This window comes from Corynebacterium sp. CCUG 69979 (genome assembly GCF_024454095.1).
Taxonomy (GTDB): domain Bacteria; phylum Actinomycetota; class Actinomycetes; order Mycobacteriales; family Mycobacteriaceae; genus Corynebacterium; species Corynebacterium genitalium.
The window spans coordinates 1-55,442 of the sequence record NZ_JAGPZA010000015.1; the positions used below are offsets into that span (position 1 = coordinate 1).

General features: G+C 63.4%; 57 protein-coding genes, 1 tRNA gene and 1 pseudogene. 35 read left to right on the forward strand and 24 right to left on the reverse strand.

Translation table 11 applies throughout. From position 1 onward, the window contains the following. Positions 1-119 precede the first annotated feature (119 nt). Positions 120-350, forward strand: coding sequence for a putative glycolipid-binding domain-containing protein (locus KBX18_RS08860; RefSeq protein ID WP_255995701.1), 231 nt, complete (start codon positions 120-122; stop codon positions 348-350). A gap of 31 nt (positions 351-381) precedes the next feature. After that, on the forward strand, positions 382-825 hold the full coding sequence (gene arfB, locus KBX18_RS08865) for an alternative ribosome rescue aminoacyl-tRNA hydrolase ArfB (protein ID WP_255995702.1): 444 nt from the start codon (positions 382-384) through the stop codon (positions 823-825). Positions 826-879: 54 nt separating this feature from the next. Here the strand turns inward: arfB and KBX18_RS08870 are convergent, their stop codons facing one another. Next, positions 880-1,140, reverse strand: a complete 261-nt coding sequence (locus tag KBX18_RS08870) for a HigA family addiction module antitoxin (RefSeq protein WP_040424570.1) — start codon at positions 1,138-1,140, stop codon at positions 880-882. Between the two features lie 34 nt (positions 1,141-1,174). Continuing rightward, a complete protein-coding gene (locus KBX18_RS08875) occupies positions 1,175-1,456 on the reverse strand; it encodes a type II toxin-antitoxin system RelE/ParE family toxin (RefSeq protein WP_255995703.1) in 282 nt (93 codons plus the stop codon). 121 nt (positions 1,457-1,577) lie between these two features. Here KBX18_RS08875 and KBX18_RS11835 point away from each other — a divergent pair. Next, positions 1,578-1,823 (forward strand): annotated as a pseudogene (locus KBX18_RS11835) (alkane 1-monooxygenase); the annotation flags it as partial. Positions 1,824-1,869: 46 nt separating this feature from the next. Here the strand turns inward: KBX18_RS11835 and KBX18_RS08885 are convergent. Then, the gene (locus tag KBX18_RS08885; RefSeq protein ID WP_005290994.1) at positions 1,870-2,259 is read right to left on the reverse strand and encodes a heavy metal-responsive transcriptional regulator; all 390 of its coding nucleotides are present in this window, start codon (positions 2,257-2,259) and stop codon (positions 1,870-1,872) included. 98 nt (positions 2,260-2,357) lie between these two features. Between KBX18_RS08885 and merA the strand changes: the two genes are divergently transcribed. The 3 genes from merA to KBX18_RS08900 all read left to right on the forward strand — a co-directional run bounded on the left by merA (position 2,358) and on the right by KBX18_RS08900 (position 4,708). Then, positions 2,358-3,779, forward strand: a complete 1,422-nt coding sequence (gene merA / locus KBX18_RS08890; protein ID WP_255995704.1) for a mercury(II) reductase — start codon at positions 2,358-2,360, stop codon at positions 3,777-3,779. Continuing rightward, positions 3,776-4,126: a hypothetical protein gene (locus KBX18_RS08895; RefSeq protein ID WP_005293255.1), complete on the forward strand. Its 351-nt coding sequence runs from the start codon at positions 3,776-3,778 to the stop codon at positions 4,124-4,126. Before merA ends, KBX18_RS08895 begins: the two co-directional genes overlap by 4 nt. Positions 4,127-4,318: 192 nt before the next feature. Beyond that, entirely contained in the window at positions 4,319-4,708 is a 390-nt protein-coding gene (locus KBX18_RS08900; RefSeq protein ID WP_255995705.1) for a peptide chain release factor I, read from the forward strand. Positions 4,709-4,711: 3 nt separating this feature from the next. Here KBX18_RS08900 and ychF read toward each other — a convergent pair whose 3' ends face one another. Together ychF and KBX18_RS08910 are read right to left on the reverse strand one after the other, a co-directional pair. Further along, positions 4,712-5,797: a redox-regulated ATPase YchF gene (gene ychF / locus KBX18_RS08905; RefSeq protein WP_255995706.1), complete on the reverse strand. Its 1,086-nt coding sequence runs from the start codon at positions 5,795-5,797 to the stop codon at positions 4,712-4,714. Between the two features lie 143 nt (positions 5,798-5,940). Then, on the reverse strand, positions 5,941-7,554 hold the full coding sequence (locus KBX18_RS08910) for a metallophosphoesterase family protein (RefSeq protein WP_255995707.1): 1,614 nt from the start codon (positions 7,552-7,554) through the stop codon (positions 5,941-5,943). A 41-nt stretch (positions 7,555-7,595) separates the two neighbouring features. Between KBX18_RS08910 and KBX18_RS08915 the strand changes: the two genes are divergently transcribed. From KBX18_RS08915 to KBX18_RS08925, 3 genes are read left to right on the forward strand one after another with little or no spacing between them, the layout of a single operon-like run. Then, entirely contained in the window at positions 7,596-9,167 is a 1,572-nt protein-coding gene (locus KBX18_RS08915; protein WP_370687240.1) for an AI-2E family transporter, read from the forward strand. 21 nt (positions 9,168-9,188) lie between these two features. Further along, the gene (locus KBX18_RS08920) at positions 9,189-10,280 is read left to right on the forward strand and encodes a DNA recombination protein RmuC (RefSeq protein WP_255995708.1); all 1,092 of its coding nucleotides are present in this window, start codon (positions 9,189-9,191) and stop codon (positions 10,278-10,280) included. Positions 10,281-10,319: 39 nt separating this feature from the next. Next, a complete protein-coding gene (locus KBX18_RS08925; protein ID WP_255995709.1) occupies positions 10,320-11,126 on the forward strand; it encodes a DUF6542 domain-containing protein in 807 nt (268 codons plus the stop codon). A 6-nt stretch (positions 11,127-11,132) separates the two neighbouring features. On the opposite strand, the gene KBX18_RS08930 is transcribed toward KBX18_RS08925, so the two are convergent. Then, positions 11,133-12,092: a 4-hydroxy-3-methylbut-2-enyl diphosphate reductase gene (locus KBX18_RS08930; RefSeq protein WP_255995710.1), complete on the reverse strand. Its 960-nt coding sequence runs from the start codon at positions 12,090-12,092 to the stop codon at positions 11,133-11,135. Between the two features lie 71 nt (positions 12,093-12,163). On the opposite strand from KBX18_RS08930, the gene xseA reads away from it, so the two are divergent. Both xseA and KBX18_RS08940 read left to right on the forward strand, forming a co-directional pair. Beyond that, positions 12,164-13,414, forward strand: coding sequence for an exodeoxyribonuclease VII large subunit (gene xseA / locus KBX18_RS08935; protein WP_370686976.1), 1,251 nt, complete (start codon positions 12,164-12,166; stop codon positions 13,412-13,414). Between the two features lie 27 nt (positions 13,415-13,441). Beyond that, positions 13,442-13,708 carry an exodeoxyribonuclease VII small subunit gene (locus KBX18_RS08940; protein WP_255995712.1) on the forward strand — a complete coding sequence of 89 codons (267 nt, stop codon included), beginning with the start codon at positions 13,442-13,444 and terminating at the stop codon, positions 13,706-13,708. A gap of 318 nt (positions 13,709-14,026) precedes the next feature. Here KBX18_RS08940 and KBX18_RS08945 read toward each other — a convergent pair whose 3' ends face one another. Next, a complete protein-coding gene (locus tag KBX18_RS08945; protein WP_255995714.1) occupies positions 14,027-14,584 on the reverse strand; it encodes a DUF4245 domain-containing protein in 558 nt (185 codons plus the stop codon). A 118-nt stretch (positions 14,585-14,702) separates the two neighbouring features. On the opposite strand from KBX18_RS08945, the gene glpX reads away from it, so the two are divergent. From glpX to KBX18_RS08960, 3 genes are all read left to right on the forward strand, one after another. Next, complete coding sequence (gene glpX / locus KBX18_RS08950; RefSeq protein ID WP_255995715.1) at positions 14,703-15,710, forward strand: class II fructose-bisphosphatase; 1,008 nt, start codon at positions 14,703-14,705, stop codon at positions 15,708-15,710. A 196-nt stretch (positions 15,711-15,906) separates the two neighbouring features. Next, entirely contained in the window at positions 15,907-17,304 is a 1,398-nt protein-coding gene (locus KBX18_RS08955; RefSeq protein WP_255995716.1) for a class II fumarate hydratase, read from the forward strand. A 77-nt stretch (positions 17,305-17,381) separates the two neighbouring features. Then, positions 17,382-18,944, forward strand: a complete 1,563-nt coding sequence (locus KBX18_RS08960; protein ID WP_255995718.1) for an MDR family MFS transporter — start codon at positions 17,382-17,384, stop codon at positions 18,942-18,944. Between the two features lie 10 nt (positions 18,945-18,954). Here KBX18_RS08960 and KBX18_RS08965 read toward each other — a convergent pair whose 3' ends face one another. The 4 genes from KBX18_RS08965 to KBX18_RS08980 form a co-directional block, all read right to left on the reverse strand. Further along, a complete protein-coding gene (locus KBX18_RS08965; RefSeq protein WP_255995752.1) occupies positions 18,955-19,506 on the reverse strand; it encodes a GNAT family N-acetyltransferase in 552 nt (183 codons plus the stop codon). Between the two features lie 78 nt (positions 19,507-19,584). Further along, the gene (locus tag KBX18_RS08970; RefSeq protein WP_005291089.1) at positions 19,585-20,928 is read right to left on the reverse strand and encodes a PhoH family protein; all 1,344 of its coding nucleotides are present in this window, start codon (positions 20,926-20,928) and stop codon (positions 19,585-19,587) included. A 128-nt stretch (positions 20,929-21,056) separates the two neighbouring features. Further along, entirely contained in the window at positions 21,057-21,614 is a 558-nt protein-coding gene (locus tag KBX18_RS08975; RefSeq protein WP_005291091.1) for an LGFP repeat-containing protein, read from the reverse strand. A 60-nt stretch (positions 21,615-21,674) separates the two neighbouring features. Beyond that, a complete protein-coding gene (locus tag KBX18_RS08980; RefSeq protein WP_255995719.1) occupies positions 21,675-22,370 on the reverse strand; it encodes a substrate-binding domain-containing protein in 696 nt (231 codons plus the stop codon). A 23-nt stretch (positions 22,371-22,393) separates the two neighbouring features. Between KBX18_RS08980 and KBX18_RS08985 the strand changes: the two genes are divergently transcribed. After that, a complete protein-coding gene (locus KBX18_RS08985) occupies positions 22,394-22,777 on the forward strand; it encodes a DUF5997 family protein (RefSeq protein WP_255995721.1) in 384 nt (127 codons plus the stop codon). On the opposite strand, the gene glyA is transcribed toward KBX18_RS08985, so the two are convergent. Then, positions 22,774-24,063, reverse strand: a complete 1,290-nt coding sequence (gene glyA, locus KBX18_RS08990; protein ID WP_040423798.1) for a serine hydroxymethyltransferase — start codon at positions 24,061-24,063, stop codon at positions 22,774-22,776. The genes KBX18_RS08985 and glyA overlap by 4 nt on opposite strands. Positions 24,064-24,140: 77 nt before the next feature. Between glyA and coaA the strand changes: the two genes are divergently transcribed. Further along, positions 24,141-25,067 carry a type I pantothenate kinase gene (gene coaA / locus KBX18_RS08995; protein ID WP_040424583.1) on the forward strand — a complete coding sequence of 309 codons (927 nt, stop codon included), beginning with the start codon at positions 24,141-24,143 and terminating at the stop codon, positions 25,065-25,067. On the opposite strand, the gene KBX18_RS09000 is transcribed toward coaA, so the two are convergent. From KBX18_RS09000 to mca, 3 genes are read right to left on the reverse strand one after another with little or no spacing between them, the layout of a single operon-like run. Continuing rightward, positions 25,068-25,838, reverse strand: a complete 771-nt coding sequence (locus tag KBX18_RS09000) for an isoprenyl transferase (protein ID WP_255995722.1) — start codon at positions 25,836-25,838, stop codon at positions 25,068-25,070. It lies immediately after the preceding gene. A gap of 26 nt (positions 25,839-25,864) precedes the next feature. Further along, positions 25,865-26,155, reverse strand: coding sequence for a hypothetical protein (locus tag KBX18_RS09005; RefSeq protein ID WP_005291110.1), 291 nt, complete (start codon positions 26,153-26,155; stop codon positions 25,865-25,867). Further along, the gene (mca, locus tag KBX18_RS09010) at positions 26,155-27,042 is read right to left on the reverse strand and encodes a mycothiol conjugate amidase Mca (protein ID WP_255995723.1); all 888 of its coding nucleotides are present in this window, start codon (positions 27,040-27,042) and stop codon (positions 26,155-26,157) included. Before mca ends, KBX18_RS09005 begins: the two co-directional genes overlap by 1 nt. Before the next feature lie 75 nt (positions 27,043-27,117). Between mca and KBX18_RS09015 the strand changes: the two genes are divergently transcribed. The 3 genes from KBX18_RS09015 (at position 27,118) to KBX18_RS09025 (ending at position 28,804) form a co-directional block, all read left to right on the forward strand. After that, the gene (locus KBX18_RS09015; RefSeq protein WP_255995724.1) at positions 27,118-27,579 is read left to right on the forward strand and encodes a DUF4307 domain-containing protein; all 462 of its coding nucleotides are present in this window, start codon (positions 27,118-27,120) and stop codon (positions 27,577-27,579) included. A 106-nt stretch (positions 27,580-27,685) separates the two neighbouring features. After that, on the forward strand, positions 27,686-28,210 hold the full coding sequence (gene greA / locus KBX18_RS09020; RefSeq protein WP_255995725.1) for a transcription elongation factor GreA: 525 nt from the start codon (positions 27,686-27,688) through the stop codon (positions 28,208-28,210). Between the two features lie 48 nt (positions 28,211-28,258). Beyond that, the gene (locus KBX18_RS09025) at positions 28,259-28,804 is read left to right on the forward strand and encodes a hypothetical protein (protein ID WP_255995726.1); all 546 of its coding nucleotides are present in this window, start codon (positions 28,259-28,261) and stop codon (positions 28,802-28,804) included. Positions 28,805-29,214: 410 nt separating this feature from the next. On the opposite strand, the gene KBX18_RS09030 is transcribed toward KBX18_RS09025, so the two are convergent. Continuing rightward, entirely contained in the window at positions 29,215-30,117 is a 903-nt protein-coding gene (locus KBX18_RS09030; RefSeq protein ID WP_005291123.1) for a Bax inhibitor-1/YccA family protein, read from the reverse strand. Positions 30,118-30,236: 119 nt separating this feature from the next. On the opposite strand from KBX18_RS09030, the gene KBX18_RS09035 reads away from it, so the two are divergent. Next, positions 30,237-31,280, forward strand: a complete 1,044-nt coding sequence (locus tag KBX18_RS09035) for a suppressor of fused domain protein (protein ID WP_255995727.1) — start codon at positions 30,237-30,239, stop codon at positions 31,278-31,280. An 8-nt stretch (positions 31,281-31,288) separates the two neighbouring features. Here the strand turns inward: KBX18_RS09035 and KBX18_RS09040 are convergent. Together KBX18_RS09040 and KBX18_RS09045 are read right to left on the reverse strand one after the other, a co-directional pair. Further along, positions 31,289-31,362 (reverse strand) — tRNA-Leu (locus tag KBX18_RS09040). A gap of 72 nt (positions 31,363-31,434) precedes the next feature. Continuing rightward, entirely contained in the window at positions 31,435-32,769 is a 1,335-nt protein-coding gene (locus KBX18_RS09045; protein WP_255995728.1) for an NAD(P)H-binding protein, read from the reverse strand. Positions 32,770-32,791: 22 nt separating this feature from the next. Here KBX18_RS09045 and KBX18_RS09050 point away from each other — a divergent pair, with 22 nt between their 5' ends. The 7 genes from KBX18_RS09050 to KBX18_RS09080 all read left to right on the forward strand — a co-directional run bounded on the left by KBX18_RS09050 (position 32,792) and on the right by KBX18_RS09080 (position 37,413). After that, complete coding sequence (locus KBX18_RS09050) at positions 32,792-33,412, forward strand: CPBP family intramembrane glutamic endopeptidase (RefSeq protein ID WP_255995729.1); 621 nt, start codon at positions 32,792-32,794, stop codon at positions 33,410-33,412. A gap of 52 nt (positions 33,413-33,464) precedes the next feature. Next, positions 33,465-34,271, forward strand: coding sequence for an ABC transporter ATP-binding protein (locus KBX18_RS09055; protein WP_005291138.1), 807 nt, complete (start codon positions 33,465-33,467; stop codon positions 34,269-34,271). Further along, positions 34,268-34,903, forward strand: a complete 636-nt coding sequence (locus KBX18_RS09060; protein ID WP_370687241.1) for an ABC transporter permease — start codon at positions 34,268-34,270, stop codon at positions 34,901-34,903. Before KBX18_RS09055 ends, KBX18_RS09060 begins: the two co-directional genes overlap by 4 nt. Before the next feature lie 5 nt (positions 34,904-34,908). Then, a complete protein-coding gene (locus KBX18_RS09065; protein WP_255995730.1) occupies positions 34,909-35,595 on the forward strand; it encodes an ABC transporter permease in 687 nt (228 codons plus the stop codon). Beyond that, positions 35,595-36,521: an ABC transporter substrate-binding protein gene (locus KBX18_RS09070; RefSeq protein ID WP_255995732.1), complete on the forward strand. Its 927-nt coding sequence runs from the start codon at positions 35,595-35,597 to the stop codon at positions 36,519-36,521. The genes KBX18_RS09065 and KBX18_RS09070 overlap by 1 nt, the downstream gene beginning before the upstream one ends. A gap of 44 nt (positions 36,522-36,565) precedes the next feature. Next, on the forward strand, positions 36,566-36,766 hold the full coding sequence (locus KBX18_RS09075; RefSeq protein WP_005291148.1) for an antitoxin VbhA family protein: 201 nt from the start codon (positions 36,566-36,568) through the stop codon (positions 36,764-36,766). 74 nt (positions 36,767-36,840) lie between these two features. Beyond that, positions 36,841-37,413, forward strand: coding sequence for a Fic family protein (locus tag KBX18_RS09080; protein WP_255995733.1), 573 nt, complete (start codon positions 36,841-36,843; stop codon positions 37,411-37,413). A gap of 24 nt (positions 37,414-37,437) precedes the next feature. Here the strand turns inward: KBX18_RS09080 and mfd are convergent, their stop codons facing one another. Beyond that, positions 37,438-41,112, reverse strand: coding sequence for a transcription-repair coupling factor (gene mfd / locus KBX18_RS09085; RefSeq protein ID WP_255995734.1), 3,675 nt, complete (start codon positions 41,110-41,112; stop codon positions 37,438-37,440). Positions 41,113-41,546: 434 nt separating this feature from the next. Here mfd and KBX18_RS09090 point away from each other — a divergent pair, with 434 nt between their 5' ends. Then, entirely contained in the window at positions 41,547-42,449 is a 903-nt protein-coding gene (locus KBX18_RS09090) for an Ltp family lipoprotein (RefSeq protein WP_255995735.1), read from the forward strand. Positions 42,450-42,472: 23 nt separating this feature from the next. Here KBX18_RS09090 and KBX18_RS09095 read toward each other — a convergent pair whose 3' ends face one another. Beyond that, positions 42,473-43,987 (reverse strand): multicopper oxidase domain-containing protein, encoded by a 1,515-nt coding sequence (locus tag KBX18_RS09095; protein WP_255995736.1) that lies wholly within the window; start codon positions 43,985-43,987, stop codon positions 42,473-42,475. Positions 43,988-44,096: 109 nt separating this feature from the next. On the opposite strand from KBX18_RS09095, the gene KBX18_RS09100 reads away from it, so the two are divergent. The 4 genes from KBX18_RS09100 to KBX18_RS09115 all read left to right on the forward strand — a co-directional run bounded on the left by KBX18_RS09100 (position 44,097) and on the right by KBX18_RS09115 (position 49,357). Continuing rightward, complete coding sequence (locus KBX18_RS09100) at positions 44,097-45,347, forward strand: MFS transporter (RefSeq protein WP_255995737.1); 1,251 nt, start codon at positions 44,097-44,099, stop codon at positions 45,345-45,347. A gap of 72 nt (positions 45,348-45,419) precedes the next feature. Further along, positions 45,420-46,880 carry a bifunctional UDP-N-acetylglucosamine diphosphorylase/glucosamine-1-phosphate N-acetyltransferase GlmU gene (gene glmU / locus KBX18_RS09105; RefSeq protein WP_370687242.1) on the forward strand — a complete coding sequence of 487 codons (1,461 nt, stop codon included), beginning with the start codon at positions 45,420-45,422 and terminating at the stop codon, positions 46,878-46,880. Between the two features lie 19 nt (positions 46,881-46,899). Next, complete coding sequence (locus KBX18_RS09110) at positions 46,900-47,877, forward strand: ribose-phosphate diphosphokinase (RefSeq protein ID WP_005291171.1); 978 nt, start codon at positions 46,900-46,902, stop codon at positions 47,875-47,877. A gap of 1 nt (position 47,878) precedes the next feature. After that, positions 47,879-49,357, forward strand: coding sequence for an amino acid permease (locus KBX18_RS09115; RefSeq protein ID WP_232210306.1), 1,479 nt, complete (start codon positions 47,879-47,881; stop codon positions 49,355-49,357). On the opposite strand, the gene KBX18_RS09120 is transcribed toward KBX18_RS09115, so the two are convergent. Continuing rightward, complete coding sequence (locus KBX18_RS09120) at positions 49,354-50,835, reverse strand: NAD-dependent succinate-semialdehyde dehydrogenase (protein ID WP_255995739.1); 1,482 nt, start codon at positions 50,833-50,835, stop codon at positions 49,354-49,356. The genes KBX18_RS09115 and KBX18_RS09120 overlap by 4 nt on opposite strands. A 307-nt stretch (positions 50,836-51,142) precedes the next feature. Here KBX18_RS09120 and KBX18_RS09125 point away from each other — a divergent pair, with 307 nt between their 5' ends. From KBX18_RS09125 to KBX18_RS09135, 3 genes are all read left to right on the forward strand, one after another. Then, positions 51,143-51,829, forward strand: a complete 687-nt coding sequence (locus tag KBX18_RS09125; protein ID WP_255995740.1) for a 50S ribosomal protein L25/general stress protein Ctc — start codon at positions 51,143-51,145, stop codon at positions 51,827-51,829. A 141-nt stretch (positions 51,830-51,970) separates the two neighbouring features. Beyond that, positions 51,971-52,537: an aminoacyl-tRNA hydrolase gene (pth, locus tag KBX18_RS09130; RefSeq protein ID WP_255995741.1), complete on the forward strand. Its 567-nt coding sequence runs from the start codon at positions 51,971-51,973 to the stop codon at positions 52,535-52,537. 111 nt (positions 52,538-52,648) lie between these two features. Next, positions 52,649-53,026, forward strand: a complete 378-nt coding sequence (locus KBX18_RS09135) for a hypothetical protein (protein ID WP_255995742.1) — start codon at positions 52,649-52,651, stop codon at positions 53,024-53,026. A gap of 166 nt (positions 53,027-53,192) precedes the next feature. On the opposite strand, the gene KBX18_RS09140 is transcribed toward KBX18_RS09135, so the two are convergent. The 3 genes from KBX18_RS09140 to KBX18_RS09150 all read right to left on the reverse strand — a co-directional run bounded on the left by KBX18_RS09140 (position 53,193) and on the right by KBX18_RS09150 (position 55,271). Then, positions 53,193-54,152, reverse strand: coding sequence for a nitronate monooxygenase (locus KBX18_RS09140; protein WP_255995743.1), 960 nt, complete (start codon positions 54,150-54,152; stop codon positions 53,193-53,195). A gap of 106 nt (positions 54,153-54,258) precedes the next feature. Next, on the reverse strand, positions 54,259-54,765 hold the full coding sequence (locus tag KBX18_RS09145) for a hypothetical protein (protein ID WP_255995744.1): 507 nt from the start codon (positions 54,763-54,765) through the stop codon (positions 54,259-54,261). 8 nt (positions 54,766-54,773) lie between these two features. Continuing rightward, the gene (locus KBX18_RS09150; protein ID WP_255995745.1) at positions 54,774-55,271 is read right to left on the reverse strand and encodes a hypothetical protein; all 498 of its coding nucleotides are present in this window, start codon (positions 55,269-55,271) and stop codon (positions 54,774-54,776) included. Positions 55,272-55,442: the final 171 nt, after the last annotated feature.

Genomic DNA, 55,442 nt, shown 5'->3' on the forward strand with positions numbered 1-55,442 from the left:
ACCTTATTCAAGCCCGATTTACACAGCCTGATCAGCAGATACACTGAAAATCAGACACACATTCTGCTACTTAACCCGCACTCGATCGCGATCTCGGTCTGTGCCCTCTCACCAACACAATGCCTATTCGTCGCTTGACGCTGCTTGAGACTCAGGTTCCGAAAACGCAGCTGATCATGGCTTGGATTGATATACCGTCCCTCCAGGTGATCGCATCAGACCAGTACTACCGCTCCGTCGATGCTGAAACTGTCCGATACAAAAGCAGAACACGGGGAGTCGACGTCGAGTTGGAGGTCGACGGTGACGGAGTGGTCGTACACTACCCTGATCTCGCACGGCGGGTCTGATCCGGAAACAACTCTAACTAAGCTGGGCGGTATGAACGACCTGACCATCGCACCCGGCCCGGGCATCCCCGGCGGCCTCGTCATCGCCGCCGCGGATCTGACGGAGCGGTTCGCGAAGGCGTCGGGCCCGGGCGGCCAGGGCGTCAACACGACGGACAGCAAAGTGCAGCTCTCCATCGATATCGCGGAATGCGCATCGCTTTCCGACGCCCAACGCCGCCGCGCCCTGCGCAACCTAGAACACCGCCTGGACGGCACGGTGCTCACCGTGAGCGCGTCGACGCAGCGGTCTCAGGTCCGCAACCGTGCTGAGGCGCGCGAGCGCATGGCCACCCTATTGCGGGAGGCGCTCGCCCCGCCGCCTCCCCCGCGGCGGAAGACGAAGCCGACGCGCGGCTCGGTGCGACGCCGTCTCGAAGCGAAAAAGCGGCGCTCGGAACTCAAGTCCACGCGACGGCGGCCCCAAATTCCCTAGTTCGAATCATCCGCGTGCATATCCTCACGCTGACGGACCTGGTTCGGGTAACCGCTACGCCGAGACAGCGTGAACCGGCTGAATTCGCTCGATCTCGGCGAGGATTTTGTCTTCTGCCACATCCAGGTCGTACTGGGTCTGCAACCCGAGCCAGAACTGGGGGCTCATCTCGAAAAACTTCGCTAGACGAAGAGCAGTGTCCGCGGTTACAGCGCGCTTACCGTGAACAATTTCGTTGATCCGGCGGGGCGGAACGCCGATGGAGACGGCGAGCTTGTGCTGGGTGATCCCCATTTCCTTGAGAAAGTCCTCCATGAGGATCTCACCGGGGTGAACCGGAGGGAGCTTGTCAGTGGTAGTCAACGATCTCAACCTCCTCTGGCCCCGCGGCGGACCACCGAAAACAGATCCGCCACTGGTCGTTGATTCGTATGCTGAACTGACCCCGCCGATCACCTTTTAACGCCTCGAGCCGGTTTCCCGGGGGAATCCGTAACTCATCAAGAGTCTGCGCGTACCCAAGCTGGCGAAGCTTGCGCAGCGCTACTGAGTGAATGCGGGAATCGATCGAGCGAACCCGCTCTCGATCCCACAGACGCTCAGTGTCCTTGTCAGCGAACGACTGGATCATGCTTCACCCTATCCCCCATAACGCGAAGCGTCAATAACGCTACACGTTAAATTTGAACTCCACGGTATGTCGTTGCAAAGTTACTCCCTCTCGTTAACACCATCAAAAGGAGTGTTATCCAATGAAAGCGTTCGGCTTCTTAAGCTTCGGGCATTACGCCTTCGGCAGCTAGTGCGGGCCATCTGCGGAAAAGATCGCCAAGACTCGTCTGGAGATCACCCAGGCTGCGGACGAAATCGGCGTGAACAACGCGTCCTTCCGAGTCCACCACTTCGCGCTGCAGGCCTCCGCCCCGATGCCGCTGCTGTGTGCTATCGCGGCCACCACCAAAATCATCGAGGTGGGCACCGGCGGCATCGACATGCGCTAGCGCATATCGGGGTTGTAGCGTTTGAGTCATTGACTCCCGCCGTCTACAAGTACCTACACACTTGATCGGTGCTGCACGTTTCAGGATCCGGGTGCGCGGCGTCCTGGCTAAGGTCCGCGATAGTGTCGCGCAGCACGGAGAGCTGCGCGATCTGCTGCTCGATCTCAGCGAGGCGCACGTCAAGCAGGTCGCGCACGTGCTCGCAGGGCGCATGGCCGCCGTCGCGGATGTCGAGGATCTGGCGGATCTGGGCGAGGGTGAGGCCCGCGGCCTGGCCGCGGTGGATGAAGTCGATCCGAGCGACCGTCTCGGGCGCGTAGTCGCGGTATCCGGACGGCGTGCGCTCGGTCGGGGGCAGAAGGCCCTGTTCCTCGTAGAAGCGAAGGGTCTTCGCGGTAGTGCCCGCCCTCTCGGCGAGTTCTCCGATCCACATTGCTGTCTCCCTCCGTGGCCGCGCTTGACCTTCCCCTGCACTGGAAGGTCCAGTATGGTTGAGACAGAGCAGAAAGCCAAGAGTTGACAGGAGCAGCGATGCCTACGAAGTACGATCTCGCCATCATCGGATCGGGAGGCGGCGCGTTCGCCGCTGCGATCCGCGCCAGCACGCTCGGGAAGTCGGTGGTGATGATCGAGCGCGGGACGCTCGGCGGCACCTGCGTGAACACGGGCTGCGTCCCGTCGAAGGCGCTCATTGCCGCGGCCGGCGCGCGGCACGTCGCGGTCGACGCCGCAACCCGGTTCCCCGGGATCGCGACGACGGCGGATCCCGTCGACATGCCCGCGCTGATCGCTGGGAAGCAAGCGTTGGTGGAGTCGCTGCGCGGCGAGAAGTACGCCGACGTCGCCGACTCCTACGGCTGGCAGGTCCTCCGCGGCGACGCCTCGTTCGTGGGCACCCCTGATGCGCCGGTTCTCGATGTTGCCGGATCCGACGGAAGCGTCGAGACCATCGAGGCCCACCACTACCTGGTCGCGACTGGTTCTCGCCCGTGGGCACCGCCGATCGACGGCCTGGAGGAGACCGGATACCTGACCTCGACCACGGCGATGGAGCTGACGGAGGTCCCCGAGTCGCTGCTGGTGCTCGGCGGCGGCTACGTCGCCCTGGAGCAGGCGCAGCTGTTCGCCCGCCTCGGCTCGCAGGTCACGCTGCTCGTGCGGTCCCGGCTCGCCTCGAAGGAGGAGCCGGAGGTGTCGAAGGCGCTCCAGGAGGTGTTCGCCGACGAGGGCATCCGCGTCGTCAGCCGCGCAGTGCCCACCCGGGTCTCCCGCGCCACGGGAGGCGAGGCCGTCGTGACCGCCGCCTTGTCCGGCGGCTCGCAGGAGTTCCGCGCCGACCAGGTCCTGGTCGCCCTCGGACGCCGTCCCGTCACCGATGGCCTGAACCTCGATGCGGTCGGGGTGAATACCGGAGACTCCGGCGAGGTGGTCGTCTCCGACCGGCTGCAGTCCTCGAACCCGCGGGTCTGGGCCGCGGGCGACGTGACCGGGCACCCCGAGTTCGTCTACGTCGCCGCCCACCACGGCACCCTCGTCGCCGAGAACGCGTTCGCCGACGCCGACCGGTCCGTCGACTACGCCCGCCTGCCGCGGGTGACGTTCACCGGGCCCGCGATCGGCGCGGTCGGGATGACCGAGAAGGACGTCCTCGCCGCGGGGATCCGCTGCGACTGCCGCGTCCTGCCCCTGCACCACGTGCCCCGCGCCTTGGTGAACCGCGACACCCGCGGGTTCATCAAGATCGTCGTGAACGCCGAGACGAACGAGATCCTCGGCCTGACCGCCGTCGCCAAGGACGCCGGGGAGCTCGCCGCCGCAGGCGTCCACGTGCTCGGCAGGACCGTCGCCGAGGTCGCCAACGCCTGGGCCCCCTACCTGACCATGGCCGAGGGCATCCGGATCGCCGCGAAGGCCTTCACCACCGACCCGTCGCTGCTGTCGTGCTGCGCATGAACGGCAACGCAGGCAATCGGGGAGATCTCATCCTGAAGCAGACGATGAGCGCCGATCAGGACCGCGACGAATGGCGCGCCGGTCCCGTCGTCGCTGCAGTGACCGGGCTGCTCTTGCTGGCATGCTGCGCGCTTCCGTCGCTGCTCTGCTGCGGCCTGCCGTTCATCGCGGCGGGCGGAGCACTCGCAGGCGTCGGTGGGCTCCTCGGTAATCCCTGGATCATCGGTGCCGGGACCGCCGTCGTGATGGCCGTCATGGCGGGGATGCTCGTCAGGCTACGGCGGCGGCACCGGCGCCGCAGGTCCGGCTGCTGCGAAAATCCTTCGACCGCTGATCGGAACCGGTAGTTCGAGCGGATCCAGCGATCACTGCCACCTGCGGAGGCCGCTGAAATCGAAGCCCGACGGGAGAAGGAGGAGCAAAAAGCGTTCGAATCAACCGGTGACGAGGATAATACTGAGGCTGGATCCCGGCCGTCGCGACGCGGTCTCCGCTTCCGCCGAGACGAGAAAGGGTTGTGGGCACCTAGGCTGGGCGGCATGAACGACCTGACCATAGCGCCCGGCCCGGGGATCCCCGACGGTGCGGTCATCGCCGCCGATCTCGCGGAGCATTTCGCGAAATCGTCGACTCCAGGCGGCCAGGGCGTCAACACGACGGACGGCAAAGTCCAGCTTTCCATCGATGTCGCCGAATGCGCATCGCTTACCGACGCCCAGCGTCACCGTATCTCGCGCAACCTCGAGCACCGCCTAGACGGCTCCGTCTTTACCGTGACTGCGTCGACTCAGCGGTCTGTGTTTCGCTCCTGGTCCTCTCGCTTGCACCTGCGACACAGCCTCGTGCCCCCGGGCCGTAGCGTTCGGGGGAGCACAATAGCCCCAGTCCTCATCACGTCCCGGGATCAAAGAGTTCATCGCAGAGGTTAAGCACTACACGTTGAACTTGAACTCCACCACGTCACCATCGGCCATGACGTAGTCCTTGCCCTCCTGGCGGACCTTGCCCTTCGCGCGGGCCTCGGCCATGGAGCCGAGTTCGTCGAGGTCATCGAAGGCCACGATCTCAGCCTTGATGAAGCCCTTCTCAAAGTCAGTGTGGATCACACCGGCGGCCTTCGGAGCAGTGTCGCCCTTGTGGATCGTCCAGGCGCGGGACTCCTTCGGACCAGCAGTCAGGTAGGTCTGCAGGCCGAGGGTTTCAAAGCCGGCGCGCGCGAGCGTCGACAAGCCTGGCTCGTCCTGGCCGACGGCGGCGAGGAGCTCTGCGGCGTCTTCGTCGTCAAGCTCAAGGAGCTCGGTCTCAGTCTGCGCGTCGAGGAACACAGCTTCAGCAGGTGCGACGAGTTCGCGCAGCTCGGCCTTCTTCGCGTCGTCGGTGAGCACGCCCTCGTCGGAGTTGAACACGTAGAGGAACGGCTTCGCGGTCATCAGGTGCAAGTCGCGCACGAGCGCGAGGTCAATCTCGCCTGACTTGGAGGCGGCGAACAGCGTCCGGTCGGACTCCAGGATCTCTTGTGCCTTTTTAGCCTCCTCGGCCTGGGCAGCGATGTCCTTGTCTTTGCGGCCGTCCTTCTCCAGGCGTGGCAGGGCTTTCTCAATCGTCTGCAGGTCGGCCAGGATGAGCTCGGTGTTGATCACTGAGATGTCGCTGGCTGGGTCGACGTGGCCGTCGACGTGGATGACGTTGTCGTCAGCAAATGCGCGAACCACCTGACAGATTGCGTCCGCCTCGCGGATGTTGGCGAGGAAGGCGTTGCCCATGCCCTCGCCCTCGGACGCGCCTTTGACAATGCCGGCGATATCTACAAAGGACACCGTCGCCGGAAGGATCTCCGCGGACTCGAAGATTTCCGCGAGGCGGTCCAGGCGCTTGTCCGGCAGCGGCACTAAGCCGACGTTGGGTTCAATGGTGGCAAACGGGTAGTTCGCCGCCAGGACCTCGTTGCGGGTCAGCGCGTTGAACAGGGTGGATTTGCCCACATTAGGCAGGCCGACGATTCCAAGAGTAAGGCTCACGCTGGCCAATCATAACGTACGCCCCGGCTGCCAGTTCAGACTGGGCCGGGGCGCGGCCAGCCGCAGGCTAGCGCGGCTATGGTTACAGCTCGAGGCCGAATTGACGGGCAATGCCGCCCGCCTGCCGAGCAAGCGGAACCGCCCTAGCTATTGCGCTGGGAAGAGCCAGAAGAACCGGAGGAGCCAGAAGAACCGAAGGAGCTGCGATTGCCTTCGCCACCACCGGGTTGTGCAGGGGCTGCGCCGCTGCGGTCGATGGTGAACTCGTCGACAACCGAGTTGTCGGCGACGTTGTGCGTACGCACGGTGAGCGTATTCTTGCTCACCTCAATGTTGGCGTAATCCGGGTTGTAGTCTTGGCGCCACACGGCGATCTCCGGGATGGCAAAGTCCTTACCGTAAGTCTGCGAGACATCCGTGAACTCCTTGCGCTTCTTGCCGTCGCGGGTGTGGAAGTCGTAGTATTTGCCGCCGCCTGCGGTCGTGGTTGTCATGTAGACGGTCTCATTAGCCTTCGGGCGCAGCACGTCGCCGGGCTTCGGCGTGTCTTCCGGGATGACGGGCTCGGTGCCGTTCATCAGGTGGCTGCGGTTGTACATGTGGTCGTGGCCGTTGAGCACCAGGTCCACACCGGTTTCGGAGAACACCGGCGCAAGGCCTTCGCGCATCTGCGTGATCTCTTTCTCGTGGTAGCGGCCACCGTGGGAGTACGGAGCGTGGTGCATGACCACGATGGTCCAATCCTTGTCCGCGCCGTGGGCAGCGGTAGTCTCGCGCACGAACTGAGACTGCTTTTCGATCGCCCGTTTGCGCTTCGAGTCGATCGGCTCGGAGTACTTGTTTCCCGTTTCGTTAGAGTCCAAAACGATGAACAGGGCATTGTTGCGCTCGAAGAAATAGTTCGCGTCACCCGGCTTCGCGTTTGGCAGGTTCCCGTGCTCTTTGAAGTGCTTATCGACGATAGACGTGGGCAACAGCTCGTGATTGCCCTTCGCCATAGCGAGCGGGTAGGACTGCAGCTCTTCAGCGGTAAAGAACGCCTCCCACTGTTTGATCGGGTCACCCCACCCCTCAGCTTGGTCACCGGCGTGGACGATGAACTGGGAGTCCGGGTAGGCGCCGGTGGCTTGGCGGACCGCAGTGCGCCACGCTTCAGCCTGCTCGTCCACTTTGAGGTTCACACCGATCTGCGCGTCGGACAAGGTGAGGAAGTTCCAGCTGTCTCCTGCCGGCTGGGTGCGGAAAGTCGCCGCTTCGCTCCAGCCTCCCTGCTCGGAACCGAGCTGGTAGGTGTACTCGGTGCCCGGCTGCAGACCGGTGACGGTGGCGTGGTTGGCGCGGTAGGCGATGGCGCCGAAGTCAGCCTCCGTAGCGGCCACTTCGTTCACCGCCTCAGGGGCGTCAGTCGGGTAGTACTTCACAAACTCCTGGCCGTTGTAAGCGGTGCGCCAGGAGAAGTTCATGTCGGTGGCAGTAGCACCGACATGCACGTGGCTGGAAGAAATCGGCCCACCAGCGGCTTGGCTGGACAAACCCGGCTGGCTGGACTGGGCAAGAGCTTCCGGAACGGTGGTGACTGTCAGGGCGAGCGCGAGGGACATCGCGGCTGCGGTCACTTTCAGGGAACGGGCGGGAGTCAGCGACATGGGAGGCCTTTCAGCAAACAGGCGCGGCACGGGAAGAGCAGCGTTCGCAGGCAAGGTATCACGGACGGGGTGTGGTTGCTGGGTGAGCGGGAACGAATCGTCGATAAGCATTGCTTAGCGGGGCTGCTAGTGCTTCGGGCACAATAGTCTCCGTGACTGAAACGACGAAGGGTGGCGAGGACGCGGGCGCCGCCATGGCCTCCGGTTCCGCGCAAAAGCTCGCGGAGGAGGTCAAAGCCTCCGATAAAGCTAACGCCGGCGACAAGAAATCCCACGAATACGACAACCGCGTCGACCGCGCGGTGGTGTTCAACTCGTGGATGAAATCGACCGCGCTGTTCTCGCTGCGGATGGTGGCCATCTTCATCCTCATCGGCGCGCTGGCGTACCTGGTGGGCAAATTCTGGGCCGGCATCCTGCCGATCGTGCTCGCACTGATCGTGTGCACCGTGCTCGAACCCGTGACAAGCTTCCTGCGCAAACACGGCCTCCCCGGTGCGTTGTCGGCGCTGATATCGATGCTGCTGGCGCTGGCTGTGCTGGTGTTCTTCGTGTCGATGATCCTGCCGGACATCATCACAAACTCCCGCGTCCTTGCCATCCAGGCTGGGCAAGGGCTGCAAAGCCTGGCGCTATGGCTGCAGAACCAGGATTCGCTGCCGTTCAGTGTGGATGCGGAGCAGATCAACGAAGTCGTCCAAGACTCGATCACCTGGGTGCAAAACCGCGCCGGCGCGATCGCAGGCGGCATTTTCTCCGGTATCAGCACGGCGACGTCGATGATGATCACCTTCGTCGTTGTCGTGGTCCTCACCTTCTTCTTTCTTAACGACGGCCCCAAGTTCCTCCCCTGGGTCCGCTCCGCCACCGGCGGCCGCGCCGGACTGCACGCCACCGAGCTGCTCACCCGCATCTGGAACACGCTGTGCGGATACATTCGCGCCCAGGCGGTCGTCTCGTTTATCGACGCTGTCTGCATCGGCGTCGGCCTGTGGGCGGTCGGCGTGCCCATGGCGTTCACCCTTGCGGTGATCACGTTCATGGCAGGCTTCATCCCGCTCGTCGGCGCAATTGTCGCTGGGGCGCTTGCCGTCATCATCGCGCTCGTTTCGCTCGGGTTCACCGAGGCGCTCATCGTCCTGGGCATCGTCATCGCCGTCCAGCAGCTCGAAGGCAACGTGCTCTCCCCGCTGCTGCAGTCCCGCGCGATGAACCTGCACCCCGTCGTGGTGTTGGTTTCCGTCACCGTCGGCGGCGGTCTTTTCGGCCTTGTCGGCGCGTTCCTAGCTGTTCCCGCCGCCGCGACCGTTGCCGTAATCTTCCGCTACATGCAGGACATGCTCCAGCTCCACGCCGGCGAAGTCAGCGCAAGCGACCTCGAGTTCGCCACCGACGTGGGCAAGGCGCTCGCCGAAGCAGAAGAGCAAGAAAGCGCGGCGCAACGCGACGAGCTCATCGACAACCATGTCTGGAAAGCGCCGAGCATTGACGACGAGCCCGACGCACCCACCCCCTCCCCCGGCTCAACGCTCGTGCGCCAGTGGAACAAGGTGGCCGCCCGACGCCGCTCCGACAAAGCAATGGACAAGACGGCGGACACGACAGAGGACAAGACCGCCTCAGCGAAGACCGGCGGCGACGGCGCGAACGGCTCAGCACGGAAAACTCGCCGTTTCGAACTTCCGTTCGGTACATCCAAGGGTGGCGGCGAGGACATGTCCTAACCGTATGCAAGGGTGAGACACATGAGTTCTGTGTCCCCAGCGCTGACTTTCACCCTTGTCTTCCTCGCGTTCATTCTCGGGCTGCTTGCCGGTGCGGCCGCGATGCACCTATTGCGCCGCCCCGCATCCCCGCCTTCCCAGCCGCCGCGGCAGGATGTGCGGCGGGAGTTGGAGCCGTTGGAGAGGGCCGTCGATAAGCTCGCGGCGCAGTTGCGTGACATGGATGAAGATCGCGCTGTCGCCCACTCAGCGCTCGCCGGGCAGGTGCAGGCCGTGACGCGTGCGAGTTCGCGGCTGAGCGATCGCACGGATCAGCTGGTCAACGCGCTGCGCTCACCGAACACGCGCGGGCGTTGGGGCGAGATGCAGCTCGAACGTGTCGTGGAGCTCGGCGGCATGGTCAAGTACTGCGACTTCGATGTGCAGCAAGCAGCGCGTATCGACGGTCAGCTGCTCCGCCCCGACATGATCATCCGGTTAAGCCGCGGCCGCAACATCGTGGTGGATGCGAAAGTGCCGTTCAGCGCCTACCTCGACGCGCTCAACACGGAGGATCCCGAGGAGAAAGCCGGCTATCTGCGCAGGCACAGCCACCTACTGCGGCAGCACGTGGCAACACTCGGGCAGAAAGCGTACGTCGAGGCTTTCGCGCCGACGCCCGAGTTCGTGGTCATGTTCATCCCCGCCGACCCCTTCCTCGACGCAGCGCTCGAGCAAGATCCACAGTTGCTTGACGACGCATTTGCGCGAGGCGTTGTCATCGCCACCCCCTCCACCCTGTTCGCGTTGTTGCGCACCGTCGGGCTGGGATGGCAGCAAGAAGACATCAACGCGAAGGCGGCCGAGGTGCAGCGGCTCGGTGCGCAGCTGTACACGCGGTTGGGGACCATGGCGGAGCACTACAACCGCGTCGGCGGCTCGTTGGATAAGGCCGTCGAGGCGTTCAATGCCACGCTCGGGTCAATGGACGCCCGCGTCATGGTCACCGCACGCCGGCTGAAAGACCTCGACTTGCCCGGGCGTACGACTAGTGAACCCACCGAACTCCGTGCGGTGACTGCCCGGGCACGCACCGCCAACGGGGAAGAAAGTTCGCACTCCCACGTCGAGTAAAAGCTGTCCGCGCGCGGCGGCACGGTAACATCACACAACGTGTCGCATGCAACGTCCCGATCCTCAACGCAGTCAGACCCGGCAATGCCCGGTTTCTCGACGGGATCCGGCGTGGGCATCATCATCGCGGCCCTTGTCACTGGCGGCCTACTGTCCGTCTACAACGAAGCAATCGGGTGGCCGTTCCTAGCGCTGTTCGCGGTGGCCTCCTTGGTCGTGGTCACGTTTGTCAACCCGCGCGGGCTGTTTCTCATCGTTGCGTCCATCCCGCTGCTGTACACATTGTTTTTGTTGGTAACGGGCACCCTCAACGCGTACTTCCAACTGCCGGAAGGCCAAACATCGCTGGGACGCACCTCTGCCCTGCTCATTTTGTATCCGCTGGTGCAGTTCTTCCCCGTGATGGCAATGGTGACCCTCGGTGCGCTGGTCATCGCGTTGTTGCGCTACCAGCTGCTGAAAAGGCACAACGAAGAGATCCGCCAGCAGGAACAGCGCCAGCGCAGGCAGGCTTCCGAATCGAATCGTCGTACCCAACGTGAGGCGACACGCTTCCGTGAACGGACCACCACGCCGGGCAAGGTCACCGTTGAAGAGCTACTGGCACGAAGCAACGAGCCCTCCGCTTCTAGGCGTCCCGCCCAACGTCTCGCGCCCAGCAACGCACGTTCGAAGGGCCGAGACGAACCCGTGCAGCGCAGCAATGCTCGACGCTCGGACGGGCGTGATCTCCGTCGCGTCAGCGCGCAAGACGGCCGCGACAGTGCATGGGACAGCCGAGATGGCGGCCGCGGATCATCTCGGCGGGTCAGCCACCGTCTCCGCGAAGACCTCTACGACGACTAGCCGCCACTACCCCGCCTGGCGCGGCGGGCGCAGGTCGCGCGGCAGCGCGAAGGTGATGGTCTCGGTGGTCGTGGTGACCTGCTCGACGTTGTCGTAGCCACGCTCGGCGAGGTATTCCACGACTTCACGGACAAGGATCTCGGGCACGGATGCGCCGGAGGTGACACCGACCGTCGTCACACCGTCGAACCAGGCGTCGTCGATCTGGTGCGCGTAGTCAATGAGGTGAGCGTCGTTCGTGCCGTTCTGCAGTGCGACCTCGACAAGGCGCTTCGAGTTGGAGGAGTTCTGCGACCCGACGACGATCATCAGCTCGCATTTCTCCGCGATCGCCTTCACCGCGACCTGGCGGTTCTGGGTGGCGTAGCAAATATCGTCGCTCGGCGGATCTTCCAGATTCGGGTACTTCTTGCGCAGCAGAGCGACGATCTCCATGGTCTCGTCGACCGACAGCGTGGTCTGCGACAACCACACCAGCTTCTGGCCCTCCGGGAACTGAGGGGCGGCGTCGACGCCCTCGACACCGTCTACCAGGTGCACCACGTCTGGCGCCTCGCCAGCGGTACCTTCGACCTCTTCGTGGCCTTCATGGCCGACGAGGAGAATGTGGTAGCCGTCGCGGGCGAAGCGCTTGACCTCATTGTGGACCTTGGTCACCAGCGGGCAGGACGCGTCGAGAGCAATGAGCTGTCGCTGCTGTGCCGATTCGCGCACGGCCGGTGAAACGCCGTGTGCAGAGAAGACAACGTGCGCGCCCTCAGGCACTTCATCGGTCTCCTCGACGAAGATGACACCGCGCTTGGACAGCGTCTCCACGACGTACTTGTTGTGCACGATCTCTTTGCGCACGTAAATGGGGGCGCCGTACTTCTCCAGCGCCTTTTCCACCGTCTCCACTGCACGGTCAACACCAGCGCAGTACCCGCGAGGGGCGGCGAGAAGGACGTTTTTTCCGGTGCTCGTCATGTGCCCAAGGGTAATGGATGTGCGGGCGAAAAGGTAAGCTGGTCCCGCACAACGGAAGGGGGCTGATGCCCATGGCGGGCGCACAACCGCCGAAGAGCACGCCGGAGGCGCCGTGGTCCGTCTCGCAGGTCAATGACAGCGTCAAGCAGTGGATTGAGCGTTTGGGTTGGCTGTGGATTGAGGGTCAGCTCACGCAGATCAATGTGAAGCCGTCGTGGCGGTTTTCCTACCTGACGCTGCGTGACACGCAGAAAGAGATGAGCATTCAGCTCACTGCGGACACGAAGATGGTGCGCTCGCTCGACGCCCCGCTTAACGACGGCGACCGCGTCATCGTCCTCGGCAAACCCGCCTTCTACGCCGGACGCGGTTCCTTTTCTTTGTGGGTCACCGAGATCCGCCACGTCGGCGAGGGTGAGCTGCTGGCGAAGATCGAGCAGCTGCGCAAGACGTTGGCTGCTGAGGGGCTGTTCGATCCGGCGCGGAAGAAGCCTCTGCCGTTCCTGCCGCGCCGCGTCGGGCTGATCACCGGCCGCGGATCTGCCGCCGAGCGCGACGTGCTGTCGGTGGCGAAAGACCGCTGGCCGGCGGTGGACTTCCGCGTGATCAACACCCCGGTTCAAGGTGCCGGCACCGTCCCGCAGGTCGTGGAGGCGCTGCGCACTCTCGACGAAGACGAGACTGTCGACGTGATCATCATCGCCCGCGGCGGCGGCTCCGTCGAGGACCTGCTCCCCTTCTCCGAGGAGTCGCTGCAGCGTGCGGTCGCGGAGGCGTCGACGCCGGTCGTCTCAGCGATTGGCCACGAGCCGGATAATCCAGTCTTGGACAATGTCGCTGACCTGCGCGCGGCTACCCCCACCGATGCCGCGAAGCGTGTGGTTCCGGATGTCGTCGCTGAACGCCAGATGCTTGACGACGCCCGCTCCCGCCTCTCCTCCGCCCTGCGCTCCTGGGTCAGGCGCGAACGCCACGGCCTGAGCCAGGTGCGTTCCCGCCCCGCTATGGCGAACCCCCTGACCCAGGTGACGTTGCGCCGCGAGGAACTCGACCGCGCCACCGCAGCCATCCGCCGCGACATCACACGCCTGCTCAAGCAGGAGACCGCCGAGGTCAAGGCCTTGCGTGCACAGGTGTCCGCCCTCGGTCCAGCCGCAACACTCGCCCGCGGCTACGCGGTGGTCCAGGTCCAGCCGCGCGACGGCAGCGAGCCGGAAGTGGTGACCAGCATCGCCCAGGCTCCGCCCGGCTCGCAGCTACGCATCCGAGTTGGTGACGGTTCCATCACCGCAGCCAGCATGGCCGCCACACCCGCCGAATAACAGCTACGCACCCAAGGAGAACCCACCATGGCAGATAACACTTTCGGCCAAGGCACCCCGAACGCCGACGCAATCCCGGACCCGTCCTCCCTGACCTACGAGCAGGCGCGCGATGAACTGGTTGAAACCGTGAAGATTCTCGAGCTCGGCCAGATGAGCCTCGACGAATCCCTGAAGTACTGGGAGCGCGGTGAAGCCCTAGCCAAGCGCTGCGAAGTGCTTCTCGACGGCGCCGAGAAACGCATCGAACAAGCCCTCCAACAGAGCTCCGACGATGAGGAACAGGCAGAGTAAAGCCGCCTTCATCCGGCCCAGCCGCCTCATCCGGCCCAGCCGCCTCATCCGGCCCAGCTGCCTCATCCAGCCCAGCTGACTCATCGCGTAGCCTCCCTAACCCTCCTTACCCCTCCCCTAACCCGATTAGCTAGAAACAGACGACTAGAACGTCCGAAAATCAGGCCCGAAAGGATCATTCCAGTCGTTTGTTTCTAGCTAATCGCGGACTGGGCCGGGCGGAGCTAGGGCCGGGCGGAGCTAGGGCCGGTTGGCGCTGGGGCCGGTTGGCGCTGGGGCCGGTTGGCGCTGGGGCCGGTTGGCGCTGGGGCCGGTGGGTTACAGCGGCTCGGAAGCGGCGAACGCTTCAATGAGTTCGCGGAATTCGGCATCGGGGGCGGCGCCGGTGACCAGCAAGCGGACATCGTCAAGGTCAACGACCCACAGATCACGCACATCTTTGGCATCCGAGGTGTAGACGGTCGCCGGAAAGTCCGCGACGGTCTCTTCGCGGGAGTGTTCGCGGTACTTCCCGTCGGCTTGCGCTGCCTCATCGGCCGGCACACCGGTTTGGGTCACTTGCAAAAAGCCTTCTCCGGGGGTGACCCAGCCGGCGACGGGGGCGGGGGTGCCGTCGATAAGCGTGCGGCGTGCTGAGTTATTCGTCCACCCCTCCGGCATCTGAGGGAAACGCACCGGGAATTCGGCCGCCCGGGCCTCCATCTCCATGAACGTGCGGCCGTCGACCTCATGTACTGGGCCGTTTTCCGGGCGGCCCGGGTTGAACTCGCACATCCCAGTGAACGCCACCGACAGGATCATGAGCGCAGCAATGAGCACGACATTGATCGCCATGTCCCTGCCGTCCTGGAAAATCCGCGGTTTCTCATCAGCCACGCCTGCAAGTATCGCATGCCCGTTCCGCCCCACCCCAATTGCTCCGGAGCAGCAGGAAAAATGCCACAATAGGCTAATACACGTATCGATCTGCAACTGCCCCAGGAGGCACAAACCAATGGGTAACCCCGTCGAAGCACCCGACCGCAATCTAGCGATGGAACTCGTTCGCGTCACGGAGGCCGCCGCCCTAGCCTCCGGCCGCTGGGTCGGCCGCGGCAAGAAGAACGAAGGCGACGGAGCCGCTGTCGACGCGATGCGCAAGATGATCAACTCCGTGAACATGGACGGCATCATCGTCATCGGCGAAGGTGAGAAGGACGAAGCACCGATGCTGTTTAACGGTGAGCGCGTGGGCAACGGCCAGGGTGCCGAGCTCGACATCGCAGTCGACCCTGTTGACGGAACCCGCCTGATGGCCGAGGGTCGCCCGAACTCCATCTCCGTCATCGCGGCCGCTGAGCGCGGCACCATGTACGACCCGGCCGATGCGTTCTACATGAACAAGATCGCCGTCGGCCCCGAGGCAGCAGGCAAGATCGACATCACGGCGCCGGTGGCGCACAACATCGAGGTCGTTGCGAAGGCGAAGGGCATTGAGCCGCGCGACGTTACTGTTGTTGTCCTCGACCGCCCGCGCCACGCCGAGCTCGTCGCCGACATCCGCGCCGCTGGTGCGAAGGTCCGCTTCATCATGGACGGCGACGTCGCTGGGGCCATCGCTGCCGCGCGCAATAACAACTCCATCGACATCGCCATGGGTGTCGGCGGCACCCCGGAGGGCGTCATCACTGCCTGCGCGCTGAAGTGCCTCGAGGGTGAAATCCAGGGCATGCTCGCCCCGCAGTCCGACGAAGAACGTGAAAAGGTCGTCGCAGCCGGCCACGATCTGACCCGCGTCTTGGGCATCAACGACCTGGTCAGCTCCGACAACTGCTACTTCTCCGCCACCGGCGTGACCAACGGCGACATGCTGCGCGGTGTCTCCTACCGCGCCAACGGCGCTACCACCCGTTCCTTGGCGATGCGCTCCAAGTCCGGAACCGTCCGCCTCGTCGAATCCCAGCACCAGCTGGCCAAGCTGCGCGAATACTCCGTTGTGGACTACTCCGGTCCGAACAACTAAGCTCCGCGCTTTACGACGAAACCTCCCACTTAGGCCGCCCGGTATCACTGGGCGGTTTTCTTATGCAAAAACGACTAACGCGGCCGATCGACGTATCCCCTATTCGGTCTCCTCGGATCGGCAAATCAGGAATAATGGCGGATGTCAGGAGCGGCGCTACCCGCGCCGGAACACGTTCCAACCGCAAAGGATGATTATGGCTGATCAGGAATACCGCATCGAGCACGACACCATGGGTGAAGTGAAGGTGCCCGTGAACGCGCTGTGGCGTGCACAGACCCAGCGTGCCGTGGAGAACTTCCCCATCTCCGGCCGTGGGCTCGAGGCGCAGCAGATCCGCGCACTCGGCCTGCTCAAGGCTGCGTGTGCGCAGGTGAACAAGGACCTGGGCAACCTGGACGCCGAGAAGGCCGATGCCATTATCGCCGCCGCGAAGGAAATCGCTGACGGCCAGCACGACGACGAGTTCCCGATCGACGTTTTCCAGACCGGTTCCGGTACCTCGTCCAACATGAACACCAATGAGGTCATCGCGTCGATCGCGAAGGCGAACGGTGTGGAGGTTCACCCGAACGATGACGTGAACATGGGTCAGTCCTCCAACGACACCTTCCCCACCGCGACCCACGTCGCCGCGACCGAGGCAGCTGCGAACGACCTCATCCCGGCGCTGCAGGTGCTGCACGAGTCCCTGGACAAGAAGGCCAACGAGTGGAAGGAAGTGGTCAAGTCCGGCCGCACCCACCTCATGGACGCCACCCCGGTCACCCTGGGTCAGGAGTTCTCCGGCTACGCCCGCCAGATCGAGCTGGGCATTGAGCGCGTGCGCAACACCCTGGAGCATCTCGGTGAGCTGGCCATCGGCGGCACCGCTGTGGGCACCGGCATCAACACTCCGGCTGAGTTCGGCGGCAAGGTCACCGAGGAGCTGAAGAAGCTCACTGGTGTTGAGCAGCTGTCCGAGGCCAAGAACCACTTCGAGGCGCAGGCCAACCGCGACGGTCTGGTCGAATTCTCGGGCGCGATGCGTTCTGTGGCTGTCTCCCTGTACAAGATCGCCAATGACATCCGCTTGATGGGTTCCGGCCCGCTCGCCGGCCTCGCCGAGATTCACCTGCCGGACCTGCAGCCGGGTTCGTCCATCATGCCGGGCAAGGTCAACCCGGTGCTGTGCGAGACCGCTACCCAGGTCTCTGCGCAGGTCATCGGTAACGATGCAGCTGTTGCGTTCGCCGGCACCCAGGGCCAGTTCGAGCTCAACGTGTTCATCCCGGTCATGGCGCGCAACGTTCTCGAGTCCGCGCGTCTGCTGGCGAACACCTCCCGTCAGTTCGCCACCAAGCTTGTCGACGGTATCGAGCCCAGCGAGGAGCGCATGCGCACCCTCGCAGAGTCCTCTCCGTCGATCGTGACCCCGTTGAACTCTGCAATCGGTTACGAAAATGCCGCCAAGATTGCCAAGCACGCGGTCAAGGAAGGCATCACCATCCGCCAGGCCACCATCGACCTGGGCTTCATCGGCGACGACCTCTCCGAAGAAGAGATGGACAAGCGCCTCGACGTGCTGTCGATGGCGAACACCGACCGCAACTAGCTGCCACGGTTTAAGGCTCAGCGTGCTCGCTCGCTGGGCCTTCTTTCATGTCGTTTTTCAGGTGTAGTCTTCGATGCGTGACGGAAACTCAACACGATCAGCACACTGAAGAACACGAGCAGGAAGCCGGCAAACCGAACGTCGGGCTGGTGTTCGCTGCGCTTCTGACGACGATGCTCATGAGCTCGCTGGGGCAGATGATCTTCTCTACTGCCCTGCCGACGATCGTCGGCGAGCTCGGTGGTGTGGAGCACATGAGCTGGGTGATCTCGGCGTTCATGGTGACCATGACCATTGCGCTGCCTGTCTTCGGCAAGCTTGGCGACGGCCTGGGCCGCAAATGGTTCTACATCGGCTGCATCGGGCTGTTTGTCATCGGGTCGACCATCGGCGGTTTCGCCCACACGATGGAGTTGCTCATCATCGGCCGCGCGGTCCAGGGCTTCGGTGCGGGCGGCATGATGATCAATTCGCAGTCGATCATCGCGGAAGTCGTTCCGGCGCGCGAGCGCGGCAAGTACATGGGCGTTATGGGCGCGGTGTTCGGCATCTCCTCGGTGCTGGGGCCTGTTCTCGGCGGCTGGTTCACCGATGGTCCCGGCTGGCGCTGGGGATTGTGGATGAACATCCCGCTGGGCATTTTGGCCATGACGATCTCCGCGATCGTGTTGAAGCTGTCCAAGGGCGACAGGGAGAACTTCCGCTTCGACTGGTTCGGTGCGGTGTTGCTGGCGATTGCGACGACGTGCCTCATCCTGGCGACGACGTGGGGCGGGCTGCAGTACCCGTGGGGCTCCCCGACCATCCTCGGGCTGCTCGCGGCGGCGGTCGTCGTGGGCGCAATCTTCGTCTTCGTGGAGCTGCGGGCGGGCGACCCGCTCGTGCCGATGCACCTGTTCGACAACCGCAACATGGCTCTCACCACCGCAGCCAGCGTTGTTCTAGGTGTGTCCATGACCGGCGTCATGGCCTACCTGCCGACGTACCTGCAAATGGTCCACTCCATGTCGCCGACGGCGGCGGGCCTGATGATGATCCCGATGGTCGGCGGCATGCTGCTCACCTCCATCGGAGTCGGCGCGCTGATCTCGCGGACGGGCCAGTACAAGATTTTCCCGATCGTCGGCATGGGCATTGTGGCTCTCGGGTGCTTCTTGTTGTCGAGGTTGACGGCGGAGACGTCGTTAAGCGTGCTCGGCATCTACATCTTCATTTACGGCTTCGGGCTGGGCATGGTGATGCAGGTGCTCATCCTCATCGTGCAGAACTCTTTCCCCATCCGCGTGGTGGGCACCGCGACGGCGGCGAACAACTTCTTCCGCCAGATCGGTATGTCCGTCGGCGCGTCTGTGGTGGGCACCATATTCATCCACAACACGCAAAACAACATGGAAGAACGGCTGCCAGGTGCACTGCAGCAGCTCGGTCCGGAAGCCGCGAAGTACACCGAAGGGTTCGACCCCAACGCGCTCACGCCGGAAATCATGGACCAGCTACCCGGCCCTATTCATGACGCGATCGCATCGAGCTACAACGACGGCCTGACGCCGGTGTTCTTGCTGCTCATTCCGCTCGTGCTCGTCGCGATGGCCCTGCTGTTCCCTGTTGAGCAGGTGAAACTGAAGGAAACCGTCGAGTAGCTATTGCCAGCTAGTGCTTGCCCGGCTTGGGCAGCAGCAGCTCATAAATGTCGGTGTCGCGCCAGGTGCCGGCCAGCTCGCCGTATGTCATCAGCGCCATCTGGTGGTAGGTGCCCACCTTCACAAACCCGCGAGACTCGTGCAGCCCCGCCGAGCCGGTGTTTTCCGGGAAGATCCACGAGTGGATGGACCATTTGTTCAGCCCAATGCACGTCTCGATGAGCTTGTCCAGCAGGGCACCAGAAACGCCACGGCCTTTCGCGTCATCGTGAATGTAGATCGAGTCCTCCACAACACCGTGGAACACGCTGCGTGTCGACGCCTGCGCCGCAGCAACCCAGCCAAGCACACGGTCATCATCATGCTTTTCGACGGCGACAAACACCGTCTCAATGATCTTGTTCGTAGCGAACTTCTGCCACGTCGGCCCATTCTGTTCGTACGAAGCATGGCCAGTGCCTAGGCCTGCTTCGTAGATGTCGCGGACCTGCGGGTAGTCCTCCGGCCGGATGGGGCGGATTGTGAAATCGCGTTCGGACTCGGGAATCGGCATGGCGACCATCGTACAAGTCACTCCCACAGCACGAAAACCGCGCCGCAGACGCAGGTTAGCGCCCTGCGGCGTGGCTGAGCCCACGGGTTAGGCGTGGTCCTCGAGGAGGTCTGTCACCAGCTCCGCGATCGGAGAACGCTCCGAGCGCGTCAGGGTCACATGCCCGAAGAGGTCCTGGCCCTTGAGCTTTTCAATGACAGCCTGAACACCGTCGTGGCGGCCCACGCGCAGGTTGTCGCGCTGGGCGACATCGTGGGTGAGCACCACGCGGGAGCCGCGACCGAGTCGGGACAGGACAGTCAGGAGCACGTTGCGTTCGAGGGACTGGGCCTCGTCGACGATGACGAATGCGTCATGCAGCGAGCGGCCGCGGATGTGCGTCAACGGCAGCACCTCGACGAGATCGCGCGCTGCGACTTCCTCGAGCACGTTATCGGACACGACGCCCTCGAGGGTGTCGTAGACCGCCTGGGCCCAGGGGTTCATCTTCTCCATCTCGTCGCCCGGCAGGTAGCCCAAGTTCTGGCCGCCGACGGCGTAGAGCGGACGGAAGACGATGATCCGCTTGTGCTCCCCGCGCTCCAGGACAGACTCCAGGCCGGCGCACAGTGCCAGCGCCGACTTACCGGTGCCGGCGCGACCGCCGATGGAGACGATGCCGACGGAATCGTCGAGAAGCAGATCGAGCGCGACCCGCTGCTCAGCGGAACGGCCGGACAGACCGAACGCGTCGATATCGCCGCGCACGAGCTTGACCCCGCCCGAAGGTGCAACACGGGCCAGCGCCGACTTGTTGCCGGCGTTGAGCGTCAGGCCGCAGTGGACCGGAAGCTCACCGGTGTCGATGGCGCAGAAGCCGGTGGCATAAAGCTCGTCGATCTCTTCCCCGGAGACCTCGAGCTCAGCCATGCCGGTGTACCCGGTCAGAACGACATCCTGTGCGCGGTACTCCTGCGCAGGTAAACCAACAGCGCCGGCCTTGACGCGCAGCGGCACGTCCTTAGTCACCAAAACAGTGTCCCTACCTTCCTGCATGAAGTTGTAGGCGCAGGCGAGGATGCGGTTGTCATTCTCCCCGCCGCGCAGGGCGGACGGCAGGTTGTCTTGAGACTGGTGGTTGAGTTCCACGTGCAGCATGCCACCGTCAAGGTTGACGGGCATGGGCTGGTCGAGCCGGTCGTAGTCGGCGCGCAGGTCTTCCAAAAAGCGAAGAGCTTGGCGGGCGAACCAGCCAAGCTCTGGGTGATGGCGCTTCTGCTCGAGCTCCGTGATGACCACGAGCGGCAGAACCACGTTGTGTTCCGCGAACTTTTTCAACGCCCACGGATCAGACAGAAGGACTGACGTGTCGATCACGTAGGTTCTCAAGGCGGTGTGCGCCGTGAGCTGCTCAGGTGCGGAGTCGATCTGGGTAACAGAAGGGTCAAACATGCAATTGCTCCCCTAGTGCGGTTGTCGGGTAGCCAGGACCGTGCTTCGCGGTACCTGACACCTGCCACACTAGGGGAGCAAAGTGGAAATTACATCGATGTAAGGTGAATTTCCGGTTACAGCGTCAACTAGCTGATCTTCGCGGTGAACTCGCCGTTCTCCTCGAGCCACTCGATGGTGCCGTTCTGGAATTCCTGGATCCAGCCGTTGTCGTCGGAGCGCTTCTCCTCAGGCGCGGTCGGCAGGCCGACCTCTGCGTCCAAGCCACCCTCTTCCTTCCAGGTCTTAGAGATCTCGCCGACGACCGGCACAGCGCCCGTCTCCTCGGAGTAAACGATGTTCTTCTCAGCGTCGTACTCGATCAGAGTGGTGCCGTCCTCGCGGGACTCAACGTTGAACGGGTCGCCCCAGTTGCCGCCGCTGTGCTCCTCAGCAGCTTCCTGTGCGGCAGCCGGAACCAGAACAGACTCGCCGTCCTGAGTGGTGATCTCGACGGTCTCGCCGTCCTCACCCTCGCCCTCAGCGTCGGTCTCCTCGGTCACGGTCTCGACATTGGTCTCGGTTGCCTCGACCTCTTCGACGTTGCCGTCAGCGTTGTCAGCATCGTCGGAGCAAGCAGCAAGGCTGGTGGCCAGTGCGAGAGCTGCGACGGAAGCGCCGAGCTTACGGTTAATCTTGATGTTCATAATATGAAGTCCTTTCATAAGCTAACTTTTAAGACCGTTCACCATTATGCAAACTTCACGTTACATACGTTTTCTGCTTCCCCCCTTTTTGGGGTAATTGCGGCGGGATCCCTTGCGCTGGCCACTGCTTTTGCTTTTTACTTTGTGTTTTCGTTTGTCGCCCGAACGATGGTTTCGGTCCCGATTCTCAGCGCTGCTTCTCGACGAGTTCCGCGTCCTTCCCTTCGCCACCCCAACGAAATCCTGGATCGCATCGGAGTCTTCCTCCACCTTCCACACGAGCGCAATCGCCGTTGGCTCATGCGCCGGCTCCCCTTGCAGCTCCGCGACAACGACCTGTTTTTTAGACAGCACTTTCAGCAACGGTGCCGGGGCGAACGCCACTCCCACGTTCGCTGCTACGACTTGGAGCGCCATCCGCAGGTCGTCGGTCGTTCCGTTGGGATAGGTGTAGTTGACGGGCTCGTCGGTGACGTCAATAAGCGAAATGGGCTCCCCGATGTCATAGAGCGAGTCTTTCGGGACAGCGAGACCGGGTTTTTCCTCGTAGAGACGCACGTGGTGGAACTGCTCCCCTGGCTGCCCGATGCGGTCGTCGGGTACACGCATCAGGGCGAGCTGGGCGGCACCGCTGTCGATGAGTTCGAACGGGTCGTCGCTGGGAATCTCCTCGAGTTGGTGGTTTGCGCGGTAGCGGGCGAACCACTTGCCGGGCTCGGTGCCAGTGACGAACGCGAGGCGGAGGGGGCTGGACATGCCACGATGCTACCGTCTGTGGCATGAGCGAAACGCCCTCGAACACCCCGTCCAGCACAGCCATGAAACCGGAAACTGCCGCGAAGAAGCTCGGTATTTACCTTCCGGCAGCACCGCAGGAGTTCCAGGACGGTGCCGTCACACACGCCCAACTGCGCGAACTGCAGATGAACCCGCCGCAGTGGCTGAGTTCCTTGCGCGCCGACGGCCCCCACCCCCGCCCCGAAGTCGCCCGCAAACTCGGCATTTCCATTACTGCCTTGAAGAAGAACGACATGGATAAGCCGCTGACCACTGAAGAGATCCAGGCTCTTCTGGCGGATCAGCCCGCATGGTTGCGTGAGGCCCGCCGGATCCACGCACAAGAGCGCGGCGACGGGCCTGCGGAAGAGTCAAAAGAGCGTTAGAGCATCTTCCAGTCTTCAAGACCCGGGTACAGCGGGTAGTTCTCCGCGAGCTTGGTCACGCGGGCACGCAGAGACTCGACGTCGGCGTTGGTGCCCTGAGCCAGCGCGGTACCGATGATGTCGGCGGTCTCGGTGAACGCCTGTTGGTCAAATCCGCGGGTCGCCAGGGCCGAGGTGCCGATGCGCAGACCGGAGGTGACCATCGGCGGGCGCGGGTCATTCGGGACAGCGTTGCGGTTGACGGTGATGCCGACCTCGTGGAGCAGATCCTCGGCCTGCTGGCCGTCGAGCTCGGAATTGCGCAGGTCCGCGAGCACAAGGTGGACGTCGGTACCGCCGGTGAGAACGTCGACGCCGACTTCCTTGCAGTCGGATGCGGTGAGGCGCTCGGCGAGAATGCGGGCGCCCTCGAGGGTGCGCTCCTGGCGGTCCTTGAACTCCGGCGTGCCGGCAATCTTCAGCGCGGTGGCCTTCGCGGCGACCACGTGCATGAGCGGTCCGCCCTGCTGGCCGGGGAAGACAGCGGAGTTGAGCTGCTTCGCATAGTCCTGCTTCGCCAGGATCATGCCGGAGCGCGGGCCGCCGAGGGTCTTGTGAATCGTGGTGGACACCACGTCGGAGTGCGGCACCGGGGACGGGTGCAGGCCGGCGGCTACAAGGCCGGCGAAGTGGGCCATGTCGGTCCACAGGTAAGCGCCGACTTCATCGGCAATCGCCCGGAACGCCTCGAAGTCGACGGTGCGCGGGTAAGCGGACCAGCCAGCGATGATGACCTGCGGCTTGTGCTCCAACGCCAGCTCGCGGACCTTATCCATGTCGATGAGCATGGTGTCCGGGTCGACCTCGTAGGCGACAACGTTGTAGAGACGACCGGAGAAGTTGATCTTCATACCGTGGGTGAGGTGGCCGCCGTGAGCCAGGGACAGACCCATGATGGTGTCGCCCGGCTTAATCAGGGCATGCAGCACAGCGGCGTTCGCCTGTGCGCCAGAGTGCGGCTGGACGTTGGCGTACTCGGCTCCGAACAGCTCCTTGGCGCGGTCGCGCGCAATATCCTCGATGACGTCGACGTTCTCGCAGCCACCGTAGTAGCGGCGGCCCGGGTAGCCCTCCGCGTATTTATTGGTCAGCACCGACCCCTGGGCCTGCAGCACTGCGCGCGGCACGAAGTTCTCTGAGGCAATCATCTCCAGAGTGTTGCGCTGGCGGGAGACCTCCCCGAGGATCTGCTCATAAACATCCGGGTCTAGCTGGGCGAGCTCTTGGTAGCGGAGATCGTCGGTCATCATCGTTCCTTTCGGGTCGAGCCTTCTACGCACACCACAGTAAGCCAACCACCGCCAGCAGTGTAAGAATGGTCCTCATGCCGCGACCAGCAGACCCTAGCCCCTATCTGGATTTGACGCGTGACGCTTGGCGGGAGCGGCGCGCGGAGATGCCGCAGGTGCTCACCGAGGACGAGCTTGCGCGTCTGCGCGGTATCGGTGAGAGCATGGATCTCAACGAGGTCGCCGAGATTTACCTGCCGCTGTCGCGTCTGTTGCATTTGCAGGTTCGTGCGCGCCAGAAGCTCACGGCCGCCACGGAAACCTTCCTTGGGGAAAACCCCGGGCACGTGCCCTTCATCATCGGTGTCGCCGGGTCCGTCGCGGTGGGCAAGTCGACCACGGCCCGTGTGCTCCAAGTGCTGCTGGAGCGATGGAAGTCCCACCCGCGGGTGGATCTGGTCACCACCGACGGTTTCTTGCTGCCCACCGCGGAGCTCACGGCCCGCAATCTCACTGGGCGCAAAGGTTTCCCGGAGTCCTATAACCGGCGCGATCTGCTGCGCTTTGTCACTGACGTGAAAGCCGGCCGCGACAACGTCAAGGCTCCGGTCTACTCTCACGACGCTTACGACATTCTCCCTGGCGAGTACCAGGTGGTAGACCATCCAGACATTCTCATCCTCGAGGGCCTCAACGTGCTGCAGACTGGCCCGACGCTGATGGTCTCCGACTTGTTCGACTTCTCAGTCTACGTCGACGCAAAGACGGAAGATATTGAGCGCTGGTACATCGACCGCTTCATCAAACTCAAGAACACAGCATTCCAAGAGCCAGGGGCGCACTTCGCCCGCTTCGCCCCGCTTTCCGACGAAGCCGCCGCCGCCGAAGCCCGCCGCATCTGGCAAACCATTAACCTGCCGAACTTGGTGGAGAACATCCTGCCCACGCGTGTCCGCGCATCGCTGGTGATGTCGAAGGCGGCGGACCACTCCGTGCAGCGCGTCCGGATGCGGAAGATCTAGCTACTTGCCGAAGCGGCGCGAGCGCTGCGAGTAATCTCGCAGAGCGCGAAGGAAGTCGATCTTGCGGAACGCCGGCCAGTACGTATCGGTGAACCAGATCTCCGAGTAGGCGGACTGCCACAGCAGGAAGCCAGATAGCCGCTGTTCCCCTGATGTGCGGATCACCAGGTCCGGGTCGGGCTGGCCGGAGGTATAGAGGTGCTTCGAGAGGGATTCGACACTGACATGGTCCGCGAGTTCCGCGGCAGGAACACCCTCATCCACCTTGGCGCGGATGAAGTGCTGCACCGCGTCGACGATCTCCTGGCGGCCTCCGTAACCGACCGCGATGTTGACCACGATGCCGTTCTTCGCCTCCGTCGCCGCCGCTGCCGAACGCATCCGCTGCGAGACTTTCTCCGGCAGCAGATCCAGATGCCCCACGAGCCGGATGCGAGCTTCAAACTCGTCGCTGCACAGTTCATCGACGACGCCGGAGATGATGTCGTAGAGCAGCTGGACTTCTTCCGCTGTGCGCGAGAGGTTCTCGGTGGAGAGCAAGTAAATGGTCACCACGTCGACGTTCATTTCAGCCGACCACGCGACGAGCTCCGCGATCTTCGCGGCCCCGACACGGTGGCCGTGCGCGATATCTGTGAATCCAGCCTCGCGCGCCCAGCGGCGGTTGCCATCGGCCATGACGGCGATGTGTTTCGGCTGGTTCTTACCCTGCAGCTCATGCTTCAAACGCCGTTCGTACAGCGGATACAGAATTCGTTCAAGCAGGGCCATGGCACTCATCCTAGCGCGCGCAGCCGCTAGAAAATCGACTTCTTTCGGCGGTCCAGCAGACCTTCTTCTTCCATGGCTTTATCCACGGCAGCTTCATCGAACACGTCGAGTCCGCGAGCTTCGGCAAATGCTTTACGACGATTGAACCGCGAGTACCTCCGATGAAACGCCCATCCAATGAGCAAGATGACGACGGCCAAAGCCAACACGATGAAGGCACCGATCGGCTCCGCCTTACCGAACTCCGGACCGACCGGAGCATCGGGGTTCATCTGCTGGGCGAGAATGATCGTGTCGGTTGTGACGTCGATAAGCATTAATGCTCCTCCTCAATGCCTGCGAAGAGGTCCGTCTCCGGCAGGTCGGTCTGCACACGGGTGCGCGCGAGCTCGAATTCTTCAGTGGGCCACAGCTCAGCCTGCACCTCAGGGGTGCTGGCGAGGAACGGGCCGTTTGGATCGATCTGCGTCGCGTGGGCTGTCAAAGCGTCAGCACGGTTCTGGAAGTAGTCGCCGCAGTCCACCTGAGTGGTCACGCGCTGCATGATGTCGGAAGAATTCTCCTCGAACCGGCGCAGCATCGGCTCATACGGGCTGGTCTCACCGTCACCGATGACACCATCTTCCAACAGGCGGTCGTGCAGTAGACGCATGCGCTGCGGCACGAAACCGTGGGTGTAGTACAGCTTCAGCGGCTCCCAGGGTGCACCGATCTCTGGAGCGAACTCTGGATCGCCCGCCTTCTCCCACGCGATCACGGATGCCTGATGAACCATGATGTGGTCCGGGTGCGGGTAGCCGCCATTCTCGTCGTAGGTGATGATCACGTGGGGGCGGAACTCGCGGATCTCCGCCACCAGCGTCTTCGCCACAACCTCCGGATCTTTCAGCGCGAAGCAGCCTTCCGGCAGCGGCGGCAGCGGATCGCCCTCCGGCAGCCCGGAATCGACGTAGCCGAGCCACTCATGCTCCACACCCAGCGCGTTGGCAGCTGCCGCCATTTCCTCGCGGCGCACATCGGTCATGTTCTCAATGATCCCCGGCTTGTTCATCGCCGGGTTCAAAATGTCGCCACGCTGCCCGCCCGTACAGGTGAGCACCTTGACGCGGTGGCCCTCATGGGCATACTTCGCCATCGTCGCCGCACCTTTCGATGACTCATCGTCAGGGTGCGCGTGGATAGCCAGCAAGCGAAAGCCCGTCACGTAGTACTCACCTCTAGTTGAGTTAGCTGGTTGAGTTAAGGTTGATCGGGAGATCATCTTAGTAGAGGAGCCACCGTGACCACCATCGACCGTCCCGCCGCACGGTACGGCGACGAGCAGCCGCGACGCACATCGGGAACCTCCGGGAAAGTCGTCGCCGTAGTCGCTGTCATTCTCGTCGCTCTCATCGTGGTCTTCCTGGGCCGTTACGTCATGCAGCGCCAGTCACAGCCGATCAGCGCCACCCTCGTCTCGCACGAGCGTGTCGACGACACCACATCCCGCGTCTGGTTCGACGTCCAACGCGACGACTCAGCTATCGACGTCCCCTCCTACTGCATCATCACCTCCCTGAACTACGACATGACCGAGATCGGCCGCCGCGACGTAGTCATCCCGCCCGGCGGAGAGAAGCAGATGCGCATGCACGTGGATATCCCGGTGGGTGAACAGCCCGTCTCCGGCGGCGTCTACGGCTGCTCGACCACGTTCCCCTCCTACCTCGACGCGGAGGCGACACACACTGCCGCACGCTAAAAACCGCAGGCCGGAGACCCTACCCGGCTGCCGTCGATAAGCATGCGCTGTGTTAGGATCCCAACCGACCACTGACGTTAAAAACCGAAACGAGGGTTACACTTCCATGGCTGATTCGCAGCAGCAATACATCACCCCGGAAATGAAGGCCAAGCTTGAGGCCGAGCTGCAGCAGCTCATCGACAACCGCCCAGCCATCGCCGCCGAAATCAACGAGCGCCGCGAAGAAGGCGACCTGAAGGAAAACGCCGGCTACGACGCCGCGCGCGAACAGCAGGACCAGGAAGAAGCCCGCATCAAGCAGATCTCCGAACTGCTGGCCAACTCCACCACTGAGCGCACCGGCGTTGTCGAGGGCATGGCCGTGGTCGGTTCCGTGGTGCACGTCTACTACAACGGCGACGAGGACGATAAGGAAACCTTCCTCATCGGCACCCGCGCCGCCTCCACCGACAACAAGGACCTGGAGACCTACTCCGAGCAGTCCCCGCTCGGCGCAGCCGTGCTCGGCGCCACCGAGGGCGAGACCCGTACCTACACCGCACCAAACGGCCGCGAAATTTCGGTCACGATCGAGTCCGCAAAGCCGTATGATTCGGTTAAGGCAAAGACTCCCCGCGCAGCTCAGTAGACCGCGCCGCCCCTTCAACAACATCTCTACCCGATAAGGATCTCCGCAGTGACTACCCGCACTTCCCGCAAGGTCGCCACAGTCGCCTTCGCCGCCGCCACCGCCCTCGGCCTCGCAGCCTGCTCCCCGCCGAACGAGCAGGCATCCGAGGAGAAGGTGGACACCGCACAGAGCCAGGACCCTGACTCCCTGACGGGCGCGGGCCAGGTCCAGGAGACCGACAGCACCAGTGCCGCCAACGTCACCGACGCGAATACGGCAAGTGCGACCACTACCGCTGCGGACCGCGAGAACGCTGAGTCCGCACCGGACGGCACCCCGTTCTACATCGGTTGCAACGGCGCCCCCGTGCACCAGCCCGTCGAAATCAACCTGAACTGCAAGGACAACAACGACTTCGCCCTTAACATCGTGTGGGAAGAGTGGTCCGACGAGATCGCACAGGGCACCACCACCCGCAACAACGGCGGCCGTGAAGGAGTCGAGGAGAACGTGAAGATCACCCTCACCTCTCCCGACGTCAAAGACGGCCAGCTGGTGTTCACCAAGGTCTCTATCGACGGCAAGGATGTCATGCCGCAGTCGGACTACTAAACAATAGAGTCTCTGCAGCCCCCGGTTGTTTGCCGGGGGTTTCTCGTCGTTCCTAAGGGGGGCGGGTGCGGCGGGGCGGCAGGAACGCGACTGGAGTGCGGGCGCGCCCCTCTGCAATCCACCCCGAAAGTGCCATGAACCTCTGCCTATGAACTGAGTGCTGGGGTGAAACCCTCTGCGCTGACCTTGTTCAAAGGCAGAGGTTCATTCCCGTTCACTTCCCCATTCCGACCGGCCGCACCCCACTCCGTCCACCCAGCCCCGCTCCCGTAAGCGACACCCCCGCAGATCGAAACCCCCGCACCCATTCAGGAGCTGAACGGTGTGCGGGGGGCACGAATCCGAATCCTGCTTCGAGCTGCAGGTGCCTAGGAAACGCCTAGGCAGGCGGGTGGGTTACTACCTGTTGCCTAGTCGCGGGAGAGGATGGACAGGAGGCGCAGGATCTCGGTGTAGAGCCAGACCAGGGTGACGGCCAGGCCGAGGGCAACGCCCCATGCCATCTTGGCCGGCGCACCCATGCGGACGAGCTTGTCGGCAGTGTCGAAGTCGACGAGGAAGCTCAGGGATGCCAGCACGATGCAGACGAGGGAGAAGCCGATGGCCAGCGGGCCGCCATCACGAAGCGGGGACATACCGGTGAAGATGAACATCAGCAGGTTGCCGACGGCCAGGACGGCCACGCCGATGATGCAGCCGGTGAGGATGCGGGTGAACTTCGGGGTAACGCGGATCGCGCCGACTTTGTACACGAAGAGCATGCCGGCGAAGACACCAACCGTGCCCAGTACGGCCTGGAAGACGAGGGTGCCAGCGTCTGCGTTGCCGAGCATCCAGCCGGAGACGGCCATGGAGAAGCCGCCGACGAAGAGGCCCTCAAACGCGGCGTAGATCAGGGTCACAGCAGCGGATCCGTACTTGCCGCCGAAGCTGTGGATCAGGACGGTGATCAAGCCACCGATGGCACCCACGAACGTGAGGATCATGGAGATGCTCGGGTCGACTGCGATGCCGATACCGAAGTTGATCAGGGCAAATGCCACGATCACGGCGAGGGTGATGCCTGTCTTGGTCACGATGTCGTCGACGGTGATGGGACGCTCACCAGTCGCACCAGCGTACGGATCCTGCGCGTAACCGGCCTGGCCGTAAGGGTTCTGGCTAGCGCCGTAGGGGTCCTGGTAGCCGCCCTGCTGGTCGTAGCCGTAGGAGCCGCCCTGCGGGTTGTAGCCGTGGCCGCCCTGGGGCTGGCCGAACCCAGCCTGCTGTGCAGACTGAGGAAGTCGCGCCATCACGGGGTTGGAAGATTTCACTGGCCTGTTTCCTTTCTGATTTATAGCTCGAAGCAAAGATTCGACCGGTATTCGATCATACCGTTCAACGGGAGAACTGCCCGTTTCGTTCCCGCCGGGCGCAAAATAGTATGTAAGCCATGGTCTGGAGGCGTAGGTTCTTCTCGCGCGACCGGGTGAAGAAGCGCACCGGCAGCGAGTTCTTGCTTGACCATCTCGCGGCGCTGGCGGGCGCAGATCCCGTCGCAGTGCATGGCGAGCTGGAGTTCAGCGACGGTGTCGCGGTGCTCGTATACCGTTTCGACCAGCCTGTCCCCCACTACCTCTACGTCACGCACGGGATTTCCCAGACGAACAGCTCGCAGCCAGTCGCCGGGCTTCAGACAGAGCTTTCCCTGCGAGTGCCTCTGACAGAAGAGCCTCCCACGTGGCCTGTCCACCGTCTTCGCCGCTTGGCGGCGTACCTGCGTGAATCGGGTGATTCGCTCGAGCCGGGCCACTACATGGACTTACGTTCCCCTGTCTGCACGGACGCGACGCTGTCAGCGTTCATCTTCGTCAACGACCCGATTCTGGAGCTCTCGATCTCCCCCACCGGCTGGGTCCGTTTCATTTACGCCGTCGCAGTCACCGCAGATGAGCTTGAGGCGGCATTGCGCTGGGATCCTTTGAAGTTCGCGGGTGTTCTCGGCGACAGCATTCCGCTCGGCTTGAGCGATCCGCGTCGCAGCTCCTTGCTTATCGACGCCTCCTCCCTCCCCCTCATCACCTCCCACACTGAGGCGGAAGGCTCGTCGATATCTGCGGTGTCCTCCAGTTACTTCGCCGTGGATGAATCGGGGCGCATTGACATGACCGCTCAAGCTGCCGCAGATGTTGTCCGCGCTATGCGCTGGCGGCTTGGGTACGACAGGACCTTCGCGGTCATGGGTGCGGGCAACGGTGTCGAAGCGTGGCTGCGGTTTCTCCCGGACGAGAATGCCGCATCGTCGTCAGTCACCTTCAGCCGCGACAGTCCAGGCAAACAGCGGCGCACTCAGGAACCCCCGCTGTCCGCGCACATCACCGTCGAGGTCAACCGAGCCCTGCGCCACGAAATCATGGCTGTGCTCGAGGCCGAACCCGGCACCTACCGGATGCGGTCTGCCCCGCTGACGTTCTGCGTCATCGACCCGAAGCGCTGAAGAAATAGTGCCCCCAGTCGGACTCGAACCGACACTGAACGGATTTTAAGTCCGCTGCCTCTGCCAATTGGGCTATAGGGGCGTGCGGGCGGCGAGCGCTCGCACAGAACCAGAGTCTACGGCACCCCGAAGCCGTCAATGACAACGGTCGCCGCTAGCGGCGGGAGCGGGGAACGAGAAAGAACTGGCCCGCGATGTACGGCAGCAGAGCGAGGGCACGCACCGGTTTTTCCTTGTAGGCCCGGCGCGCAAGGTCGAGCGAGGAGACCATCCACGCGCCACGGGTCCACTTGTTGGGCCACCGACGGGCGATCCAGTTGAAGTCCCAGTTCATTGCCGTCGCTAGGGCAGCCTGTGAGGCTGGCGCGCCAAGCGGCGACAGCCCGGAAGCATCATCCAGGGTCTGCGAATCATCCCGTTCGTTGATGTCGGCAAGGGTGGGCACCATGACCACCGCTTGGGTGAGATTCAGCGGCAGCCACCACTTCCTACCGGGGGCGAAGAGGGACCAGATCGCCGCGAGCGCGTGGTACATGGTGGCCGTGGACCTGTAGTGATGCGGGTACGTTCCAAGGGCGGCTTCAATAACGGCTGACTCGAATGAATCGTTGCCACCCTCCGGAGTGCCGACGAGGTCTTCGAGGTCCCGCTCTTTGACCACAGTGTCGGAAGAAACGGAGTCAAAGATCGGCAAGATCTCCCCGTACGTCAACGGCGTCACAAACGACAATCCCAGGGCTGCCATGGGGCGGGTCATGATTGGGGCGGTGAAGTAGGGACGGCGCCGCATCTGCACGGTCTCGGCGTAGCGCTGCATCATCTCCACGTACGGCATGGTGTCCGGGCCGCCGACATCGAACGTGCGGTTGAGATCGGATGGGAGGTCAGCGGCGGCAACGAGGTAGTGGACAATGTCGCGCTGGCTAATCGGGGTGATCTCGTTGGTGATCCAATCTGGCGCGATGAAGAGCGGAACGCGCTCAGTCACGTGACGCAAAAGCTTGAATGACAATGATTCGGCACCGATGACCACGCCTGCTTGGAGCGCGGCGGTGGGAACACCCGAATCCAGCAAGATCTCCCCCACCTTGATGCGGGAGGCAAGGTGCTCGGAGACATCGTCAGAGTCCCCGGTCACCCCATCCGGGTGCAGGCCGCCGAGGTAAACGATCCGGCCTACCTTGTGGCGCGCAGCTTCCTCACCGAACTGGCGGGCCATTGTCGCTTCCTCGTCGGCAAAGCCAGAGCCGCTGTCCATGGAGTGCAGCAGGTACCAGGCACAGTCCACGCCTTCAAGAGCTCGGGAGACGTCCTCGCGGTTGGTCGCGTCTCCTTCCACGATGTCCACGTCATCGCCCCAAGGGCGTTTTCTCGCTTTCGCGGCGGAGCGGCAGAGGATGCGCACGCGCCATCCGTCGTCAAGCAAATTGCTCACGACCTCTCCCCCGATGAATCCAGTGGCACCTGTTACAAGAGCTGTGCGAGTCATGCCCCCAACCTATACTGACCGCATGAGATTCGGCTGGGTCATTCCCTGCGTGCTGGGCGCACTCGGACTGTTCTTGGCACGCAATGCGGGTGACGGCAGCCTCGGGTTCTACGCTTTTACCTTTTTTGCCGCGACGGTGTACGCACTCGGCTGGTGGCTGTGGGGCAGCAAGACCGCATTTGCCGGGCCGGGCATCGGGCGTGAATTCGGCCGTGGCGTGCTCATCGGTGCTGTTTTAGCGATCGTCTTCGTGCTCGGCGCGCTAGTGGTGCAGAACATTCCGTTCCTGGCAGGCCCCGTCGAGCAGCTGCTGAACACCCCGGATCAGGGCGGGCTGTTGCCCACGTTCTTTGTGCTGGTCATCAACGGGATCGGCGAGGAGCTGGTGTACCGCGACATGGTGCCGCGGCAGCTGCGCGAACGGTTCCCCCGGCTCCCGGAAATCTCTGTCGGCGTGGTGTCCACCCTGATCTACGGCGTGGTCACCATCGCAATGGGCGTGCCGCTGCTGGTGTTCTCAGCCCTGGTTCTCGGCGCCGTGGCGTTCTACGAGGCATCGCGCTCGCGGCGGTTGTACTCACCGATCGCCGTGCACCTGACGTGGAGCGTGACCATGCTGCTCGTCATGCCGCTTTTCTTTTAACCCGTACATGTAAACCCACTCCTTTCCGGCTCAACAAGCTACGCTGGGCTTGGTGATTGAATTCCGCGACGTCTCAAAGACGTACCCTGGAACCTCTGCACCGGCAGTGAATGGCTTCTCCCACACCGTCAAGGAGGGTTCCACAACCGCCTTCGTCGGCCCGTCCGGTTGCGGCAAAACAACCCTGTTACGCATGGTCAACCGCATGGTCGAGCCCGATACCGGCGCAGTTCTTGTGCGTGGGGAGGATGTTGCGGACACGGACCCAGTTCAACTGCGCCGCAGCATCGGCTACGTCATGCAGCACTCCGGTCTGATGCCCCACCGCAGCGTCCGCGACAACGTCGCCGACGTCGCCAAACTCGGCGGAGCGAGCAAGTCAGAGGCGAAACGCAAGGCATCCGAGATGCTCGAGCTGGTCAACCTCGACCCCGCATTGGAGGACCGCTACCCCGCGGAGCTTTCCGGCGGCCAAGCGCAGCGCGTCGGGGTGGCTCGCGGTCTGGTGAATCAGCCGGACGTGCTCATCATGGACGAGCCTTTCGGTGCCGTCGACCCGGTGGTGCGCCGCGGCCTCCAGCAGGAGATCATGAGCATTCGGGAGAACCTTGCCACCACGATCCTCATTGTCAGTCATGACATTGAGGAGGCGTTCTATCTCGGTGACACCGTAGTCATCCTCGGGGAGCAAGCCCGCATCGAGCAAGCAGCGTCCCCGGAAGAGATCATGGCGCGCCCCGCGAACGATGCCGTGCGCGACTTCGTCGGCATGGACGCGCGCACCCTACGCACCGTAGAGCGCGACGGCGAGACGCTCGTCCTCGACGCTGGCGGCAACATCAAAGGGGTGCTGCGGTGAATTGGGCGTGGCTTTCCAGCAATCTCGGCATGATCGCCGGCCTTGCCTGGCAGCACCTACTCATTGCGCTACCAGCGATCATTGCGTCCTTCCTCATCGCAGTCCCGCTCGGTTGGGCCGCGCACAGCTCAGGCCGGTTCCGCGAAGTCATCGTTGTGGTGACCAGCCTGATCTATGTCATTCCGGGCTTGGCCATGTTCGTGTTCATGCCGTTGGTGTTGGGAACCTCGATTCTCTCCCCCGTCAACGTCGTCATCGCGATGACGCTCTACGGCATTGCCTTGATGGTCCGTAGCGCTGCCGACGCGTTCGACGCCGTTCCTGGGGCCGTGCGCCAATCAGCCACCGCAGCCGGTTACTCGCCCCTGGCGCGCGTGATGCGGGTTGAACTTCCGTTAGCCGGCCCCGGGCTGCTGAGCGGGGTGCGGGTCGTGGCGGCATCGACAGTGTCCCTCATCTCCGTCGGCGCGCTCGTTGGCGTGCAGTCCCTCGGCACGCTGTTCACGGAAGGCTTCCAGCGCGCCTTCCCCACCGAGATCATTGCGGGGCTCGTGGGCACGATTCTGCTCGCAGTGCTTATCGACGTCTGCCTCACCCTCATCGCCCGCCTCACCATGCCGTGGAGGCACTGACCGCCATGCAACCGATTATCGACGCGTTCACCTACCTCACCGACCCAACCCACTGGTCCGGCGCCACCGGCTTTCCCATGCGGATCGCCGAACACCTCGGATACACGTTCCTGGCTGTGCTCTGCGCCGTGCTCATTGCACTGCCCATCGGGATGTATGTGGGCCACACACAACGCGGAGCCTCAGCAGTGCTCGCTGTCTCCGGTGCCCTGCGTGCTCTGCCTGCCCTCGGCCTGCTCACCTGGTTGGCCATTTCCATTCCGCGCGGGATCAGCTGGCCGATCATTCCCGCCACCATCGTGCTCGTGCTGCTCGCCGTGACCCCGCTGCTCGCCGGCGTGGTGGCAGGCTTCGACTCGGTCTCGCGCGACGTGGTCTACTCCGCCCGCGCTGCCGGATTCAGCGAACGGCAGATTCTTCGACACGTCGAGCTACCCATTGCTGCCCCGACAATCCTTGGCGGATTGCGGTCCTGCGTCGTCCAGGTGCTGGCCACCGCGGTGGTCGTCGCCTACATCGGCATGGGCGGGTTGGGCCGCTACTTGATCGATGGGCTTGCGGTGCAGGATTACGCACGGATGGTGGCGGGAGCGATCGTCGTCACGCTTGTGGCGCTGGTCATGGACCTCCTGTTGGCTGCTGTGCAACGCTGGGCCACGCCTGCGGGCCTGCGAGTGAAAGGAAACGGCTAATGCTCAAACGCGTGTGGGTGCTGTTATTGCCGCTGGTTCTCGCGGCGTGCGCCTCGGGTGACCCGCTGGAGACTGAGACGACCGAGGAGCCGGAGATCGAGGCCAGCGGGGACATCGTCATCGGCACCGCCAACTTCCCCGAAGCCGAAATCATCGGCCAGATCTGGGCGGCCGCGCTTTCGGATGCCGGTTTCGATGTCGACGTCGCTTCCGGCATCGGCTCCCGCGAGGTCTACATGACCGCCTTGGAGGACGGCGACGTCACCGTCGTGCCCGAATACGCCGGCAACCTGGCCGCCTTTTACGACGACCTGCCCGAAGGCGCCGACGAGCAGACCATCCGCGACACCCTCACCTCCTCCCTGCCCGAAACCATCGAGGTCGGCGAGTTCAGTCCCGCATCATCAGCAGATGCCTACCGTGTCACTGCCGAGACCGCCGCAGACAACGACATCCAGACCATCGCCGATTTGGACAAGCTCGATCAAATCACCGTGGCTGCCCCGCCCGAATTCGCAGAGCGGCGTTACGGCCCGCCTGGTTTGACCTCTGTCTACGGCATTGACCCGTCCAAGATCAGGGTGAAGCCGATCTCGGATGCTGGCGGCCCGCTCACCGTTCAGGCGTTGGTCGAGGGCGCGGCAGAAACCGCCAACATCTTCACCACCTCCCCCGCCATCACCGGCAAGGGTGACCGCCCCGACCTCGTGATTCTCGAGGATCCCCTAAACCTCATCCCGCCGCAGAACGTCGTCCCCGTCATCCGCGCCGGCCAACTGCCGCCCGAAGCGCTCGACGTTCTCAACAACGTCAACGCCTCATTGACCACTGATGACCTGGTGGAAATGAACCTCCGCAACGTCGGCGACGAGCGCGCCGAGCCAGCCGTCATCGCCAGGGACTGGGTGGACGGTCTGGAGCTTTAGCGCCTCCCAACTGTAGAATCAGCAGGAAGAAAAGGGGGTCGCACATGACTCGGACGATGAAAAACCTCAACCCAACTTCTGATCTTTCACCCAAGGAAATCCGGGAATATTCCGCAGGCGCCGCGAATCTAGCCGGCGGGCGCACAGCCGACCCCTACCTGTCGGAATTGCTCGATGCCCACGCTGCAGGTGAGCTCACAACCGAACAAGCTCAACAGCTGGCTCGAGAACACATCCTCGGATAATGGCGCGGTGGGGGGCGTTCAGAAACTGGGATGACTACTTCATCCCTGGAACACGTACATTACGCAACCTCTTCGTGAGCGATGAAGAACCGTTCGGCGTTGAAGACCCAGAAAAACTGCGGGTACTGGAGTTGGTTAACACGGAGTTCCGCTTGAATGAGCTCGCCACCAACCCCCTCCCCGGCAACTTCGATTACGCCCACATGAAGGCGATCCACCGCCACATTCTCCAGGATGTGTACGAGTGGGCGGGCGAAGAACGCGTCGCCCCAACCGGGCAATGGATGGCCAAAGACGGCCACGCCTACTACCCCGCCGGACCCGTCCTCACCGAAGCAGCCGAAAAGCAGTACCGGCTTTTGGCCGAAAAGAACCTACTCAAAGGTTTGACGCGAGAGGAGTTCATCATCGAACTTGCGGAAGCCTGGGGTGAAATCAATGTCATCCACAGCTTCCGAGAGGGCAACACCCGCGCGCAGGTGGTGTTCTTCAGCGAGCTCGCCCGCAACGCGGGCTACGTGCTGGAACCAGCGGTGTTCCTTGATGATCCGCTTCGCGACACTTTCGTCGCTGCCCGCTTTCACTCCCAAGACACCGGCGACAACACCAAACTGGCCGAGGTTCTGTCCACCATCGTGCGCGCATGACCGAACACTGGCCCGTTCAGTCGGCTACTCGCTCACCGAGAACACACGCTTCTTCCGCTTATCGCCGTTCCCGGCTGCGCCGTCCGCAGCACCATCCCCCACTGCCGTGGACCCCGACACGGACACCGGGTCCACATCGAACATCTCAGACAGGAAGTCGGCGACCCACTGGAGCAGTTCTTCGTCGCGCAGGTTGGGTGCGTTGAGCGCCTTCTTCGCCCCGCCTTCGCGCGGGAAAGGCACCTGGACGGCCTTCGCTGCGGCACGGTAATTCGAGCCCGGGTAGAGCCGCTTCAACCGGATCTGTTTCGAGTCGGCCATGTCCACCGGGTGGAACTTCAGGCGGGTGCCCTGCATGGTGATGTCAGCAACCCCGGCCTTGCGGGCCTGATGGCGCACGCGTGCCACCGCGAAGAGACGCTGGACCTCGGCGGGAAGATCGCCGAAACGGTCGACAAGTTCGTCGGCGACCGTTGTCAGCTCGTCCTCGTCGCGGGCGGCGGCGAGCTTGCGGTAGCTCTCTAAGCGTAGGCGCTCGGAGTTGATATAGGTCTCCGGAATGTGAGCGTCAACAGGCAGGTCGATGCGGATTTCCTTGGGGCCGTGGTCGGTGGCGTCGACAACTTCGCCCTGCATGAGGGACTTGAATGTCTCCACTGCCTCACCGACGAGGCGGACGTACATGTCGAAGCCGACACCAGCGATGTGTCCGGACTGCTCCGCACCGAGCACGTTGCCGGCGCCGCGCATCTCCAGGTCCTTTTGCGCGACAGCCATGCCGGCGCCCAAGTCGTTGTTCTGGGCGATGGTGGCCAAGCGGTCGTAGGACGTCTCGGTGAGCACCTTGTCCTTGGGGTACAGGAAGTAGGCATAGCCGCGCTCGCGGGAACGGCCGACGCGGCCACGCAGCTGGTGGAGCTGCGACAGACCCATGTTCTGGGCGTTTTCGACGATCAGCGTGTTGGCGTTGGCAATGTCCAAGCCAGTTTCCACGATCGTCGTGCACACGAGCACGTCGAATTCGCGGCCCCAAAACCCTTGCACGGTCTGTTCGAGCACCTGCTCACTCATCTGGCCGTGGGCGACGACGATGCGCGCCTCCGGTACAAGGGTGCGCAGGTGGCGGGCGGTTTTCTCAATGTCGGCGACCTTGTTGTGGATGTAGAACACCTGGCCGTCGCGCAGCAGCTCACGGCGGATCGCGGCGGCGACCTGCTTGTCCTCCTGCGGGCCGACGTACGTGAGCACCGGGTGGCGGTCCTCCGGCGGGGTCGTGATCGAGGTCATCTCGCGGATGCCGGTCAGGGACATCTCCAGGGTGCGCGGGATCGGCGTCGCGGTCATGGTGAGCACGTCGACATGCGATTTCAGGGCCTTGATGTGCTCCTTGTGCTCGACACCAAAGCGCTGCTCCTCATCGACGACGATGAGCCCCAGGTTCTTCCACTGCACACCCGTCTGCAGCAGCCGGTGGGTGCCAATGACGATGTCGACGGAGCCGTCGGCAAGCCCGGCGCTTATCTTCTTCGCGTCCGCGGCCGTGGTGAAGCGCGACAGCTCGCGAATCTCCACCCCGAACCCGTCCATGCGCTGAGAAAACGTCGAGTAGTGCTGCTGGGCGAGCAGTGTGGTGGGCACGAGCACGGCGACCTGCTTGCCGTCCTGCACCGCCTTGAACGCGGCGCGCACCGCGACCTCGGTCTTGCCGAAGCCAACGTCACCGACAATGACGCGGTCCATTGGCGTGGGCTTTTCCATGTCGGACTTCACGGCTTCAATCGCAGCCATCTGGTCTTCGGTTTCGACGAAGGGGAAGTTGTCCTCCATCTCCATCTGCCAGGGCGAATCCGCCGCGAACGCGTGCCCCGGCGCGGACGCGCGCTTGGCGTAGAGCTCCACAAGTTCACCGGCGATTTCACGCACCGCGGCGCGAGCTTTGCGCTTCGTGTTCTTCCAGTCGGAGCCGCCCATTTTGCTTAACGACGGCTGCTCCCCGCCCGAGTACTTGCTCAGCAGGTCCAAGGAATCCATTGGAACCCACAGCATGTCCGCTGGTTGGCCGCGCTTGGCGGGCTGGTACTCGAGCACGATGAACTCGCGCCGGGCAGCGTCAGAGCCGGTGCCGATCGTGCGCTCAGCCATCTTCACAAAGCGGCCAATGCCGTGCGTGTCATGGACAACGTAGTCCCCCGGCTTGAGCGCGAGCGGGTCGACGCGGTTGCGGCGGCGCGGAGCGCGACGTTTGGCCCCGGCGATGTCGCCGACACGGTTGCCGGTCACGTCGGTCTCAGTGAAAACGACCAGCCCCGGGCCGGGGAAGCTCAGGCCGGCATGGGACAGAGCCTGATAGAGAGTCACCTGGCCATCGACCGGCTCCAGGCCCGGGGTAGCAATGCGCGCGGAGACACCGTTTTCACGCAGCCGCTGCGCCATACGCTCGATCGTGCCCTTGGCTGGTGCGACGAACGCAGCGCGGCCGCCGCCCTGCAGGTGCAGCTTCACCTGGCCGTACAGCGCCTCGATCTGCTTCGGGTCGCCCTTTGGTGCGGGGGCGGGCTCGTACTCGAGCGGCAAGGTGGCCTCATCATCAGCGGCGAACATGCCGGGCGGGGCGAACGTCCACCAGGCGTTGTCCGCGTCGAGCGCCGAGACCTCGAGTGATTCGAAGGAGCGGTAGGAGCTGGCCGACACGTCGAGTCCTTCCGCGGCGACAGGGCCCTCTGCTCCCATGGCGGCGGCCTCCCAGCCCGCTTCGAGGAACTCTTGGTCGGTCGCTTGCAGGTCAGCAATGCGGGCGCGCACCTTCTCCGGGGAGGTCACCAGTACGATCGAGCCGGCCGGCATGAGCTCCGGCAGCACGGAAAAGCTCGCATCCGTCAGGGCGGGAACGATCGCCTCCATGCCGTCGACGTATGTCCCTTCCGATACGCGCTCCAGCAACTGGGCCAATGTCGGGTTGCCGCTGTGCGCGGTGGAAAGGGCTTGGGCGCGGGTGCGGACGGAATCGTCGATAAGCAACTGGCGCGCGGGGTGCATCTCGACGGAAGCGACATCATCGATGGTGCGCTGATCTGCCACCGCGAACGTGCGCAGATCAGTGGCCTCATCACCCCAGAACTCGATGCGAACGGGGTGCTCGGCGGTGGTGGGAAACACGTCGATGATCCCGCCCCGGGTGGCAAACTCACCGCGCTTGGCCACCATGTCCACGTGCTCGTAGGCGAAGCGGACCAGGGTTTCAGTGAGCTCGCTGAAGTCGTATTCTTCGCCGAGCTTCACCGTGACCGGGGCCACCGGCGGCAGCACCGGCTGGCAGGCCGCGCGCGCCGACGCCACGACCACACGCGTGGATGCGATGTTGTGCACCACCTTGTTGCGCGCACCGATGACATCCGCCGCAGGCGAAAGGCGCTCGTGCGGCAAGGTCTCCAGCGCCGGCATCAAAGCGACCTGCTCCTGGCCGATGAGCGCCGCGATCTCCGCCGCGAGATCCTCTGCCTCATGCCCGGTGGCGGTAATGAGCAGGACCGGCACCTCACGTGAGAGCGCCGCCGCAGCCCACGGACGCACTTGGTCGATGCCGGTGACGTGGAGCGCGGGATCCCCCACGCGTGCGCGCAAGCCCGTCAGCTTCGGGTCGCCCGCGGCCTGCGTGAGCACTCCGGCGAGCATGGGAAGGTCTTCGGTGTGGTTGGCCATGGAATCTTTCTGCGAAGCGCTTGGGGTGTTGGGCAGGCAATAAAAAAGCTTCCCCACCAGGACTCGAACCTAGAATGACGGTACCAAAAACCGTAGTGTTGCCAATTACACCATGGGGAAAGACGATCAAGAGCATACCGCATCCCCGCTCCTGCCCCTAATAAGCCTTCGTTGCTCTCCTCGCCTCGGTGCACTGCAGCGGCGAGGGCAACGCTTTCAGCCAAAAGCCCAGTATGGAAGGCGTAGAACCGTTCAATGTGGGACAAGGCACGCAGCCACCGACGGTGAAGATGGTCTGGCTCAAACCGGACCTGACGCCGAGTGAGTATGCGCACAAGCCGACTTTGTCACAATGTCTTGTAACCCGGGGCGCTCCTGATCCCATCTAACAGGAAGATGAGTGCCGTCAACTTCCCCGAAAGGTCATTCCTGTCATGAACACCGCTTATCCCGGCCCGAACAACGACTCCAACCAGCGCGGAGGCACCTCACCTCGCCCAAACCCGTACCTGTCCCAGCAGCAAGGACACGCCCAACCCGGGCAACCAGCACACCCCGGTAACACTGGTCAGCCCCAAAGTTCCTACCACCGGCAGGTCAATCAGGGCGGGCCCTACCAAGGCGGGCAGTTCACTCAACCGGTGCAGCAGTATCCGTTCCAAGGCGCCCAGCAGCCGCACCAGGGTTCGGAGCAGAACTTTGCCGCCGGGCCCAACGGGCCTGGTTTCGGGTACCAGCAGGGCCAGCAGATGCCTGGATATCAAGGCCGTCCCGGGGCATCCAACCCGTACACGCAAGGGGGGACGAAGAAAAGTAACAACGGGTTGATCACCGCGATCGCGGTCATTGGGCTGCTGGCAGCACTCGGGCTTCTCGCCGCTGTGCTCTTGCTCACCGGCGGAGACGACGCAGACTCGTCAGCGTCAGCAACGTCAGCACCGACGAGCGCCATCGCGCCCGGTGTAGGCGGTGCGACCGGAAAAGAAACAGAGCCGTCTACGGCACCGAGCTCTCAAGCAAGCACTGGTGCCGCCAGTGGCGCTGGCAGCAACGAAGACGCCCTCGAAGCCGCGCAGATGTACGTTGATGTAGGCGGCGTTTCCAAGCGCAACTTGAAGTCGCTTCTCGGCAACACGACGTACGGACACGGCTACACCCAAGAAGCTATCGATTACGCACTCGATAACGTCGACGTCGATTGGAACGAAGAAGCGCTGGAAGCTGCTAAAGAATTACGAGACATTCAAGACACCAGCGATGAAGAACTAAGAAGTTACCTTTCCATCGCAGCTGGGTTCACTGACGAGGAGATCGATTACGCCTTAAGCAAGCTCTAGTTCTTTGCTTGCCGGCGCTAGGCCTAGTGGTTGGGATGGTCTAGTGCCGGCTGTTGCCCCGGTTCCACGATGACGAACTGCCCCATCATGCCCTCATCCTCGTGGAAGAGCATGTGACAGTGGAACATGTAGGCCAAGGTGGGGTCGGGATACTGGCCGAACACGACAAGTAAAGACACCCGCGATCTCGGTGGGATAGTGATGGTGTCGTGCCAGCCGTCCCGGAAGGCGATCTCTCCGTCCTGGATGTCGTGAACCCTGAACCGGGCGTTGTGGATGTGGAAGTTGTGGGGCCAATCTGCGTTCTCGTTGATCACGTGCCACAGTTCGGGGCCGGAGTGGTCAATCACGGCATCAACACGCGCCATGTCCATGGATTGCTCGTTGATCTGGAAGCCGTTGAGCCGCCACTCACGTTCCGGCACCCCTTCAGCGGAAGGTTCTTCGCTATGAATGTCCCAGACCAGCTTTCCCTCTTCGCCCTCGCCGGAGCCCTCCAAGGTTTCCGGCACCGCGATCTCCAGCAGGTCGAAAGTGTCGCGGAGGCCGAATCCGTTGGCGGCTTCTTCGCGGGGCAGGCCCCCGCCGTCGGGCACGCCCGTGCTGCACAGCGTGAGGTCCTTGCCGGGTTCGAGGTAGACGAGGATCTCGGCGCGTTCGCCGGGGCTGAGCAGGATGCCGTCGACAAGCGCGGGGCCGCTGAGTACCCCCTGGTCAGTGGCGATGACCTGGAACGGCACGCCGAGTTCAAGGTGATGGAAGCGCATCGTCGCGCCGTTGACGAGCCGCAGGCGCAGTACCCGCTTGGACGCCTCAAACCGCGGGCGCGTGATGCCGTTGACCAACGGGGTGTCGCCGAGCAAGCCGTAGGTGGGGTCGATGGTCTCGTCGAGTTGGAAGTCCGCGGTGAACTTCGCGTCGGTGATGATCACCGGGATGTCGTCGACACCGTAGTCGGACGGGAAGTCAATCGTCTCCGGCCCTTCGTCGGCGACGATGATCGCGCCGGCGAGCCCGCGGTAGGCGTGCAGCGCGGAAGTCTCGTGCGGGTGCGGGTGGTACCAGCACGTCGCGGCAGGTTGGTCGACATCCCAGCTCGGTGTCCATGACTCCCCCGGCGGAAACATTAAGGCGGGACCACCATCGGCTGCGGCCGGGAGGTGCAGGCCGTGCCAGTGCACGACGGTGGGTTCTGGCACCTCGTTGCGCACGGTCATCTCGATGTGCTCGCCGCGGCGCATGAGTAGCGTCGGCCCCAACCACGCCCCGTTGAACCCCCAGGTCTTCGTGGTGTGGCCGGGCACTATCTCGTATTCGCCTTCCTGCGCAGTGAGCTCGAAGCGGCGGGTCGTGCCGTCCGTGCCGTCCAACTCGCCTTCGTACAGCGGCGGAATCGGCAGTGGACGCGGGTCCGCGTCAGCACCAGCAGGCGTTGGTTGGCCGCGGCGCACACCACCGGGGCCAGCGCAGGCTGTCAGCGCGGCGGCACTGGCCAGAATCATGCCTTTGAAGAACGTCCGCCTGCTGATAGTGCCCACATAGCCTCCCAGGAAGTCGATCGACGCTGATCAAGGACGCAGATCAAGCGAGCCTTTCTTAGCCCACACTTGCTTTCCACGCGTTCCTGCCCAGCCTACTATTTCCGTTATGACCGCAGACGAGAACGAATCGGGCGGCACGAGCCTCCCCCACGAGGAGCACAACGCCCGCCGCTTCATCTGGTCCAACGGGTTCCAGAACATCGGCGACCAGATCGTCGCCCCCAAAACCGTATTGACGTGGCTGTTCACCTCCGCCGGTGTACCGGCGGCGTTCACCTCCTTCCTCGTGCCGATCCGCGAGTCGGGCTCGATGCTGCCGCAGTTCGCACTGGGGCCGTGGGTGACATCCAAGAGCTCGCGCAAAGGCGTATGGATCTTAGGGTCCGTGGGCCAAGCAATCTGCGCCGCGCTCATCGCTGTATCCGCATTGCTTTTCGACGGCACCGCCCTCGGCATCTCCGTCCTCATCCTGCTTGCCGGTCTCGCGTTGTTCCGAGCCATGTGCTCCATTGCCGGCAAAGACGTCCAAGGACGGACCATTTCCAAGGGTCACCGCGGAATGATCACGGGCCGGGCGACTGCTCTGGGCGGCGGCTTCACCTTGGCAGTCGGCCTGATTCTGTTCTTCTTGCCGAACGACCTGCCGCAGTGGGTCATGGCCGCGCTGCTTGCCCTGGGTGCCTCGACCTGGGCGCTCGCTGCGCTCGTTTTCGCGGGCGTTAGAGAACCGGAATACGAAACCGAGAACAACGCGACGGCACACGGTTTCGGGCACATGTGGGAGCTGGTCAGAACCGACCGCGACCTGCAGAAGTTCCTCCTGGTGCGCTCGTTGATGCTAGTGACCGCACTGTCCACCCCATTCATCGTGGTGCTGGCCCAAGAGCAAGGTACCGATCTCGCAGGTCTCGGTGCGTTCATCATCGCTTCCGGCGGGGCTGCTCTGCTGGGAGGACGGGTGTCGGGGTGGTGGTCGGATAAGTCGTCGAAAAGCACAATGGCGTGGGCCGCCGCAACTGCCTCTGTCGTGCTGGTGCTGCTGGTGCTCAGCGCACGCCTGGCACCGGAAAGCGTGAACGCGTGGGTGATGCCGCTCGGATTCTTCGCGGTGAACCTAGCGCACACCACCGTGCGAGTGAGCCGAAAGACCTACCTCGTGGACATGGCGGACGGCGACCGCCGCACGCTGATCACGGGTGCCTCCAACACGGTGATGGGCATCATGCTGCTTGTCGTCGGCGCGGTGAACTCGGTCATCGCGGTCCTCGGCACCCAGGCCGTGCTGCTCTTCCTGGCTGTGCTGGGTGTGTGCGGAGTGTTCGGAGCGAGGAACTTGAAGGAAGTCTCCGCCTCCTAAATGGCAGTGCGTAAAGTGGGGGCGAACTGCCCACGACTCCCCATCACTGAAGAAGGAGCTTTTGTGCCCGCTGTGAACACTGCGAACACTGCGAACACTGCGAACCAGCCCCGCGCCGTTGTCGTCCTCGCTGCCGGCGCCGGAACCCGCATGAAGTCGACCAAGCAGAAGACTCTGCACGAGATTGGCGGCCGCAGCCTGTTGTCGCACTCGCTGCACGCGGCGGCGGCGATCCACCCGGCGCATGTCGTGGCGGTGGTGGGACACCAGCGCGACCAGGTCTCCCCTGCTGTCGACGCGGTGGCAGAGGAAATGCGCATCCAGATCCTCCAGGCCGTGCAGGAGGAGCAAAACGGCACCGGCCACGCCGTGCAGATTGGTCTGACCGCGATCCCCGAGTTCACCGGCACGGTTGTGGTCACGAACGGTGATGTGCCCCTGTTGACGCCGGAGACGATTGAGGGGCTCATCGATAAGCATGAACGCGAAGAGGCCGCGGTGACGGTGCTCTCCCTCGAGTTCGACAACCCCACCGGGTACGGACGCATCATCCGCGATTCTGCCGGGCAGGTGCAAGAAATTGTCGAAGAGAAGGACGCGAACGACGAGCAGCGCCGCGTGCGCGAGGTCAACTCCGGTGTCTTCGCCTTCGATGGCGCCGTGCTTCGCGACGCTCTGACACGCATCACCTCCGACAACGCCCAGGGCGAGCTCTACATCACAGACGTACTGGGCATCGCGCGTAACGACGGCCGCAAAGTCGCCGCCCACATCGCCCCCGACGCGCGCGAACTGGCCGGCGTGAACGACCGCGTGCAACTCGCCGAGGCCGGCAAGGAACTCAACCGCCGCTTGGTTGAACGCGCGATGCGTGCTGGCGCGACCGTGATCGACCCGGCCACCACGTGGATCGGCGTCGACGTGGAAGTCGGCCAAGACGTGACCATTCACCCGAATACGCAACTGTGGGGCTCGACGAAGATTGGCGACGGTGCCGTGATCGGCCCTGACACCACCCTGACCGACATGGAAGTCGGTGCGCGGGCGTCGGTGGTGCGCACCCACGGCGAACTCAGCGTCATCGGCGACGACGCTACTGTCGGCCCGTTCACCTACATCCGGCCGGGTACAGAACTGGGCGCGCGCGGCAAGCTCGGTGCCTTCGTGGAATCCAAGAACGCCACGATCGGTGAAGGGTCAAAGGTGCCTCACCTGACCTACATCGGCGACGCGACCGTCGGCGTGGAGTCCAACATCGGCGCGTCCAGTGTCTTCGTCAACTACGACGGCGTGAACAAGCACCGCACCACCATCGGCGACCACTGCCGCACCGGCTCCGACACCATGTTCGTCGCTCCGGTGACCGTCGGTGATGGCGCGTATACAGGCGCAGGTACAGTAGTCATTAAGGATGTGCCCGCAGGCGCCCTGGCCATCAAGGAAGGTCGCCAGCGCAACATCGAGGGCTGGGTGGAAGACAAGCGCCCCGGCACCGCCGCGGCGGAGGCTGCCCAGCGCGCACGCGAGAGCTAACTGAAAGGCGACACCACCCATGACCGGTAAGAAAGTCGAAAGCCACAAGGACCTCAAGGTCTTCTCCGGCCGCGCCCACCCAGAGCTGGCGGAGAACGTGGCCCGGGAACTCGGCATCGACTTGGTCCCCACCACCGCCCGCGACTTCGCCAACGGTGAGATCTTCATTCGCTTCGGCGAGTCCGTCCGCGGCGCGGACTGCTTTGTCATTCAGTCCCACGCGCAGCCGCTGAACAAGTGGCTCATGGAGCAGTTGATCATGATTGACGCGCTCAAGCGTGGCTCCGCCAAGCGCATCACCGCGATCCTGCCGTTCTACCCCTACGCCCGCCAGGATAAGAAGCACCGCGGCCGCGAGCCGATTTCGGCCCGCCTGGTCGCTGACCTGCTCACCGCCGCGGGTGCCGACCGCATCGTCTCCGTGGACTTGCACACCGACCAGATCCAGGGCTTCTTCGACGGCCCGGTCGACCACATGCACGCGATGCCGATCCTGACCGACTACATCAAGTCCAAGTACTCCATGGACAACCTCGCCGTGGTCTCCCCCGATGCCGGCCGTGTGAAGACGGCTGAGAAGTGGGCCAACACGCTTGGGGACGCTCCGATGGCCTTCGTCCACAAGACCCGCGACATCGACGCGGCCAACAAGGTCGTGGCCAACCGCGTTGTCGGTGACGTTGAAGGCAAGGACTGCGTGCTTCTCGACGACATGATCGACACCGGCGGCACCATCGCCGGGGCTGTCGGTGTGCTCAAGGACGCTGGCGCCCGCTCGGTGGTCATCGCCACCACCCACGGCGTGTTCTCCGACCCGGCCCGCGAGCGCCTCAACGACTGCGGCGCCGAAGAAATCATCACCACCGACACCCTGCCGCAGTCCACCGAGGGCTGGAAGAACCTCACCGTGCTGTCTATTGCGCCGCTGCTCGCCCGCACGATCCACGAGATCTTCGAAAACGGTTCCGTGACCACGCTGTTTGAGGGCCAAGCTTAAGGTGCCTGCCCCTCACATTGATCCCGCCGGCGCCGGGTCAGCTGGCGGGAGTTCCACCGTGCCCGCTGGGCCTGCCGCGACCGTGACATCGGATGCACCGCATTCGCTGCAGCAGCGCGACGCTGGATTGCAGCGGGCAATGAAAAGCCGCCAGCTGCAGATGATCGCGCTGGGCTCCGCCATCGGCACCGGTCTGTTCCTTGGATCCGCGGAATCGATTGGTTACGCCGGTCCAGGCGTGCTGGTCACCTTCCTCTTCGTCGGTGCAATCGTCTACCTGCTCATGCGCATGCTGGGTGAGATGGCGGTGGCCAACCCTGTCTCTGGGTCGTTTGCTGCGTACGCCCGCGACTTCATCGGCCCCCGCGCGGGCTTCGTCGCGGGTTGGAACTGGTGGTACACCACGATCGTGGTGGGCATGATCGAGCTCACCGCCATGGGCACGTTCCTGGACTTCTGGTTCCCGCAGATCCCCCACTGGATCACGGCGCTGGTCACCTTGGTGGTCGTGCTGATCATCAACGCCGCCCGCGTGAGCATCTTCGCCGAAGCCGAATACTGGCTGTCCCTCGTGAAAGTCATCGCACTCGTCGCGATGATCATTCTGGGTTTCGTGCTGGTGCTCACCCCCTCCGCCGACGCCGGGTTCCACAACCTCACCGACCACGGCGGCTTCTTCCCCTTCGGTGCTTCCGGCGTGGTCTTCTCACTCGTTGCGGTCACCTTCACCTTCGGCGGCATCATGTCCATCGGCACCGCCGCCGGAGAAACAGAGAATCCGGAACACACGATCCCGAAGGCCATCAACTCCGTGATCTGGCGCATCTTGGTCTTCTACATCGGCGGCATGAGCGTGATCCTGCTGCTGGCGCCGTGGGATGGGCAGGACTCGTCGGAAAGCCCCTTCGTGCGCGTGCTTAGCTTTGTCGGTGTTGACGGCGCTGCCCATGTGCTCAACCTCGTGATCCTCGCCGCGGTCGCCTCGGTGTGCAACACCATGACGTACTCAGGTGCCCGCATGCTGCGCGACCTGTCGCTCAACGGTCAAGCCCCCGCGTACTTCGGCCAGACCACGAGGAAGGGTCTGCCACTGCGTGCGCTGCTGTTCAACTGCGCACTCATGGGCTCTGTCGTGCTGCTCAATTACTTCTTCGAGGGCAAGATCTTCACTGTGTTGCTTGCCGTCGTGGTCGGTTCCGAGCTGATCACCTGGGCTGCAGTGAACTTCGCTCACCTGAACTTCCGCAAGAGCGGACGCAGCTCGAGCTTCACAGCACCGCTCTTCCCCGCTGCGAACTACATCTGCGGAGCCTACTTCGTGCTGGTCCTGGTGCTCATGGCCGCACTGCCCGACTACCGCGTCGGCCTCATCGCCATGGCTGTCTGGGCGATCGGCCTGTTCATCGCGGCGACAGTCATGGAGCGTCCCGGTGGTCACGGGGCGCTGCGGCGCGAGACTGTACAGCCTCACACCCTCTAGTTATTCGCGTACGGGTCTGGCATGCCGACGAACTGCACCTCGGTGTACTCGAGCATGCCCTCCTTCGAGCCCTCGCGCCCCAGACCCGACGCCTTGACACCACCGAACGGGATTGAGGCATCGGACACTGCGCCGGTGTTGAAGCCGACGATGCCGAACTCCAAGTTGTCGGAGGCGCGGAAGATCACGTCGGGGTTCTGGGAGAACACGTAGGAAGCCAGGCCGTATTCGGTGTCGTTGGCCAGCTCCCACAACTCGTCCTCATCCTTGAAGGTGAAAATCGGCGCGATCGGGCCGAAGATCTCTTCACGGTATACCTTGGCTTCCTTGGAGCAGCTGCGGACCACGGTGGGCTCGAAGAAGTAGCCGTCGCGGTCGAGTTGCGTGCCTCCGCAGAGGATCTCGCCGCCGTGGGAGACAGCGTCGTCGACAAGCTCTTGCATGTCTTGCTGCGCCTGTTCGTCAATGAGCGGGCCGATGTCAGCGCCTTCCGCAAACGGGTCGTCGACCTTCATCTCCTTGACCGCGGCAACGAACTTCTCGGTGAACTCGTCGGCGACGGACTCGTGAACGAAGATCCGGTTCGCGGCGGTGCAAGCCTCTGCGTTGTTGCGCATCTTGGCCATCTTCACACCCTCGACTGCGACATCCATGTCAGCATCACCGAAAACGATGGCGGGCGCGTTACCCCCGAGCTCCATCGACGTGCGCACGACGTTCTCCGCCGCCAGTTTGAGCAAGGTCACGCCCACGGGAGTCGATCCGGTGAAGGAAAGCTTGCGCAGGCGGCTGTCGGCCAGGATCGGCTCGGAGACATCCTTCGAGCTCGCGGTGGAAACCAGGTTGATCACGCCGGCGGGCAGGCCAGCTTCCATCATCGTCTGCGCAAAGTACTGAATGGTCAGCGGGGTTTTGCTAGCAGGTTTCACCACGACGGTGTTGCCGGCCGCCAACGCCGGAGCCACCTTGCGCGTGGCCATCGACAGCGGGAAGTTCCACGGCGTAATCAGCAGGCAGGGACCAATCGGCTTACGGAAGGTGAGCATCCGGTTGCCCTTGGCTGGGTATGCGTTGGTGTTGCCGAAGAAGTGGTTGGCTTCCTCAGAGAACCACAGCAGGTAATCGGAGCCGTAGTCGACCTCACCTTCAGCCTCGGCGTACGTCTTTCCCATCTCCAGGGACATAAGGGTGGCAAACTCCGCCTTGTGCTCGTGCATGAGGTCGTATGCCGTGCGCAGGATCTCGGCTCGCTCGCGCGGGGTGGTGTGCTCCCACTCGGCGCGGGCATTATCAGCCGCTGCGAGCGCTTTGAGCGCGTCCTCGCGGCTTGCCGACGCCATGGTTGCAATGGTCTCCCCCGTGGCCGGGTTTTCTACCTCGAACGTCTCACCCTCCGAGCCGTCGCGCCACTCGCCGCCGATGAGGAGACGCTTTTCTACCTTTTCCAGAAGCTGGTCAATATCAATCTTGGACATCATGCGGGGTTTCCCTCAATCGCGGTTTGCTGATGCTTTCCCTTTCCGGTCTACCACCGCCAACGTTGGGTGTTAGCCCACTATTCGCGGCACGGGGGTTTTGGTCCCGCCTGCGGTGGGCTGTTAAGCTCTGCTGCGTCTCGGCGAGGGCGCCCTACGGGGAGCCGTTATCGACGCGATTCGAATACGTACTTACTCGCTGTTCTTGAGCAGAAGCGACAGAACAGCGCGCGGTCACTCGACGAGCACACGAACATCGTCATCACAGTGGCCGCATTTTTTGTGGCCCGAACACACAGGAGTAACCATCATGGCTAACCCGGTTATTAAGGCCGAGAAGCGCGAAGAGTTCGGCAAGGGCGCTTCCCGCCGCCTTCGCGCCGCGGGCCGCGTCCCCGGCGTTCTCTACAGCTCTGGCGAGGACAACTTGCACTTCCACGTCGACATCCTCGAGATTAGTGCGCTTGTGCGTAACGACGGCACCAACGCCATTCTCGAGCTCGACATCGACGGCGAGAAGAACCTCGCCATGGTCAAGAACATCGACCAGAACGTTCTGACCCTCAACATCGACCACGTCGACCTGCTGGGCGTGAAGCGCGGCGAGAAGGTCAACGTCGAGGTCCCGGTCACCTACGAGGGCGAGGCTGCTGCCGATGCCGTGGTCCTGCAGGAGCTCGACGTTGTCGAGATCGAGGTCGAGGCCCTGAAGATTCCGGACGAGATCATCGTGTCCATCGAGGGCAAGGAGATCGGCGACCAGATCTTCGCTTCCGACCTGCAGCTGCCGGAGGGTGCAGAGCTGCTCACCGATCCGGAGTTCTTGGTCATCAACGTCACCTACGAGCAGGTCGACGAAGAGCTCGAGGCTGCTGCCGCTGATGTTGAGGAGGGCGGCGCTGAGGCTGGCGCTGACACCGAAGGCGAGGACGGCGACGCAGAGGGCACCGTCGAGATCGCCGACGGCGGCGAGGGCGACGAGGGCGCAAGCGAGTAAGTCGCTTATCGACGCCCCCCTTGCCAAGGCCGGCTTCCCCCACCCCGGGGAGCCGGCCTTTCGCATTGGTCCGGCAACTCTCGGCATGTCCCGGGGTTACCCGCCACCCGTTGATCCGTATTGCCCGTAGAATTAATTCCCGTGGCTACTGATTCCCCCATTCTGGTCGTGGGCCTGGGCAACCCGGGCACTATCTATGCGCAGACGAGACATAATGCGGGGGCGATGGTGATCGACGAGCTTCTGGATCGCGCTACCCCGATGCCCGCCCAACTGAGCGTGCACAAGAAGACCAACACTGAGGTCGCTGAACTCGCCGCGGGCCGCCTCATGCCGCGACGCACGACTCTCGCGCGCACGCGTGGCTTCATGAATGTCTCCGGCGGCCCCGTTAAGGCGCTGGCCAGCTACTACGGAACGAAGCCTGCCGACATTCACGTCATCTACGACGAGCTGGACCTCGACTTCGGCCAATTCAAGCTCCGTCTCGGCGGCGGGGACCACGGCCATAACGGGTTGAAGTCCGTCACCAAGTCATTGGGTACCTCCGATTACCACCGTCTCGCGGTGGGCATCGGGCGCCCGCCGGGGCGGCAGGCTCCCGCCGATTACGTGCTCAAGCCATTCAGCAAGCAGGAGTTCGCGGAGCTTCCGATCGTGCTCGCGGACGTGGCCGACGGGCTGCTGGAATACTGCTCGCCCGAATAAGCCACGCCGCACGTTTTTGACCAGTATGTTTATCCGAGCAGTATTCCGGAAAACCCTCAGCAGTATTCTGCCCCCGGGAAACGGCGTGACATTCGTAGAGAGGTCGGTTCCATGCACCAGTCCACCCGCCACCTGACAACGCGGGCGCTCGCCGCGGTCCTCACCGCAGCGATTCTCAGTGTCGGCGTCACGGGATGCTCCACTGAAGCACCGATCCCAGAGCCCGATTCATTGGCCGTGCCGGGCGAGGGAGGAGATTCGGGGGAAGACCTCAACCTTGCGCCAGGAGAGCAAGTGCTGGAAGGAACGCTCAAGGCGGTTCACTTCAAGGACATGTTTCCCCCAGGAGTACATGAAGAGGTCGCGGACGACGTAGACAATGTTTCTACTTTCTATGCAATCGAGCTTGACCCAGTGAAACCAGTTGACGGCCTTGTCGCTGGAGGCGATCGAAACTACCCAAAGCCCACTGTGGGCAATCCTGGGTAATGACACCTCGCCGCAACCGCTGGACTGGACCAAGTACGTCGACAAGCGCATCCGTATCATCGCCCGTGCGGATCAACTGAGGTATGGCTCCGACATAGCGACTCCCCCTGACGCCGTCAATGTGGAGAACTCCGATCACGAACCGGAAGTTCTGGACTAAACCTGACTAACGGGCTCCGAGCAAGTACGCCTCGATCTCGGCCGCCGGGCCCTCACGCAACTTCTCTGGCCGCTCGCCGACCAGGCAATAGGCGTAATCTGGGTCGTTGCGCCGAGGTTTCAGCATGGCGTTGAGGTGCGGGTACGTCGGCGGCAGGTCGGGATGGGTGCGCGTGAACTCGGTCTCGAGGCCGCGGGCGTAACGGCCCGAAAAGGCACGCGTTGACACGCTGCTGTTTCCGCCGGTGCGGGCATCGCGAAGGTGGGCGCGGTTGGTGTCGGAGGTGCCGGCTTCGTCGGCAAGCAAAAAGGCGCTGCCGCACGCAACGGATGACGCGCCCCACTCGATGAGGCGCTCCACGTCGGCGGGGCCGCGGGCGCCACCAGCGGCCATGAGGGGGATGTTGATGAGGCGGAAGATGCCGTCGAGAAGCTTTTCGACGCTACGGTCCCCCGGCTCCTCACCCAACCGCCACGTCGCGCGGTGTCCACCAGCTTCGGGGCCTTGCACGATGAGTCCGTCGGCGTACTCGGCCGCCTTGACCGCGTCGGCTTCGTTGGTGACGGTGACCCAGGCTTGGATCCCGGCGTCATGCAGCATGCTGACTTCCTCAGGAGTGAAGCTGCCGAACGTCGACGACACGATGGCGGCACGACCATCCTCGATGGCCAGACGCAGCTTGTCGCGGAAGCCGAAGGTCAGGTCCGCTGAGGGAACGGGTTCACCGAGTTCTGCAGAAAGTCGCTCCAGGTCCGCTGCAGCTGGTTCGTCGGTCTGCGGGTAGAAAAGGTTGATGCCGAACGGCTCCTTGACGCGGGCCAGCTCTTCCCGCGCCTGTTCCAATGAACAGGTGCCCCAGGCCAAGAACCCGAAACTGACGGCATTGACCAGTTCGGGCGTGGACGGGCCGCCGGCCATGGGTGCGGCGACGACGCGGGGCAACGGGGCAGGAAGGTCGGTGGGCATGGAACCTACCCTACCACGCCCTTTTCAACCCGAGCTGTGCGATCTAAGCGTTAGCGTTCCGGGTGCGGTCGTAGCGGATCCACTCGTCGACATCGTCCATGTACATTCAGGGGATCGGGCCGTTGATGCCGGTGCCGAGCACAAAAAGCTCGTCACCGAATTGCGGCGATTCCAGCTCCCCTTTCAGTGCGCGGAGCTGGTCCGTGATGGCGAAGATCCCGTCGCGCGCGACCACGCGATCAGGCGAGGATGCCCCGCACCGTGCCGCGGCGAAGCGGAGGTCCTCGAGCAGGTCGTCCGCTACAGCAAGGCGGGCATCGACGTCGCCTTGCTCGGCGCCGGCGAGCACAGCTGCCAGCGTGGCGATGCGGTCGATCTGCTCAGCCGAGCGCATGGCTCGAGTTATCCCTTTGCCAGGTTGCCTGCGCTCTGGCAGGGGTTGGAGGTCTGCTTTCGCGCGCTCCCACTGCTCTCCAGCACCGGCAGCCAAAGGCGAACGAAGTTGCGGGATAAGGCGGTCAGTCTCGCCGATGCGGGTCAGGGCGCAGTGGTAGAAAGCGTCGTCACGCGGGACGTGACCGTCGGTTTCTGTAGTCAGCTTCGCGTGGTCCATGACCCTCCTCACGGTGCCACCTCCCCGCGCAACCAGCGGCGGTACACGCGCCCGGTCGTTGCCGGGTGCAGGTTCACCGTCTGCGCCACGCTGTAGGAGCCCATGCCCGCGCAGTACTGCTCCCAGATCGCGCCGATGGGCACGAAGCCTCCGAGCCCGGATCCGGGGCGGAACTCCCGGCTTGTGATCCCAGGTGGCGGGACATCTGGGTCCGCTTTGCGCCCCATCTGGCGCATGGACATCAGTTTGCGGGATTCGTGTTCGCACCACTGCCGCGTCACCGGTCCGAGCGCGGTTGCTGCGCGGGCGTACTCGGTGCAGACCTTCGAATCTGACAGGCTTGCCCGCAGGCCGGCGATGTCGCGCGCAAGATCGTCCGCACCAACCTGGCGAGCTTCGGTGACCAACTCATTCACTGCCTGCGTCCGCAGCCGCAGATCGCCCTGTTCGATCCCCTGCAGGTACAGCTCGTTCGCGTGGGCGGCGAGCACCTGCTCCGTCGCCACACGTAATCCCTCCTGCTCGAAGCGGGCGCGCAGCTTCCCACTCTTGCGCAGCGTGGGGCGGGCTCAGCGGGGAGTGCAACCCGCGCACACGCACGTCCGTTTCAGGGATCAAGCTCGCCGCGCGCGCATAATGCTTATCGACGAACCCGCGCTCCGCCCTCTTCCTCGAGA

What these genes read in the sequence shown, in the direction of transcription:
- xseA (WP_370686976.1), top strand. Translation starts at nt 12,164, where the DNA reads ATGGCGGGCGCACAACCGCCGAAGAGCACGCCGGAGGCGCCGTGGTCC.
- KBX18_RS09005 (WP_005291110.1), bottom strand. Translation starts at nt 26,155, where the DNA reads ATGCTTATCGACGTCACAACCGACACGATCATTCTCGCCCAGCAGATG.
- KBX18_RS08975 (WP_005291091.1), bottom strand. Translation starts at nt 21,614, where the DNA reads ATGAACATCAAGATTAACCGTAAGCTCGGCGCTTCCGTCGCAGCTCTC.
- KBX18_RS09050 (WP_255995729.1), top strand. Translation starts at nt 32,792, where the DNA reads ATGAGATTCGGCTGGGTCATTCCCTGCGTGCTGGGCGCACTCGGACTG.
- KBX18_RS09120 (WP_255995739.1), bottom strand. Translation starts at nt 50,835, where the DNA reads ATGATGTCCAAGATTGATATTGACCAGCTTCTGGAAAAGGTAGAAAAG.
- KBX18_RS08965 (WP_255995752.1), bottom strand. Translation starts at nt 19,506, where the DNA reads ATGGTCGCCATGCCGATTCCCGAGTCCGAACGCGATTTCACAATCCGC.
- KBX18_RS09135 (WP_255995742.1), top strand. Translation starts at nt 52,649, where the DNA reads ATGCACCAGTCCACCCGCCACCTGACAACGCGGGCGCTCGCCGCGGTC.
- KBX18_RS08895 (WP_005293255.1), top strand. Translation starts at nt 3,776, where the DNA reads ATGAACGGCAACGCAGGCAATCGGGGAGATCTCATCCTGAAGCAGACG.
- KBX18_RS08885 (WP_005290994.1), bottom strand. Translation starts at nt 2,259, where the DNA reads ATGTGGATCGGAGAACTCGCCGAGAGGGCGGGCACTACCGCGAAGACC.
- KBX18_RS09035 (WP_255995727.1), top strand. Translation starts at nt 30,237, where the DNA reads ATGGTCTGGAGGCGTAGGTTCTTCTCGCGCGACCGGGTGAAGAAGCGC.
- KBX18_RS08875 (WP_255995703.1), bottom strand. Translation starts at nt 1,456, where the DNA reads ATGATCCAGTCGTTCGCTGACAAGGACACTGAGCGTCTGTGGGATCGA.
- KBX18_RS09125 (WP_255995740.1), top strand. Translation starts at nt 51,143, where the DNA reads ATGGCTAACCCGGTTATTAAGGCCGAGAAGCGCGAAGAGTTCGGCAAG.
- KBX18_RS08980 (WP_255995719.1), bottom strand. Translation starts at nt 22,370, where the DNA reads ATGTCCAGCCCCCTCCGCCTCGCGTTCGTCACTGGCACCGAGCCCGGC.
- KBX18_RS09090 (WP_255995735.1), top strand. Translation starts at nt 41,547, where the DNA reads ATGAACACCGCTTATCCCGGCCCGAACAACGACTCCAACCAGCGCGGA.
- glyA (WP_040423798.1), bottom strand. Translation starts at nt 24,063, where the DNA reads ATGACCGACGATCTCCGCTACCAAGAGCTCGCCCAGCTAGACCCGGAT.
- coaA (WP_040424583.1), top strand. Translation starts at nt 24,141, where the DNA reads ATGCCGCGACCAGCAGACCCTAGCCCCTATCTGGATTTGACGCGTGAC.
- KBX18_RS08870 (WP_040424570.1), bottom strand. Translation starts at nt 1,140, where the DNA reads ATGGAGGACTTTCTCAAGGAAATGGGGATCACCCAGCACAAGCTCGCC.
- arfB (WP_255995702.1), top strand. Translation starts at nt 382, where the DNA reads ATGAACGACCTGACCATCGCACCCGGCCCGGGCATCCCCGGCGGCCTC.
- mfd (WP_255995734.1), bottom strand. Translation starts at nt 41,112, where the DNA reads ATGGCCAACCACACCGAAGACCTTCCCATGCTCGCCGGAGTGCTCACG.
- KBX18_RS08940 (WP_255995712.1), top strand. Translation starts at nt 13,442, where the DNA reads ATGGCAGATAACACTTTCGGCCAAGGCACCCCGAACGCCGACGCAATC.
- KBX18_RS09110 (WP_005291171.1), top strand. Translation starts at nt 46,900, where the DNA reads ATGACCGGTAAGAAAGTCGAAAGCCACAAGGACCTCAAGGTCTTCTCC.
- KBX18_RS09070 (WP_255995732.1), top strand. Translation starts at nt 35,595, where the DNA reads ATGCTCAAACGCGTGTGGGTGCTGTTATTGCCGCTGGTTCTCGCGGCG.
- KBX18_RS09140 (WP_255995743.1), bottom strand. Translation starts at nt 54,152, where the DNA reads ATGCCCACCGACCTTCCTGCCCCGTTGCCCCGCGTCGTCGCCGCACCC.
- KBX18_RS08910 (WP_255995707.1), bottom strand. Translation starts at nt 7,554, where the DNA reads ATGCTTATCGACGATTCGTTCCCGCTCACCCAGCAACCACACCCCGTC.
- KBX18_RS09075 (WP_005291148.1), top strand. Translation starts at nt 36,566, where the DNA reads ATGACTCGGACGATGAAAAACCTCAACCCAACTTCTGATCTTTCACCC.
- KBX18_RS08860 (WP_255995701.1), top strand. Translation starts at nt 120, where the DNA reads ATGCCTATTCGTCGCTTGACGCTGCTTGAGACTCAGGTTCCGAAAACG.
- KBX18_RS08900 (WP_255995705.1), top strand. Translation starts at nt 4,319, where the DNA reads ATGAACGACCTGACCATAGCGCCCGGCCCGGGGATCCCCGACGGTGCG.
- KBX18_RS09045 (WP_255995728.1), bottom strand. Translation starts at nt 32,769, where the DNA reads ATGACTCGCACAGCTCTTGTAACAGGTGCCACTGGATTCATCGGGGGA.
- glpX (WP_255995715.1), top strand. Translation starts at nt 14,703, where the DNA reads ATGGGTAACCCCGTCGAAGCACCCGACCGCAATCTAGCGATGGAACTC.
- merA (WP_255995704.1), top strand. Translation starts at nt 2,358, where the DNA reads ATGCCTACGAAGTACGATCTCGCCATCATCGGATCGGGAGGCGGCGCG.
- KBX18_RS09065 (WP_255995730.1), top strand. Translation starts at nt 34,909, where the DNA reads ATGCAACCGATTATCGACGCGTTCACCTACCTCACCGACCCAACCCAC.
- KBX18_RS08955 (WP_255995716.1), top strand. Translation starts at nt 15,907, where the DNA reads ATGGCTGATCAGGAATACCGCATCGAGCACGACACCATGGGTGAAGTG.
- KBX18_RS08985 (WP_255995721.1), top strand. Translation starts at nt 22,394, where the DNA reads ATGAGCGAAACGCCCTCGAACACCCCGTCCAGCACAGCCATGAAACCG.
- KBX18_RS08920 (WP_255995708.1), top strand. Translation starts at nt 9,189, where the DNA reads ATGAGTTCTGTGTCCCCAGCGCTGACTTTCACCCTTGTCTTCCTCGCG.
- KBX18_RS08930 (WP_255995710.1), bottom strand. Translation starts at nt 12,092, where the DNA reads ATGACGAGCACCGGAAAAAACGTCCTTCTCGCCGCCCCTCGCGGGTAC.
- KBX18_RS09100 (WP_255995737.1), top strand. Translation starts at nt 44,097, where the DNA reads ATGACCGCAGACGAGAACGAATCGGGCGGCACGAGCCTCCCCCACGAG.
- KBX18_RS09000 (WP_255995722.1), bottom strand. Translation starts at nt 25,838, where the DNA reads ATGGCCCTGCTTGAACGAATTCTGTATCCGCTGTACGAACGGCGTTTG.
- KBX18_RS08970 (WP_005291089.1), bottom strand. Translation starts at nt 20,928, where the DNA reads ATGTTTGACCCTTCTGTTACCCAGATCGACTCCGCACCTGAGCAGCTC.
- greA (WP_255995725.1), top strand. Translation starts at nt 27,686, where the DNA reads ATGGCTGATTCGCAGCAGCAATACATCACCCCGGAAATGAAGGCCAAG.
- KBX18_RS09145 (WP_255995744.1), bottom strand. Translation starts at nt 54,765, where the DNA reads ATGGACCACGCGAAGCTGACTACAGAAACCGACGGTCACGTCCCGCGT.